Origin of the sequence: Oceanobacillus sp. FSL K6-3682 (genome assembly GCF_037976165.1) — a bacterium.
GTDB lineage: Bacteria > Bacillota > Bacilli > Bacillales > Amphibacillaceae > Oceanobacillus > Oceanobacillus sojae.
Window position 1 is genome coordinate 1,208,637 of record NZ_CP150263.1, and the last position, 57,671, is coordinate 1,266,307.

Genomic DNA, 57,671 nt, shown 5'->3' on the forward strand with positions numbered 1-57,671 from the left:
AAGAGCTAGCTGCAAAAATGGCTGTACAAATGAGCATAATGATAGCCTGCATTCCCAGAGATACAGGAATTCCGGTGACATGATTAACTCCTTCTGCAATCATCGGAGTTCCTAATGCCAATGTTGTTCCTGCCCCGCCAAGCAAACCAAAAATAAATAAGACGTCAATTAAAGTACCAAGCGGCCCATCCGCATATTTTCCAATTACCGGTCTGGAGGCTTCGCTAATTTTAAGGATAGGCTTTTTCCGGACATAGTAAAAGTAAGCAATCGGCAGTGCAGGTAATGTATATAATGCCCATGCAATTGGCCCCCAGTGAAACATTCCATAACTCGCTGCCCAATTAATGGCTTCTTCGGATTCAGGCGTAATGCCAAATGGAGGTCCCTGATAATAGTACGCCCATTCGATCATTCCCCAATATAAAATACTGGATCCGATACCTGCTGAGAAAAGCATGGCGGCCCATGAAAATGTTCCGAACTCTTTTTTGGTATTTCTTGCACCAAGTTTGATATTACCGTTTTTACTAAAAGACACATACAGTAAAAAGATAAGAGCGCCCAGCCCTAATAATAAGTATAGAATACCAAAATTTCCTGTAATAAATTCATTTGCCTGATTAATGACAGCTGCGCCAGCTTCCGGAAATAAAGTTAAAGGAATAACAACACTAAACAGGATAACTAGTGCAAATATAAAAGTAGGCCAGTCAATTAAACGTTTATTCATTATTTCATCTCCCATCTATGTTGAAGCATGCTTTTAGCAGATAAAAAATGGTTGTTTAAAAAGCATAGTTATGTTTAAAGGGTGCCCTATTTATCAGATAAAAAACATTATTTAAGGCATTCAGCCCTGTATCTGAAGACAGTAAAGTACTCACTCCAGCAAGGCTGAATTTTTCACTGCTGTCTACAGATTTTTAAGTTATAAGTAAAAGCAGCATCATATCTGAACCTTTCTTAGGAGATTATAACTGTATCGTTTATACTGTAAATACGCTAAAATGGAGTTAGATAAGTTTTGTTCAATAAATTAAAAAGTATATGAAATTATTGGAGGAGAAGCTCATGACTATTTCAGAACAAATGAAAAAGATTCAAGCAGATGAAAATGTCCAAAAGGCATTGGAGCAAATTAAGGAAGAAGACAGTCTTACCATCGAGCAGCAGAAAATGCTGACAGAAATTCCTGCTCCACCCTTTAAGGAAGAGAAACGGGCGGAAGCATATAAAAAATTATTAGAAGATTATGATTTAGAAGATGTACATATGGACGAAGAGGGAAACGTCTTTGGAAAAAGAAGCGGAACAGGAGATGGACCGATACTGGTTGTTTCTGCACATCTGGATACCGTTTTTCCAGAAGGGACAGATACAACTGTCATAGAAAAAGAAGGCAAGCTTCATGCACCAGGTATCGGAGATGATACAAGAGGGTTAGCAGAGGTGTTAGCTGTTATCAGGGCATTGCAGGATTCCAATGTAAAAACAGTTGGTGATATTATTATCGGCGGAACAGTCGGTGAAGAAGGGGCCGGAGATCTGCGTGGGGTGAAGGCATATTTTAAAGAAAATAAAGCAGACGGCTATATTTCCGTTGACGGTTCTAATTTAGAGACGATGATATATTTGGGGACAGGCAGCTTCCGGTATCGTATTACTTTTCAAGGAAAAGGCGGGCACAGCTTTGGTGATTTTGGAACACCAAGTGCAACGCATGCCCTGGGCAGAGCAATTGCGGCAATCGCAGATTTGGAAACAAAGACAGATCCGAAAACAACCTTCTCCGTTGGACCAATTGAAGGCGGTTCATCTGTAAATGCAATTTCTGAGCAAGCATCGATGGAGGTCGATCTTCGTTCTAACTCTATGGAAGAATTAATAGAGCTTGATAAAAAATTCCTAGCCATTGTGGAAGAAGCATGTCAGAAGGAGAATGAGCGCTGGGGCAAAAACTCTATGACTGTAGAGGTTGAAAAATTTGGAAACCGTCCCCCGGCATCACAAAGTAAAGAGGCGCCTATTGTTCAAGCGCTTGCTGAAGCGATTAAAGGTGTAGGGAAGGAACCAGTATATGGCGAGCCAGTCAGTACAGATGCAAACTACCCGATGAGTTTAGGCATTCCTGCTGTGACTTCCGGTTTAGGTGGGAAAGCAGGCGGCACACATACGTTAAAAGAATGGTTCGATCCAGAGGATGCTTATCTTGCTGTCCAAAAGCACTTCTTATTTATTCTGAGTCTTGTCGGTGTGGATGGACTGACAACACCAATTCTTACAAAGGAAGCATAAAAGACACTCACCAGCTGCCTGTATAATCAGCCAGCTGGTGAAATAGAGTTTGCTGTAAAAGGAGTGAAAAGATGCAGTTTCGTGAATATAAAAACTATGATGCAACCGGTTTGGCAGAGCTTATTCAACGTAAGGAGGTCCACCCATCTGAATTAATGAATATTGCTTTTAAACAGCTGCATCAAGTTAATCCGCAATTAAATATGATTACACATCATCGGGAAGAAGCAGCCAAAAAAGAAGCAAATCAATTTCCTGTTCAGAATGCTGCTTTTTCAGGCGTGCCTATTTTGATGAAAAATATATCTCAATCTATCGAAGGTGAAAAATTAACTTCCGGCTCAAAACTTTTGCAGAGTCATGTGGAAAAGCATGATAATTATTTTGTGAAAAAATTTCGGGATGCAGGATTTTTATTTATGGGGCATACAAATAGTCCTGAGTTTGGCTTGAAAAATATTACCGAACCAAAGCTGTATGGGCCGACAAGAAACCCTTGGGACCAAGCCTATTCTCCTGGAGGCTCAAGCGGAGGGGCTGCAGCTGCAGTAGCCTCTGGAGTTATTCCAATTGCAGGAGCGAGTGATGGAGGCGGATCTATCCGGATACCTGCATCCTTCAGCGGGTTAGTCGGATTAAAGCCGACAAGGGGAAGAACACCGGTAGGACCAGGAGCTGGCAGACAGTGGCAGGGAGCATCCATTAATTTTGTATTAACCAAAACCGTACGGGATTGTGCTGCAATGCTGGATCAATTACAGGTTGTTGAACCACATGCCGCTTTTCAGGCACCATTATATGAAAAAGGATATCGAAATACTATGTCTGAAAAACTTCCTAAACAGCTGCGGATTGCCTTTAGCACAGAATCGCCGGCAGGAACTCCTGTTTCAGAGGATGCGAAAAAAGCGGTGCAGCAATTTGTCCGTAATCTGGAACAGGACGGGCACATTGTGGAAGAAAAACAAGCACCAATTGACGGTGTGCAATTAATGCGTGATTACTATGTGATGAACAGCGGCGAAATGAATGCTGTCATTCAAGGACTGGAGAAAGCCGTGGGAGGACCTTTAACTGCAGAAGATATGGAAATAGAATCCTGGCTGCTTCATCAAGCCGGGAAATCTGTTTCAGCTGCGGATTACTCTGACAGTCTGGCATCATGGGACAGAGCAGCTGAAATTATGTCTTTTTTTCATCAGACATATGATTTTTATATTTCTCCAGCAACTGCTTCTCAGGCGCCGAAAGTTGGAGAGCTGACGATGTCAGAACAAATGGAGCAGGAATTTAAAGAAAGAATGGCCGCTGAAAAAGAAAAGCAAGCCATTATTTACGACATGTTCTTACCCAGCTTAACGTATACACCATTTACCCAGCTTGCTAATTTAACAGGACAGCCTGCTATCTCCCTCCCGCTTTATCTGACAAAGGATGGCTTACCAATCGGCGTTCAGGTAATGGCAGGGAAAGGCGAGGAACATCGTCTATTGCAGCTTGCTTATGAAATAGAGCAAAGTGAATTATGGCAAGGAATGCAAGGAAATCCTTATTTTCAAGAATAATCTGTTAACCCCCTTTTGAAGCTGAAAAAAATAGCTTCAAAAGGGGGTTGTTATTTAAATAAGTTTAAGCAATTAACATAACAAATCAGCTATGCTGTCTTACTTTTCCACAAAATGAAAATCTGATTACTTGACCTAAAGTAGGCTTTAGGTATTAAGATAGGAATTAAAATAAAAAGGAGATGAAAAGCAATGGAAAATAATTGGACAGAGGAACAGCTTCAACTATTTTCGAAAGCCGATGATATGTATATCTCGCCATTTTACGACGATGGAAAAACACCTGGAACACCAACCTGGATCTGGTCTGTAGTAGCAGATAATGATTTATATGTCAGAGCTTACAATGGACAGAACTCCAGATGGTATCAATCGGCTGGGAAACAAAGAGCAGGAAAAATAAAATTAGCAGGTCAGGAATATGACGTCTTTTTCGAGCCGATAGAACCAGACTCTGCACTGACTGAAAAAATTGATCAAGCGTACAAAGAAAAATATAGTTCCAGCAGATATCTGGCACCTATGATTGGAAAAGGGCCGGTGAGAGCTACAGTAAAAATCTTACCACGAAATGAATAGATTATATAAGAAGCCGCCTAGCTTAAATTTTGTTTAGGCGGTTTTTATGTTTTTAGGTTTCCTATCTTTTCTCGAAAAAGTGTTGAAGATTTTAATTATCATTTTATTTATTCATCTGGAAAGACAAATAGGGAGGATAAGCATTATTAAATCATAGCAATGAATATCAGGCTATGTTTAAATAAAAGTAAGTTTGGCCGGGAAACATAGACATTACAAGGCCTGGTTTGAATAGCGGATGAAATTATAGATGGAAGGGAACGGTTAATATGGAATTAGAAGAACTTTTGTCAAAAATGGCGGCAGAAGGTGTGATACAAGGTGGTTCAGAAGTCAACAAAGCGATGGTTGAAGTATCAAATGAAACGAGACGTTTATGTGCTATCCTGAATAATGGCGTTTATACGGATGAAGAAATCACGCAGCAGGTATCTCAAATTATCGGGCAGGAATTAGATGAAGGCTTTTCTTTATTTGTACCATTCACCTCTGATTTTGGGAAGAATATAACAATAGGGAAAAATGTATTTATTAATTCTGGATGCCGATTTCAGGATCAGGGGAAAATCATTATCGGTGATGAAAGCTTAATCGGGCATAATGTTGTTTTTGCGACCATAAATCATGATTATAATCCCTTAAATAGAGGAACGATGTACCTTAAACCGATTGAGTTAAAGGAGAGAACATGGATAGGCTCTCATTCAACCATTCTGCCGGGTGTAACAGTTGGTGAAAATTCTGTTGTCGCAGCAGGATCAGTAGTTACGAAGGATGTCCCGCCAGATACGATTGTTGGAGGAAACCCAGCAAAATTCCTGGCAAATTTAGAGGATAAAATAAAGTAATCATTACGATTTCAACTGGCAGAAAAGTAAATAATTTTTATAAAACAGTGTACTGTACCCTTGATGTTAGAGTTTATATCTAAATGTTAAGGGTACTTTTAATATAATTAGTTTAGGTTTTGATCTTGAGTTAACTACAGGTTATATACTGAAATGAACAATACAAATATATTTTAACTAAAATAGTTAGGGAGTAATGACAATGGAAATAAGGATTTTAAGATATTTCTGGACGATTGCAGAAGAAGGAAGTGTTTCAAGAGCTGCAGAACTTTTGCATATCACACAGCCTACTTTGAGCCGTCAGTTGAAGGAATTGGAAGAGGAGCTGGGAACAGAACTGTTTTATAGAGAGAAAAAACAATTGCATTTGACAGAAGCCGGTGTTTTCCTGAAGGATCGGGCAGAAGAGATACTGTCTCTTACAGATAAAACAGAACAGGCATTTTTTGACCAAAAGAAGCAATTATTCAGTGGACATATCTCTATTGGCTGCGTGGAAGCGGACAATTCAGATACGCTGACAATGATGTTAGAAGAAATGGTCAGTGATTATCCGCAGGTAACATTTCATATTTTTAGCGGAACAAGTGATGACATTACTGAAAAACTGGATAAAGGACTGATTGATCTCGCCATTTTACTGGAGCCGATAGCATTGGATAAGTATGAACGAATGACATTACCAAGAACGGAAAAATGGGGAGTTTTAGTTTCTAATGACTCCTTTTTAGCTCAGAAAAAGCAAATGTCTCCTGAGGATTTAGCAGGAGTCCCCTTGCTTTGTTCTGGCAGAACAGAAGTTCAGAAAATGATTGCTGATTGGATGGGGGTTTCTGTGGAGCGCATAAATATTGCAGGCACCTTCAATTTAATTTTTAACGTCTTTTCTTTGGTGGAGAACAGAGTAGGATCAGCTTTAGCGATAGAAGGAGCTGTTATAAATGGAAACGCAAGAAATGTAACCTTTGTCCCGTTGTCTCCGGAGATTGAGACAAAATGTGTTGTTGCGTGGAAAAAGAATCGCTCCTTCTCGCCGGTAGTTAATGAGTTTATTCAAAGGATGAAACATGCTTTTGAAGCATGAACCTGTTTTCAGATAGGTATTAGCTGTAAGATGCAGTTCGATGTAACATAGAAATAGAGATGAAAACATTATCTATGTTGAACGTATCGGGGTGATTTATTGCCAATTATTATCTATTTTTCTCGCAAAAATGAAAATATGCTTCATGGAGAAATTAAAAATTTGTCCAGGGGAAACACTGCAATTGTTACAAGTAAAATTGCAAAAGAGTTAAATATCGAAGCAGTAGAATTAATACCCGCGAAAGAGTATCCTGAAAGCTATCAGGAAATGGTCAATGTTGCAAAAAAAGAGAAGATAAAGCAAGCAAGACCTGAATATCACTTAGCAGTCCCTGATTTGTCAGACTATAACGAGATTATAATTGGGTACCCTAACTGGTGGGGATCCTATCCAATGGTTATCGCCAGCTTTTTAGAGAATTATGATTTAGCAGGAAAGACAATGTATCCTTTCTGCACTCATGAAGGCAGTGCATTAGGGAGCAGTATGGATGATTTAAGGAAAAGCTGTCCTAACGCAATCATTGAGCAGGGATTAGCAATTCATGGCTCGAAGTCGGATATGGCAAATAAGGCTGTAAAGCATTGGGTAACACAGTTAATCTTAAATAAAAATAAATGAAAACAAGCTCATTCTAACAAATAAAAGAGGAGGAACAATCATGGCAAAACAAACCGCCGGCCGCGACCAATTAGGAGAATTCGCACCGAAATTTGCAGAATTAAATGATGATGTATTATTTGGTGAGGTCTGGTCACGGGAGGACAAATTATTGCCTCGTGACCGCAGCATGATTACCTGCTCCAGTTTGCTAACACAAGGTGCCTTCCCGCAATTGGAAGCACATATGAATATAGCAAAACAGAATGGTGTCACGAAAGAGGAAATGGTGGAAATCATTACACATTTAGCATTTTATACAGGGTGGCCAAAAGCATGGTCTGCATTTAATATAGCGAAAGAAATTTACGGAGAATAATTGAATTTAAATAAAGTAAAAGGAGAGATTTCAAAATGAACAGACCTTATATATTCTGTCATATGGAGGTTTCTGTAGACGGGAAAATAATCGGGAAGTTTATGGGAACGCCAGAAGGTAAAAAAAGCGGCAAATTATTTTATAATCTGGCTTTTGGAGAGAAGCCGCATTATCGTCACCAGGGCTGGCTGTCAGGACGTACAACAACCGATGATAATTTCACCAAATATCAAAAGCCTGAATTAGACAAAAATGCACCGGCTGTTCCTGAAGGAGATTTTGTTGTCGATACGGATTTGGATAAGTACTATGTGTCAGTTGATCCATCCGGTAAACTTGGCTGGACAAGCAATATATTAAGTTATCAGGATACAAAAGCTCACGTGCTGGAGATTTTAACTGAAAAGGCGAGCAATGAATATAAAGCAATGCTCAGGAAGTTAAAAATTTCTTATATTATAGCCGGGAAAGATACGCTTGATTATCATGCAGTTGTAGAGAAGTTAAAAGAGAAATTTCATATTGATACATTGATGTTAGGTGGAGGCGGGGTTCTTAACTGGTCCTTTATCCAAGCTGGACTCTGCGATGAAGTAAGTATCGTCATCAGTCCGTCAGCAGATGGTTCCGCAGATTCTCCATCGATCTTTGAAACAAAAGAAGGATTATCAGACGATACACCGGTAAGCTTCTCGTTAAAAGGTGTTGAGGAAAAAGAGGACGGCTGTGTTTGGTTAAGATATCTGGTTAATAACAAATAAAGGAATGGAGAGATAATATGAGTAAAGAAAATCACGATACAATATTTCCAACTGGGGAAAAGAACGAGGCTTTTGCACAGTACTTTATCGGACAGAGCTATTTAAATATGCTGTCGACTACCCGCGTAACAATCGGAAACGTAACATTTGAACCAGCTTGCCGCAACAATTGGCATATTCACCATGAAGGCGGTCAGATTCTGCTTGTAACAGCGGGTGAGGGTTATTATCAGGAATGGGGTAAACCTGCACAAAAATTAAAAGCAGGAGATGTTGTGAATATTCCGCCGGAAGTGAAGCATTGGCATGGTGCTGCAAAAGACAGCTGGTTCACGCATATTGCTGTGGAAGTACCTGCAGAGGGTGCCTGGAATGAATGGCTGGAAGCAGTAACTGATGAAGAATATAATAAGCTTTCATAATAAAAGCAGATATTGTTTGTGCGATTACGGGAGGCTTCAGAATGGAGGAATTTAATCAATTAACAGTTGCTTAAGAGGCTGTTGCCCTGAGTAAATCATTATAGATAGATTTGAAAGCTAGAACTTAATGGAAGTTCTAGCTTTTGTACTTTTTAATAGATTTATGTCTGTGAATTATGAAAAAGAATTTATCTAAACCATAACAATACGTATAAAAAGGAGTTGAAGCAATGAGCTATAGAATAGGAGAGTTGGCAGAGCTTGCAGGCATGACAGTTCATGGTTTGCGTTTTTACGAAAAGGAAGGGCTGGTTGTCCCTGAGAGAAAAGGAAACAAACGTATTTATTCCGAAGAAGACCGTTTGTGGATAGAGTTTCTAGTGCATATGAAAGAAACTGGCATGTCCGTTCTGGATATGAAAAAGTATACAGATTTCAGAAAAAGAGAAAATCCGCAAGTAGAAGAATTAATGAATTTATTATTAGCTCATAGAGAAAAGGTTAAGAAACAATTGTCTGTTTATCAGAAAAATCTGGATATGTTAAATGAAAAGATTGATATTTATCAAATAGAAATAGCAGAAAATAAAGGAAGAGACTTATTTGATACCTTTGCAGAAAAGCAAAAACGGGATAGAAATAAATAAAGCAGATAAAAGAAGACTGGAGGTAAATTAACTGCAAAATTATCCTTCCTCATCTACTTTGTGTTTCATCCCCTTCCAATAGTGGAACAAACATAGAAAGCAGATTGTAAAAAAGGAGTGCAGAAAATGAAAAAGGTGAAAATTGCAGGAAGAGAGGTATTGCCAATCGGGTTGGGTACCTTGAATATGGGAGACAAATCTGACACATTTGACCAGGAAGTGCAGGCAATCCGCACCGGTCTTGATAATGGTGTCCAATTAATTGATACTGCTGAAATGTATGGCAGCGGGAATGCTGAAAAGCTGATTGCCAGTGCTATTAAGCCTTATTCCCGTGAAGAGCTGTTTCTTATTTCTAAAGTACTTCCATCCAACGCATCGAAAAAGGATTTGCCAATCAGCTTAGATAACAGTTTAAGAAGGCTGGAAACAGACTATCTCGATTTATATTTACTTCATTGGAAGGAAGATGTTCCATTGGAAGAAACGGTGGAAGCTTTAGAGAATGCAAGAAATCAAGGTAAAATTAAAGCGTGGGGAGTTTCTAATTTAGATGTGTATGATCTGGAGCAGGCTATCCAATCACCCGGTGGAGAAAATTGTAAAGTGAATCAGGTACGCTATAATGTAGCGAATCGAGGTATTGAATTTGATTTAGTGCCCATGATGGATAAGTATGACATGCCAGTGATTGCTTATTCTCCTATTGATCGCGGTGATAGTTTTGGTGCGGATTTAACAAAACAGCAGGTGCTGAAGGATATTGCGGAAGAGCATAAAGCAGATGTATTTCAAATCCTGTTAGCCTGGTCCATTCGGAATGGAAAAACGATAGCTATACCGCAATCAAGTAATCCTGATCATGTGCTAAACAATGTGAAGGCAGCGGATATTTCATTAACGGATCAGGAGCTGAAGCATATAAATGATGCGTATCCTGAGCCTGACACCAAACAGCGCCTTACATTATGGTAGGGAGAGCACTTAAGAATTTTTCATAGTATATCAGAATAGGAGCAGCTGGGGAAGAAGAACCTCACGCTGCTTTTTATTTAGGAATGAAGAGAATTTATTCTAAAACTAAAAAGATAGAGTTATTCATTGACCTGAAGTTTACTTTATCCTGTAAGGTTTCATTATCGAAATAGAATGAGGACTGCTGAATATCTGCAGCGTAATTTGTCAATAATAAAAGATAACTAATTTAGAAGGCAATTCGTTTAAATATTGAGCCTGTTATAGTAACATAAAAGGTAGAAAGGTTCAGGCAGATGAGGAGGGTGATGATGGAACAGGAGAAAGTAATAGAAAATACACAGATTCAAGAAGTTTTAAATAATGTCAATAGCGTCATTTTCGGTAAAGCGGAAATTGTAAAGCTTAGTTTAGTTGCCTTATTAACAGAAGGTCATGTCCTGCTGGAGGATGTTCCTGGTGTAGGGAAAACGATGCTGGTCCGTACGCTGGCAAAATCGGTAAATTGTGATTTTACTAGAATTCAATTTACACCAGACTTGCTTCCGTCTGATGTGACAGGCGTTTCTATATACAACCCGAAGGAATTAGAATTTGAGTTTCGGAAGGGTCCTGTCTTTGGCAATATTCTGTTGGCAGATGAAATTAACCGGACATCTCCAAAGACCCAGTCAGCGCTGCTGGAGGCAATGGAGGAAAAAAGTGTTACAGTGGACGGAGAAACACGACGGCTGCAGAGCCCCTTTTTTGTAATGGCGACTCAAAATCCAATTGAATATGAAGGAACCTACCCCTTGCCGGAAGCACAGCTGGATCGTTTTCTATTAAAGCTGCGTATGGGCTACCCAACCTATGAGGATGAATTAGAGATGCTTGCGAGAAACACAAGCCACCATCCGATAGAAGAAATCCAGGCAGTCATGTCTCAGGAGGAGCTGCTGCTGGCACAAGGAGAGGCAAAGGATATTTATATGGATGAAACCATTCAGGCGTATATTCTGAATATTGTCACACGCACGAGATCGCATAGCTCTATTTATTTAGGAGTGAGCCCGAGAGGATCACTTGCTTTAATGGAAGCTTCAAAGGCTTATGCGTATATCGAGGGCAGAGATTATGTTATCCCGGATGATGTGAAGTACTTGGCACCGTTTGTTTTATCCCACCGGGTTATCCTGAAGGCAGAAGCACGTTATCAAGGAACAACCAATGAAGCATTAATCGATTCTATTATTCAATCTGCACATATTCCGATTAAGAAAGGCATTGCAGAATGAGAAAGAATCTTCGTATCATCTTTCGCAGCATTGGCGTTTTAGCACTGATGATTATTCTCTTCTGTTATGCCATGTTCCAGGGCGGATTTGTAAGCTGGTTTTTATTTTACAGCTTCCTTCCGATTGGAATATATCAGCTTCTGTTTGCCTGCTATCCATTAAGGACATGGCAGGTTTACCGGGAAATTGAACAGCCGGTCCGGCAGGCCGGAGATGAAATTATAGTGAAGGTGCATATGAAGCGGAGGCTTCCCTTTCCTTTATTGTATTGTACCTTTGAAGAGAATTTTCCACAGTCTCTAATGAAGGAGGATACAAAAAAAGCGAAATATCTTACTTCCCAAACGTCTGGAAAAATGACAGTTTCCCGCAGACTGATACGCATGTTATTTCCTCTATTCCGCAGAAAATTCACATTCAGCTACTCACTGCAATCCTTACCGCGCGGAGAGCATACATTGGAGAAAGTAACGATCCAAACCGGAGAAATATTTGGTTTTATAAAAAAAAGCTATGATTTTAAGGTTCAAAATACATTTGCTGTCTCCCCATATGTACACGACATCCGTTTAATGAGTGATATGGCAAGCTATGAACAGGGCGGAGTTATATCTAATCAGCTGCAGCAGACAAACACAACGGTTGCTTCAGGAATTAGAGAATATGCCCCGGGGGACCGCTTTACATGGATTGACTGGAAACAGACAGCCAGAAAACAAACGATGATGACAAAGGAATTTGACAGGGAAAAAAGCACAGATATTTTACTGATTCATGACAATTACAAGCATGAGAAGGAGAATCAACTGCTCTATGAAGCTTCCATTGAATTGAGCTTATCACTTATTGAAAAGCTGGAAAAGAAAGACTATGAAACAAGCTTTCTTTCTATCGGTAAAAGAGCACATCTATTTGAACTGGGGCATAATGAGCATCAAAAATCATTAATGAAGAACTATCTTCTGACAGTCAGACAGGAGGAAGAGAAAGCTTTTTCCATACGATTCCGAGAAGAAATGTCTCATTTAAATAAAGTCGACAGTATTTTCCTGGTGTTAACATCTATTGATCCCTTTTTGGCAGAAGCCATTTTAGAAGCAAGACAGCGTATCAAGCATTTTGCCATTATTTATATCCATCCGGAAAAGCTGCTATCAGGAGATGAAAAGCGTATTTTGGAGCCGCTTCGTTTTTCAGATATTGCTGTACAGGAATTAAGTCTGGAACAGCTGGCAACGGATCCTGTTGAGGTGAATTTCAGATGAAGAGGAGTCAGAAACAAGTAAAGACGCTGCATACGCTGTTATTATACATTGCAGGATTTTGCCTCTTCTTAGAATGGCTCTATCCGCTTGGTGATATTTCTGATACAAGCATCGGAGTATTTGTTTTATTTGCGCTGTATTGCTTTTTTATTTCCTACTTTCAATTACATTGGCTGATAAGTGTACCTGTAAAGGGATTGGGTTTACTTTTTATTATCCATATGCTTTATTTTGAAACGAGCTTTTTGGATCTTAACTGGATCGGGGAATCGCTCCAGGAAATAACGTATAATATAGAGCTGATGTTTTCCGGCCAGTGGTATATGCTCACTACCTTTTTCCGGAGTGTATTATTCCTGCTTCTTATTTGGCTGATGAGCTATCTGCTCTATTATTGGTTTGTCAGAATGAAAAATATTATTCTATTTATTCTGTTGACATTCATATATATAGGGATTCTCGATACATTTACGGTATACGAAGGCTCCATAGCAATTGTACGTATTTTTATTATTTCTTTTCTTGCGCTTGGGATGTCCAGTTTGAGCAGAGAGATTGAAAATAAGGACATTCCAATCTCCGTAGGGCAAAGGCTAAAATATTGGCTGTTGCCACTGATTTTATTGGTTGCGGTTGTTACCTTCATTGGTTATCAAGCACCAAAAGCTGATCCGCAATGGCCGGACCCGCTGCCCTTCTTAGAAGGAGCTGCAGGTAATTTTGGGAATGGAAGTTTTGGAACTGGACGGGTTGGATATGGAGAAGATGACACGCTGCTGGGAGGCTCCTTTGCCCAGGACGATACGGTTCTATTTGAAGCTGTAGTAGAGGAAGATCATTACTGGCGGATAGAAACAAAGGACGTATACACAGGCAAAGGATGGGAAACGTCTCAGGAGAGGTACCTTCTTGATCAGATGGACGGTCAGATCTCGTTATCTACCTTCCGTAATAATGTGGAAACAGAAGCATTAGAAGCAGAAATCAACTTTACGGGAAGCAGCCGGCTGCCAAAGCTGGTCTATCCTTATGGTGTTTCCTCTATTACAACAGGAGAGAATGTGAGGTTCCAGCTTGATGAAAGCCTGGAGTCCATAGAAACGACACTAAATGGAGAAGAGAGAGTTCTGGAATCTTATGAAGTATCCTATGAGAATCCATCCTTTGATATTGACACACTTCGAGATAATTCTGAACAGGATTCCAGAACAATTCGTGACCGTTATACACAGCTGCCGGAGAATCTGCCGGCCAGAGTGGGTGATTTGGCAGAAGAAATAACAGCCGGACATGAAACGAGATATGATAAAGCAAGAGCTATCGAGCGTTATTTCAGCGCAAATGGCTTTGAATACCAGACAACGAATATTCCCCGGCCAAGAGAAGAAGAGGATTATGTCGACCAATTTTTATTTGAGACGCAGATTGGCTATTGTGACAACTTCTCCACTGCAATGGTTGTTATGCTCAGATCAGAGGGCATACCAGCCAGATGGGCGAAAGGATTTACAAGCGGCGAACGGATTGATTCAAACTTAGAAGAAGAAAATCATGTGAATCAAATTACCAATAGCAATGCCCATTCCTGGGTGGAAGTATATTTTCCAGGAGTTGGCTGGGTGCCTTTTGAACCGACACAGGGTTTTACAAATATGGCTGATTTCGATGCAGATGTAGAAGAAAATGATTCCCAAGTTAACGAGGAAGAGGATCCGGTAGAAGCACCGGATGTGGAACAGGATGAAGAAGCTGAAGAGGAAGAAGAGACAGATGAAACAGCAGAACAGGAAGAAGATACTGCTGCATCTGATGAAGAGACAAGCAATTCAATCCAACCGGGCTATGCTTTCATTGGGATAGGAATTATTCTTCTGCTCGCAGGATTTGTCGTTTTTAAGAAGAGAAGACAGATACGCATCTATTTCATCCAACGAAAGCTGGAGCATGATTTTGATGATACAGCATTCCAGGAAGCATATCTCTATCTGCTAAAGCTTGCTGATAAAAAAGGATACCAGCGGGGCAGTGATGAAACGTTGAGAGAATTATCCCAACGAATAGATGATGATTTACGCACCAAAGAAATGAGCAAACTAACCAGGGTTTATGAACGAATGATTTACAGTAAAAGGTTAACAGGTGGAAAAGAAGAAATAATTCAATTATGGAAAAATTTAATCAATCAAATAATGGCTTGACCCGGGGAGCATCAATTAGTAGAATGAAAAAGGAAATAGTGTAGGAAAGATTAAAATCTGCACATAAAATAGATGCTTATTAACATCTATGTAATAAAATTATTCGTTTGAATATGCCTTTCGTATATCCTCGAAAATAAGGTTCGAAAGTTTCTACCGAGTCACCGTAAATGATTCGACTATGAAGGCAGAAGAAGGTTCGTTTATGCTATCCGGATTCTGCCTTTCTATTATTTTTTGTGCGTCAGCTGCAGGAAATAGAAAGGTGAAATCCGGTTTTTTTATAGGTGAAACAGAGGCAAAAGAACGTATAGTTCATAAGTTATCCTTTAGAAAAGATATAGATTGGAGTCTAGTTATGGAAAATAATGAATTAGTACTGGTGTTAGATTTTGGCAGTCAATATAACCAATTAATCACACGCCGCATCCGTGAATTTGGCGTGTATAGTGAGCTTCATTCACATAAGCTTACAGCTGCAGAAATTAAAGAAATGAATCCAAAAGGAATCATTCTTTCTGGCGGACCGCATAGTGTTTATGGTGAAGACAGCTTCCGTTGTGATGAGGAAATTTTTGAGCTTGGAATTCCTGTCCTTGGTATTTGCTACGGCATGCAATTAATGTCCCTGCATTTTGGCGGAAAAGTCGAAGCATCCAAAAACCGTGAATATGGAAAAGCATTAATTGAATTAAATGAAAGCCCGGCTTTATTTAAAGATACACCGACAAAGCAGACTGTATGGATGAGCCATGGTGATAAAGTAACAGCAGCACCGCCTTCATTCATCGTAGATGCAACAAGCCCGTCTACACCTGTAGCGGCAATCAGTGACCAGGATAAAAAGATGTATGGTGTGCAATTTCATCCAGAAGTACGTCATTCCGAGTACGGAAATGATTTATTAAACAGCTTCGTCTTCGATGTATGTAAATGTACAGGTGACTGGACTATTGCTAACTTTATCGAAATGGAAACAGAAAAAATCAAAGAAACTGTCGGCGACCGTAAAGTACTTTGCGCATTAAGCGGCGGCGTAGACTCCTCTGTTGTTGCAGCTTTAATCCATAAAGCAATCGGCGACCAGCTGACTTGTATCTTTGTTGACCATGGTCTTCTTCGTAAAAATGAAGCAGATGATGTAATGGATGTCTTTGCAGAAGACTTCCAGATGAACATTATCAAAGTCGATGCAAAGGACCGTTTCTTAACTAAATTAGCAGGCGTTTCCGATCCAGAGCAAAAACGTAAAATTATCGGAAATGAATTCATCTATGTATTTGATGATGAAGCAGCTAAATTAAAAGATATTGACTTCCTGGCGCAGGGAACACTTTACACAGATGTAATTGAAAGTGGTACAGATACAGCACAAACGATTAAATCACATCATAATGTAGGCGGCCTGCCGGAGGACATGCAATTTGAATTAATCGAGCCGCTAAATACATTATTTAAAGATGAAGTACGTGAACTAGGCTCCCAGCTTGGAATTCCTGACCGTATCGTTTGGCGTCAGCCATTCCCGGGACCAGGTCTTGCTATCCGTATTCTGGGTGAAGTAACGGAAGAGCATTTGGAAATCGTTCGTGAATCCGATGCAATCCTTCGTGAAGAAATTGCTAAAGCGGGTCTTGACCGTGATATCTGGCAGTACTTCACTGTTCTTCCAAACATCAAGAGTGTTGGTGTCATGGGAGATGCTCGTACGTATGCACATACAATTGGTATTCGTGCAGTAACTTCGATTGATGGAATGACTTCGGATTGGGCGAGGATTCCTTGGGATGTTTTGGAGAAGATTTCTACCCGTTTGGTGAATGATGTAGATAATATAAACAGAGTAGTGTATGATGTTACTTCTAAGCCCCCGGCAACGATCGAGTGGGAGTAGTTGGTAAATAATGTAAAATAATTTCAGAAGGCTATAAATCCTTACTATACAAGGGTTTATAGCCTTTTATGTATTTTTATAAAAAGGGAAGTAACATGGACAGAAGTAGTACATATTGAAAATGATAAGGGCACCTTGACGGAATCAAAGATTAACCACTTTAATATTCAGCTTGTGACAGTCAGAAATGAGTTTGTCTACACTGCGAAATTAGGAGACTAAAGAAAACAGCCCCGACAGCCTGCTGGTAGAGTATACTATTTAGCAGCTAATACTTCAAAATTCAGCGTACCCTGCTCGGTGCCGTTCACAATAAGTGTAACCGAATGGAGGCCGGTGTAATGCTTTCTTGTACTTAGATTTGCAAAGGAATGTGTTTTTGTGTAAGCCTTCCTCTCGCTTTTCTTTAAAGAAAGCTCGGATATTTGGAATATTTTACGGTTTCGCTTACCATTTGCTTTCACATAATCCATGCCATATTCCAGCCGTATCTTGGTTGCTTTTTTTGCTTCAATCTTAAAGGAAAAGGCCAAATTCTCTCCAATGGAAATGGATGTAGTATCCAGCGCGAAGTCGGCAACATTTACATAATCGGGATTTGCAAACCCAAAGATGCCTAACACATCTCTGTTGCCCTTTTTAAGAAGTGTCCTGCACCCATGTTTTACAATCCAATCAGTATGTTCGTTTTCACCGTACCAATCCTTGGCAATTTCTACAACCAGGTCAGGATGTGTTTTGGAAATATCGTTTAGGTTATTGGCCACGCTTTTACGGACATAGAGCGACGGGTCACCTTTCAGCTGCTCTAAAATACTAATAACTGGTGACGGGTCTTTTTTGAAACTAGTCAATGCTTGTCCCCATGGCAGCTGAGGGCGACAACCCTCGCTGGCAAGCCGACGGACATGCTCATTGTCATGCCTGGCCCAAGCCGCCATTTGAGACATCATACGCTCTTCATGGTTTATGATAAAGGGCCTCACGGCAAACTCAGAAGAGGAGGATGGGGTATATCTTTCTAACGCAGCAATTGACAAATCCCAATGGCACTCAGCCTGCCCATAGACTTCAACAAAATTCGGAAAGTACATTAAAGAAAAGTCGTTAAATCCTGCAGGATTTAACGCAATGACCTTATCAAGGATACCGAGCGCCTGTTCATAATCAGTTGGCAAATACTTTCCTAGATTTATAGCAATTTGCCGCATGCGGTCTTTTAGTCCTAACCCTTCCCATGTTTCGTCCATAATATCGTTGACAAAATCATCAACCTGAAACGAATGATATACAGCTCTAATATTTAAAGCCAGCCCGTGAACCGACTCGTAATTATACTTGCTCTTTAGTAATTCTGCCATATATTTGGTACTCCTTTTTAAATGGTGTTTAGCCGAGGAAACTCTCACAATCAATGGTATAACAAAGGAATACTGCCCTTATAATAAGACAGATTTACTCCCTTTCACATGCCAATATGTGACTATTATAGCTTAATATATTACAAAAGCATAGACACGTCATCATTCTTGAAGTGTCTACCTTTATATATTCAAATTCTAAAGAAAGGAGAATTTGTTTGAGGAGAATATGTTAAATATTGTGGTTCGGACAATCATTATTATGCTCTTTATTACTAGTTTTTGCTGGCACTATATTTCCAATAATCCAATCACTATTCGTATTATGGGGAGGATTATTACTGTATTACTTCATGATTTCAATTTATTCATTATCTATGTTTTATACTATCCAAAATTAGTGGAACAAAATAAAACACCCCATGATATGATATTCGAACAAGTACATTTATTGATACCTTTCCATTCGGAGAAGGCCTATCTTAATTATGAAAACTACCCAAAATCATAAAATCCACAACAATCCCACTCATTGGATTTTCCGAACCCAATACACTTATGCCTAGAACGGTGACACCACTAATATTTGTAACATTGGCCGAAACATATTTTCCAGTAATATTCTTCTCACGCATTTGCACTCTTGGTCTTGCATTTATCGTAGAATTTGTTGAATATACGCTTGACACTGCATAATCAATCGTATCTAATAATGGATTTCCATCAGCTAATCCATTGTCTGTGAAATAGAGTGTAGCTACACCATTTGCATTTGACGTAGCCTGTCCATAAACAATTCGTTTTGCTCTCCTGCCTTAAATATTTGAATAGCTGTCGGACCCAATGTAAAGAATTCAATACTCATAACTATCCCCCCAGTTATTCTTTAAAAGAAATTAAAAGTATGACAGTATAATGTTATTCAAGAGGATGTTCAAAAAGTATCAAAATGATAAGCTGCCAATCTCTACGTTGACGTGGCTTTTCCGATACTCACGTGTTTAAAAGCATACGATCCGTTCGTAAAAGCCACGTCGCCTTGACCTTCTTGCTTCTAATTTTCCTACTTTTTGAACACACACTTCAGACTTCCAAAAAAGTGCGGTAATTTAAACAAACTTTTATTTATATGAGGTGTTTATGGTGAAAATAGATAAATTTCTTTGTGCCCTACCAGTATCTGATGGGCACAAAGGTAGTACTTTTATTTTAGGTGTCAAATGTCCCTGAGGATGTTGCTGCGAAATTAACGACTTGCAAGATAACGGTTTGGTTTGCTGGAATTGACCCTCCACCAGCAGGAACAGCAATGTCTAATGACCCGGTTCCTGTAGCACCTGGTGTATATGTTGATATGCCTTGCATTTGTTCAACACCGTTAATTTCCACAGTGAAATAACTATTATCTTCTGCAAGTTCTGGAAGTGTCGTTACCTCTACACCATCATCCCCCAGAAAACTTGCAGCATCAATAGATAAGGTACTTCCTGCTGCCGTATCTTCTGTTGTGATGTAAAAGAATTTCGCGGAATCAGGATTAACATCTGTGTCAATTGTGCCGCTAATAGCGATTTTCATTAACTGAAGTGCCATGTTTATTTTCACCTCCATTTTATATCAACCACATTTTATTCTATGAAGAGGAGTTGGAAATGCTTGGTCAGACTAACTAGTCCGTATTGGAAGTTAACGAAATGTCCCATTAAAAAAGGCATATTTACTAGATGGAGAGGTAATATTATCTTTTAACCGTGACAAACAGAAGCGTAATTGGGGCATCCTTTGGAGGGAGGTCACTAGATTCTAAGTGAAGAATACCTTCCTCGACATTGTAAACAGATTGGGGCTGCAACACTCCATTGACAAATAAATTTAGAGTGGAAACATTGTCCGGATCAAGTATGTCACTACTTCCATATTGCTTTAATGCATCTTTATTCGTGTAAACCTTTTTCCCTTCTTCGGCAAGGGTAAGGTATTGGACAGTCTCCACTCCTATGGGGGCTGGTGTATATTCAGGGGATATATTGACTGTAATGGATGGATTAAATACAGGATTAAATGTATTTGTATTGGATGTGCTATTTTCATTTCCCTCATGAATCTTTTTGCGCTCTTTACTGCAATGATGGCAGTGGCAATTTGGACAGGAATCCCTGCCACGTAGCTTTCTACTATGATAATAGCTTTCATTCAACGGTATTTCACCCCCTCCTACATGAAATTTTGATGTGCTTTTCTGTATCTTATTTAAAAAGAGGGTGATTTGACTGTGCAACTGGCTGTATTTGGCAAGTAAAAAATGTATGTCGCTTGCTGTCTCGAATTATTGGTGTATGAATGAATCCTTGTAACGGAAATTTTCACCGTTAAAAAGGAGTAAATGTGAATGATGAATAAGTCGGTCAATCACCGCTTCTGTTAATATTGGATCTTAAAAAACATGATTCCATTGTCCAAATGGAAGGTTAGTAGTAATCACCAAGCTTTTATTTTCATAAAGATGGAATTAGTTCCCTGCCAATAAAAAATTTTGACAGGGAATTTTGTTTTTTCATTGAATTTTGGTAGGGAGCATTTTCTGTGGACAACTTTGATATATTATAATAAATGGATTCAACTAATTTAATATAAAAAAGTAGGTTAGTGAGATATTTTTAAGCAAATTAATTAATATAAATTAGGGCTGCTAAGAGAATAAGTTCTATAGTTTATCTGTATTAACATTATTCCGTTTTAAAAAATGTAATAAATCTTTATTTAATTTTAATACTTCATTGTTTGCACTATTTGCAAATTCTGAAACTAACATATCATTTACCATTTTAGTGCGCAGCCAAATCATAAAGAAAAAATCGAGAATAAAACCTGGACATTTAAGTATGATTTTATAGAGTGATGGTTCAAGCGTAACACCAGCTTTTTGTATTGCATTTAAATATTTTTTTAAAGTGACTGTGATTCCATGTGCAGTTTTTCTGGATCTAATTGTTTTTTCATCGACTATCTTATTGTCAAGATGTAAAGCACCGATCATTGCAATATCTGATACAGAATGTGTTATTAAATAATCATTCATATTATTATTCATTTTGTAAGGAAGATTTGCTGCTTCAAATAATTCAGCAAGACTTTTTATCCGTTCTGTGACCGAACCGTTTACTTCTCCAAATACAGCTCCTGCCAGAAATTTAGGTGGAAATCGAGCATACAATACGCCATCTCTGATTTGACCGCCAATTCCAGGAAAAGCAGGTAAAAGTTTATCTCCAATAATACGTTGCCACAAAGAAAATCCAAATGAGTTATTCATCATTGTAACAATATTTTTGCTTTTGTTATTCTTTAAAGTTAGTAAAGCTGCTTCAGATTGTTCATAACGAACGGTAACAAAAATGAAATCATACACATCGTCATTTTCAAGTTTATTAATCACATTTACTTTTACAGATTTAGTCTCACCTTTCTTGTTGTATTGTAAGCCCTTTTCCTTCAATGCAATAAATCTGTTAGAACGTGCAAATAAGGTGACATCAAATCCAGCCTCTATGAATTTGGTTGCATACGCACTTCCTATAACACCTGCACCAAAAATTAAAATTCTACTTTTAGCTATCATATTTCTCCTCCATTTATTTCACTTTGATTATGCAACAACGTGTTGTATGATGAAAAGTATATGATTATAAACTAATTTCATCAACCATCAATTTTTTTATTATTGTTGGATAGTCTATTTATCAAAAAAGGAGACGAACTATGAAAAAGAAACCAGAAATCACCAAAAAAACGAAAAGAAATATTGTAGATAATTTTTGTGAATTGTACATGGAAAAGCCAATAGAAAAAATATCAATTCAGGAAATAACAAATAAAGCGGGGTATAACCGCAGCACTTTTTATCAATACTTTTCTGATATCTACGAATTATTAACATATGTTGAAGATGAATTACTGAGTTATATAAAAATGGGGTTAGAAAACAAACAACTATCTGCAAAGGAAGCTGTTAATAATGCGCTTTCTTGTTTAGAGGAAGAGAAATATATGCTAAGTTTTCGTGCTATTTTAGGGGATTATGGAAGTGTCCGTTTTTTAGACCGTTTAAAAAAAGAGGTTTTTCAAGATAGATTGAAATTAGATTACTCAAAAAATGATTTACTGACACCATACTTAATTGAATTTCAAATAACAACCTCATTTTCTTTGTTTCGTCTTTGGATTCAACGAAATAAGGACTTATCTTCTGAGGAGTTTTCTCAATTAGTTGATACATTATATAGAACTGGAGCATCACTTTACTTTGAAAAATGATGCTCTTTAGAATGTATAAGGATAAAATTAAGATTCTTGATTTAATTTTCATATAACTTAGCTAGATCATCTATTTTCCGTTTTAATGCTGTCCGGATATATAAAGGCTCTAAGCATTCACATTTATCACCAAAGCTTAAAAGGATATTGTAATAATAGTCGTTTTCTATAAAAGGAAAAGTAACAATGTAGTGCTCAGCACCATCTGGTGAAAAATCTTCATACATACAATAATCAAGTGCTCTATCCATGACAGATTTATGAATACGAAGTTTGATCTTTGATTGTATCGTTGACAAAATATCCGTGAAATCCAATAGTGGTTTTTGATAATCTCTTGGTGTAAAGAAAATCTCTTCTAATTTTAAATTTGATATACGAGCTAATTTGAACAGACGGAAATCATTTCTTTTATAACAGTATCCTTGAAAATACCAATGATTACTCTTCAATACAATTTGATAGGATTCAACTTCCCGTTTCGTTTTATTTCCATGACGGTCGGCATATTCAAACGAAAGCAGCTTGTTTTCTTGCAAAGCTATTTTTATGATTTCTAAATATGGCTGTACGTTCCTATAACCTATCCACTGACTTAAATCGATATGTATTTGATCTGTTTTTAATTTTATCTCGTCAGCTCTATCCACCGGGATAAAACTTTTTACTTTCGCAAGAGTATTTACCAGTTCGTTACTTTGCATCATATTGGAGAGGCTAGAAAGTCCTGTCAAAATAGTAGAAATATCAGTAGTTGAAAAAACCTTACTATCCATTTTATAGTTTTTCATGATTTCAAAGCCGCCTCCTACTCCTGATGTTGAGTAAATTGGAATACCTGCCATGTTGATGGCATCTATATCACGGTAGATTGTGCGTTTCGAAACTTCAAACATATTTGCTAACTCCTGTGCGCTTATCCGTTCTTTATCGAGTAGTACCATAATAATGCTAACAAGCCTGCTAACTTTCATCTGTTAACCGCCTTTCAAAAAAATTCTCCATTCCAGATTGTTGCCATATTGGTGTCAACAATAGATACGTATAATAATAGTGAAACAACCAATCTATTACAATTAAATGGAGGAAAATGATGAAAACAATTTATATTTATGTACTTGATACTTTAGCTGACTGGGAACTAGGATATGTTACTTCGGAGTTGCATTCTAGGAGGTTTTTCAAAGAAGAAGCGAACCAAGTATCGATTAAAACAGTCAGTTACTCCAAACAATCAATCCGTACAATGGGCGGAATGACAATAGTTCCTGACTACTTAATTGATGACATTAATGTAAGTGAAGCAAGTATGCTGTTATTACCAGGTGCAGATACATGGAATGATCCAAAGCATGAAGCTATTCTCGTAAAAGCAAGCGAGCTGCTCTCTGTAGGCGCTGCAGTATGTGCAATCTGTGGAGCTACCGCAGCACTTGCTAATTTTGGGATACTAGATAACCGTCCACATACTAGCAATGGTCCGGGATTCCTTGAAATGGTTTGTTCTGATTATAAAGGACAAGATTTTTATATAGACCAGCCATCTGTTGCATCTAATAACCTTATTACTGCCGGTTCTACTGAAGCTTTGCTATGGACGAAACAAATCATTGAGTACTTAGATGTTTTTAAGTCAAACACATTAGAATCTTGGTATAACTATTTTAATACGGGCGATTCTAAATACTTCTTTGAACTTATGCAAACTCTGCCAGCTAATAATAAAAATTAAACAAATGAGGATTGCATTTATGATTAAGTTTCTTATTCAACAAAAAGGGTCCATTAATAGAACAAGAAGACCGTCTTTTAAATATATAAAGAAGACGGTATCTTTTTTGAGTGACATGTGTTATGCTATAAATAACTTAATTGTTCGTGCTAGCAATACAGGATTTATGTCATAACATCACAATTTATATCATCGTCTTGAATTATTATCAGAACAACCAAAGTAATAAACGTGTACATTGTGCACAATGGAGGAATTTCATATGAACACAGGTTCAGTAAAATGGTTTAACGCAGATAAAGGTTTTGGATTTATCGAGGTTGAAGGTGGAGACGACGTATTCGTACACTTCTCAGCAATTCAAGGCGAAGGTTTCAAATCTTTAGAAGAAGGTCAAACAGTTACTTTCGACATCGAAGAAGGTAATCGTGGACCACAAGCAGCTAACGTTGTTAAATAATAATTTATAATCGATAAAAAGCCTTTCTGTGACACAGAAAGGCTTTTTATTTTTTTTCGTATAATATAAATAGAAAATAATTTGAGCTGAAATAAGTTAAAATAGTTAATATAAATATTCCATATGAACAAAGGAGAACAGAAAATGAGCTGACTTGTTCTATTTTTGCACACATCGCAGACGGTTTTACAGAAGGTCCAAATGGTGAAATGGGCATAGGCTGGGTTTTCTGCGATTCTGATTTGGAAAAAACCAAACGAAAGAAATTCTGAGTACTGCCGGCCCTGTTATTTGAAACGTGGGACTTATCAGATGATGCACAGTTACTGGCCGGCTGTACCTTCGAATTCATCTGCTTCAGAGTATGAACTAACTCGTGCCCAATAGATCGAAAAACAGCAAAAAATCGTACCGCTATATTCATTAGTAGATAGCAGTACGATTTTTATCAAACATTTTGAATTTTTTCCATTTGCTCTAGCCTTGGTTTGGATACCGAAAACGAACAAAAGTTACTTAGCAGGCAACCCAAGCGCTTTAGCTATTCCATCCGCATGCGCTTGTGCTATTTCTTCTATAAAGGCAACGCTTTTTAGCTTGTTCGCATCTGCTGCATTATCAATAAATCCATTTTCTGTTAAGACGGCTGGTGCACTTGATTCACGTAAGACATGTAAATTGGCTTGTTTTGCGCCGCGATCCGTAAACCCTGTTTGTTCCACTGTTTCATTGTGGATTGTTCTTCTTATGGCGTTGGTTCTTTCTTTATTATCATAGCTTCCGTTCCATGTATAAGATTCATAGCCTGTAGCCCCGCCTGCATTGATATGTATGGAAACAAAAAAGTTAGCTCCCCAATTATTTGCTTCATTTGTTCTCGCACCTAATGACTTGGTAATATCGGACGTTCGCGAAAGCTTAATCGTGTGACCGCTATACTGTTCATTTAAAATGTCTCTTGTTTTCAATGCGATATCTAACGTTACATTCTTTTCCTGTAACCCGTTCGCTGATGCTCCAGGGTCAGATCCGCCATGTCCTGGATCAATATAAATGCGTGTGTCTGCTGCTTCTGCTGAATCATGAGGGATAGTCATACCTGTTAAGGCGATTCCCAAAATGATAGAAATAAACAGAAACTTTTTTAATTCTGGTTTTCCTTGTTTTGAAAAGATAATACTACTCCTCCTTCTAAATAGTTATTCACCCATTTTAGATTCTATAGAAAAATTTGTCGATAGGTCGATATGTTGATAGAATATATATTTCCGTATGGTTGAAAGTTTGTAAAATAGGAATAATTGTAATTTAAGTTTTTCCCTGTTAGATAGCAAGCTTATTAGAATAGGGGCAACAAGCTATACTAGAAAAAATTGCAAGTTTAAGCATTTTTAAACTTACCATGCAATTTTTCTTGATTTTAATGATAAAAATGAAGTGCAAAAATTTGATTTTTATTGTATCCAATAAGCTATTTTGCTTTTTGTCAGTAAAAAAATAGTTGTTCATTTTTGTCTTGTGAAGATGGAAGAACTATACTGGCATTAGTGCAGAAACGAAACTTATGATTAGGCTTGAAAAAATCTGTTTCATTAATTTGGAGGTAAGATTAGATGAATATGAAATTTGATCCAAATAATGCCGTTATTAAACTTTGTATGCGTGGGATGAGTCTGGAAGATAGCGGAAGCATTGAAGAGGCAATTACGATGTTTCATAAAGCATGGCACGAAGCAACGGATGGCTATGAAAGATTCCTTGCAGCATATCATTTAGCACGTCTGCAAAAAGAGATTGCAGATAAATTGAAATGGATGGAAGCCTCTTTAAAGTATGCCCAGGAAATAAATGATGAAAATGTTAAAAGTGCATACGCGACGTTATACCTAAATATTGCCCAATATTATGAGGAATTAGGTGATTCTGATAACGCAAAAAGAAATTTTGAATTGTCAAATTCTTATAAGGGTGCACCTTCTGATGAAGGGCCATTCTATCACGGGACAAAGGCAGATTTGCAAGCCGGCGATTTACTGACAGCGGGTGGAAATTCAAATTACGAACCTGAGCTTAAAATGAACCACATTTATTTTACTGCTAACGCCAATGGCGCAGGACTTGCAGCAGCATTAGCAAAAGGAGAAGGAAGAGAGCGCGTTTATATCATTGAACCAACAGGTGAATTTGAAAACGACCCAAATGTTACTGATAAAAAATTTCCTGGAAACTTAACACGTTCTTACCGCTCGAAATCTCCTTTAAAAATCGTTGGTGAAGAAATAGAGTGGGCGAAACTAACAACTGCAGATCGACGTAAATGGCACAAAAATTTAGCGGAAAACAAAGGAGACATTATTAACTGAAGAATGTATTCCTAATGACTGGAGTAGTTCCTATTGCAAGTTTGTCTGCGGTCTTACACATAAAATGAAGGCACTCAACTTTGTAATTACTTAGCGTGCCTTTATATTTCCAGGTGTATATATTTCACCATGTAATCATACAGAATGTAGGTTACATGGTGAAGTAGTATGCGTAACCAGTGATTATTGTTAGGTTGCCGGGCAGTCTTACAGAATAGAATGGAACAATTCCAGACTGGTGAAAGAAAATATTGAGGAAGAAATCAACAACCTTAAACAGCAGCCAGGAGAAGATATGGTCATCCTCGGAAGTCCCAGGTTTGCACACTACCTTATGCAGCTTAATTTAATAGATGAGTATAAAATTACGGTTTCCCCCGTCCTGATTGGCAGCGGATTGCCGTTATTCGATGGCATCGAGGAGAAGGACAATCTTAAGCTGATCGAAAACAAGTCCTTTAATTCTGGAGCCTTAGGTCTTGTTTATCAGACGGTAAGATAACCTTGTCATATAAAGACGGTTAAGGAATAATAGCTCAATAAGAGGCTGGGACAAACCCATTAAATAACAAAAGACGTGGTGCTTACACAAAAGTGTGAGTCCCACGTCTTTTATTATTTTAATCAAGTTATTTTGCATATAACGTAATAGACATCAATGGTAATTACTTATCTATACCCTTAAAACACAATATTAAAGAGCTGTACCTTTTGCAGGAATAAACAATTGGGACATGTCAGCACCCTCTAATTCAAGCAATTTTACTTTTGTGGCAAGCCCGCCGGCATAACCTGTCAAGCTGCCATTCGTACCTACAACTCTATGACAAGGAATAATAATAGAGATGGGATTATGACCAACAGCGCCGCCTACTGCTTGGCTTGACATGGTTTTCTTGTTCATTTTAGCCGCTGCCTTTTTGGCAATTTCACCATAGGTGATTACCTCGCCATATGGTATTTCACATAAAATATCCCATACGATTTGCCGAAATTCTCCGCCAATAGGAGATAGCGGCAATTCGGAAATGGCAGGATTCTTCCCCATAAAATATTGATCCAGCCATTTTTTTGCTGCTTCAAATACAGGGATATCATCTTTGATGTTCATTTCTGCGGGAATACTAGCACCGTAATATTTCTGTCCTTCATTCCATAGACCAACGATAGTATTACCGTCACAAGCCAGTGTAATTGTCCCAAAGGGTGACGTATAAGTTGTTTTATAATACATTTGAATCCCTCTATTCCGTTTTATAACATAATCGTAGCATAACTGTGCCAAGGCCGTCATGCTTCCGACATCACAAAAATATAAAAAGAATTTACCAGGCAAGCAGTCAAAAGGAAAAGTCATATGCATAGCATGCTTCAGCACGTTATTAATCTATTGAACAGGACATTTACAAATATATTCCGTTATGATAATATGTCAGATGTACCAATCATCCTACAAATTTTCTGGGGGCAAAGAAATGATTCTCAAAACCAATCGCAAATCGCTTGTAGAGCAGGTTGCTGAACAGATAGAACAATTAATTGAACAGAAGCATTGGAAGGTGGGGGACAAGCTTCCGCCGGAAATGGAATTAATAGAAGAATTCGATGTCAGTCGTAATACATTAAGAGAAGCGGTCCGGGCATTAGTACATGCTGGGTTATTAGAGACAAAACAAGGAAGCGGAACAATGGTGCGTTCAACAAGTGCGCTTGATGCCGCATTGAAACGCCATGTCAAAAAATCAACCATGCTGGAAACATTGGAAGTACGATTAGCCTTGGAAAAACAAGCGGCTCAGATGGCAGCTGAACGCAGAACCGAATCAGATTTAATAGATTTGGAAGTCTGTATTAACAACTGTAAAGAGGCTTCTGCAAAGAAAGATTTAGAACAGTTTATTTCTTCGGATATCCAGTTTCACAAAACAGTTGTAGCAGCTTCCAATAATCAGCTGCTGATTGATTTATATGAAAATATGACAGAGGTATTATTTTCTTTTGTACAGGATTTTATGACTATCGAACCCCTTTTTCCATTTGAACAGGGAATACATCTGGAGCTTTTTAAAGCGATACAGAAACAGAACAAGGAATCTGCAGCAGCCTATGTAGAGAATGATATGGAAGTATTAAAAGAAAGCATCATAAAGATATTGAAAGAATAGAGGATTAAGATGACGAAACAAGCAGGAACATTAACAGATCAAAACAGCACAAAAGCCAGATGGTTATTGCTTATCGGCGTTATTTTGGTTGGAGCAAACTTAAGAGTGCCTATTACCTCCGTTGGAGCATTGATTACCTTTATTCGTGAGGATCTTGGCATCAGCAATGCCTCAGCTGGAATGATAACAACGTTGCCTTTGATTGCATTTGCATTGCTTTCTCCGTTTGCTCCAAGAATAGCGAATAAAATAGGGATGGAATGGACAATTGCCTTATCTTTAGTATTACTTATCACAGGCATGATCGTACGGTCCATTGCGGGAATAGGATATCTATTTACAGGTACCATTTTCGTAGGATTGGCTATTGCGATTGGAAATGTTTTAATTCCAGGTATTATCAAAATGAGTTTCCCTTTAAAAATAGGAATCATGACCGGTGTATATGCTGTTTTTATGAATATATTCGGTGCCTTGGGCTCTGGTCTCAGCGTCCCGATTTCTTCTGTTGGCAGTATGGGATGGCAGGGAGCATTGAACATTTGGGGAATAATTACAATCATCGCATTACTCATTTGGTTACCGCAGCTTCGCAAACATCCGGATGAATCACCTAAAGCAAATGTGGAAAAAGATAAGAAAACCAATTTATGGCGTTCACCAATTGCCTGGAGTGTGACATTATTTATGGGAGGGCAATCTCTTGCATTTTATACATTGATTACCTGGATGCCAGACATTTTGAGAACGGTTGGTTATAACGCAGGCGGAGCAGGATGGATGGTCTTCCTGATGCAGGTTGCGCTTATTCCTACTACTTTTGTAATTCCGGTTATAGCCGAAAAAATGAGCAATCAGATCGGCTTAGCTGTTGGAACAGCCGTATTGTTTATTATTGGATTTACCGGCTTGATGTCTGGAAGTATGGCACTTGTCCCTGTTTGGGCAATATTGCTTGGAATTGCAGGCGGCAGCGGCTTCAGCCTCTCCATGATGTTCTTTACAATCCGGACCAAAGACGGGAAAGAAGCAGCCGAGCTTTCTGGTATGGCACAATCCTTTGGTTATCTTTTAGCTGCGGTTGGTCCAGTACTTGTCGGTGTCTTGCATGATAGAAGTAATGGATGGCTCATGCCGCTTATTTTCTTAATCATTATTTCTGTGGTTATTTTAGTAGCAGGGATTGTATCTGGCAAGGAAGGAACCATATCGAATCAATCTGATAAACAGATATCGAAGGAATGGATAGAAGAGGTTTAATGAAATGGTAAGAAACCCTCGCCCGTACAGGGGGAGGTTCTATATATTAGCAGTTGCTATGAAATCAGCATAGCAGCTGCTTTTTTATGTTGTGAATCACTTATTTTCCAAGTGAATAAAATGATTCAAAAAGGGCTCATTCAATCCAATAAGAAAAAAGAAGATTATAAATCTGTATACTACTCTTTAACAGATGCCGGGACTGAATTAGCTTATATGCATCATCATCTTCACCAAAAAGTAATAGAGCGTTATGAGGAACTGCTTCATAAATTTGATGGAGCGGAGCTAACTACTATTTGCTTTATGTCTGAATGGACCGACCAAATAAAAAACACGGATATGCTGGAATAAGAGTACATTCGTTTGGAATAAATACTATTTTTTAACAGAAGGATGGATTATAATTGAAAATAAATAAAAAATATGAGCATATTATTTTTACTGTTTTGATGGGCTTGGTATCTCATGCATAATATCATTTGTTCTTGTCTCCATAAATATAGGCTACAATAGCTCGTTTTTGGGGACTTGGCTGACAATGTGACTGCAGGCTTTTATTTGTGCAGTTCCATGTGCGTATTATTTCCCAAAAGCTATAAGGAAGTTAATGAAAATTTTTAACTTTGTAGAAAAGGAAACGTCCTACAAATAACATTTTATATAAATATTTTTAAAAGATGAGGAGATGGCAGATGACAGATGACAAAAGAATATAATAAAGTAGTCCTGGCGAGAAAAGCCAAGATACTAGAACTGAGTCCTTACTTGGAAAACGGACAGTATACTTTTGATAAAGATCTTAGAACTGTTTATAATACTGCAAAAACCAGCCACCCTATGGTTAATAATCTTAAAAATTCAAAAGAAGAGGATACTCCTTCACTGGAAATGGAGGATTATGGACGTAAGTATTTTAATGGAAGTATTTTATGGTTTTGTATTAATGGCGATATCAGAATTTTTTCAGATGATGAAATACTTGTTATTTGCACCAATCAAGAAAGCTATCAAAGAAAAATAGCAAACTACACGTATTTTTCATCTTTCTTTCGAATTCCTGCGTTACTCAAGCAAGATGCTAAGCACAATATGGTGACGGAAGCATTCATTCATTTTGAAAATCAAACAGAGAACGATGAAGCGTTCATTTTAAAAACAATATATGATGATTACTGTCGTTATTTCAATTACCTAATGCTTCATTCAAAGGTTGACTATCAAACGTTGAATAGCTTATTCGATACAAGTTCAAATGTGGTTCATATTCAGCAATTTGAAAAAATAATAGAAAAAGTTGCCCCGGAATTGCTTTCCCTGAAGCTGCCGTTTATCGACCTGCATGGCGATTTGTGGTCTGATAATATTCTTTTAAACGATGAGGCAGGGGAGAAGACCTTATGGTATATCGACTGGGAGACTGCGGATAAATATGTTTTCTTCTACGATTTCTTCAAATTTATTTGGAATGAATTAGATGTCCATGATAATTATTCCTATTATAAGAGGTATATTGCTGGGGAATTTGATGAAGGCCTGACCCGCCTGTTTGCTATTTTTCATCTGAAGTTTCAGCCCAAATACAGGCAATCTTATTTTTGTCTCTTTTTCCTAAATAGTATTCTAAATGATACAGACAATATTGCGTTTAAATTTAAACTTGAGGAAATAAATGACTTTAAGCGTAAGGTTTTTCCGTTAATGATTTAATGAGGTTCCCAATACTTTATAATGTAGTAAACCGAATTGAGCGTATTATTTAGGAATAGGCAACTTGAAATAATATCGTTTTCTACAAAAAGTCCTACTGATAAAATTTTAGCAGGATTTTTTGTGTTTCCTTTTTTCTTAGAAAAGATTTGACGCTTACATCGATTTGCTCGTATAAAATTTTTCGTATCTTAATTGTGTTGAATAAAATTGAAATGAAAGCCTGCCTATATAATAAAAATTGTTAATTTCAAACATTTAACCCTGCTTATTCAAATAATTAAGTAAAAAAACTTGAAATTGACGTTACGTCATTTTGTATAATGAACATAGTAAAAATAAAACAAGGGGTTGGCTATACTTGATTTCGATTAAAGAAGTAACAAAACAAACAGGGATTACAGTCAGAACGATGCGCTATTACGATCAGATAGGTCTTCTCCACCCAGCAGATAAAACAGAGGGCGGCCATAGATTATATGGAGAGAAAGAAATGAAAAAGCTGCAGGAAATCCAATTTTTAAAGACAATAAGGTTTAGTCTGCAAGAAATCAAAGAAATGTTAGCTGATGAGAATCATGATTGGTTCACGGGTCTAAAGAAACAATTGGGCTATATTTCAAAGGAAAAAGAGAGATTAGAACAAATTGAAGGAACATTACGAGGGTTAATAAATGAAATAATGCTGAATGGCAATATTGATTTGTTTAGTGTGCAGAAGCTCATCCAATTATATCAACAAAATATGGACAAAAGAGAAGGGTATTTAAACCAAATATTTAATGAGGAAGAAAGTAAATTGCTTCAAAATCTTCCAAATATAAATAGAGACGATCCTGAAACGCTGGAATGGATTGCCTTAATAGCACAATTAAAAAAGCATATGTCAAAAGGAATTTCGGCACCGGAAATACAGCGACTCATAAAACGTATGTATGAAAAAGAACAGGAAACATTTGGGGATAACAAAGAATTTGTAGAAAAGATATGGGATATTAGAAAGTCACCTCAAAAATCGGAGAGCGTCGGGTTTTATCCTATCGATGTGGAAACATTGGATTTTTTTGAGAAGGCATATGAATTTTATGTAAACAAGAAAAGCAATTTTTGAATGAGAAAGTGACAATCCCTGATGAATTTACAGAAAAGCTGGTTATCAATGGAAATTCAGGAGATGTTTCTTCAGACCAGCTTTCAACAAATAACCTGGATATAGAAACGAAAAGCGGGGATGGAATGATCAATATCCCTATTTCATCTGATGAATCACAAGATGAAAAAGAAATAAAGGACACTGCAGGTAAAGGAAGTTTTGAGATTGACGTTGAAACAATATCAGGTAACATCACAGCCAGGCAGAACGCAAATGGCATTCGACGAAGGACGAATTTTGCTGGAAACGAATATTATCAAAGAGTTTCATAATATAAATGATTAGATTTGGGGTGTCTTTTTGAATTTTATTGCTTGGATGATTGTTGCTTGTGAAATAGGGTTTTGGATAGTAATTATCTTAGGTTTATTTACAAGATATGTTCTCAAGAAGAATAAACTTGGATTATTTTTCTTAGCCTTAACACCAATAATTGATTTAATTTTATTAATTATTACGGCTGCCGATTTATATCGAGGGGCCACTGCAACAGCTGCACATGCGATTGCGGCAGTTTATATAGGCGTTTCGATTGTATTTGGAAAAAGTATGATTAGATGGGCTGACGAGAGATTTCGCTACTACGTGATAAAAGAAGGTCCAAAACCAATTAAACTGTATGGAATAGAATATTCAAAGCATTATTTAAAGGGGTGGGGGAAAAACGTTTTATCTTATTTGATTGGTGCTGGTATTTTGGCAGGAGTCATTTTCTTAATCAATGATCCTTCTCGAACAGAAGCATTACTTAGGGTCTTACAAATATGGACATTTGTGTTAGGTATTGACTTTATTATTTCTATTTCATACTTCGTCTGGCCAAGAAAGAAGGGTGTTTAATTAGTAAGATAGATTTACAATAGGTGTGATAAGCTAATTAATAAAGACTCCATTATAGTATTCCCGTTATATAAAGATTTATGTTTTTTATTTCATCTTAGATGGAGTCTTTTCATCAATTGTAATGAAAGATTGGTAATGGTTTATACATTTGTGATGGTAAACTATCGTATGCAACGGCACTAATGATAATCGCTATGAAAGCAGTAACAATTGAAACAAACCATTTTCTCATTGATGATCATCTCTTTTTGAATGTTGAATATCAAGCATCCATTTAATCAATTCTTGAAATACCTTAGTATTCAAACAGTATATAATGTGTTACCCCTTTCGCTCTGCCCAGACCAACTGGGCATTTTTTAATAGATTAAGCTGATTGGAAACGCTTGGCTTTGACTTTTCAAAATGTTCAGCGATGTCACCGAGGTTAAATCAGAGAAACAATCAATCCGCTTGATCCGCTTCAAGGTATAATTCATTTAGTATGTTAAGAAATTTGTAAGATTTATATACATAAGATTGAAAGATTAAATCATTAATCTAGATATATAGGTTATAGGAGGTACGTTATGGAAGGTGCAAACATATTAGTTGTGGACGATGACAAGGAGATAGCAAATGCACTAGATAAGCTTCTGACGATGGAAGGATTTAAAGTTATGAAGGCTTATAATGGCTTAGAAGCATTGGATGCTTTAGTTCAACATGATATTCAATTAATACTCCTGGACGTTATGATGCCAAAGCTGGATGGTCTTTCTACTACTTTGAAAATTAGAGAGGAAAAAAATATACCAATTATTATCATATCAGCAAAGTCAGAGGACAGTGATAAAATACTGGGGCTATCTATGGGAGCAGATGATTATATAACAAAACCATTTAATCCAGATGAGCTGGTTGCCAGAGTAAAAAGCCAGCTGAGACGATATATCACTTTAGGGAATATCGGCAATATCACTCCAGGTTCTCAAATTGTGGTTGGAGGATTAAATCTAAATAAGGAATCTAAGCAATTATTCGTGTACGGTACCCCGATTCGGTTAACTCCTACTGAATACAAAATTTTAGATTTTCTAATGACGAATGCTGGAATGGTTTATTCATCTGAACAAATCTATGAAAAAGTGTGGAAAGAGCCTGCGTATTCTGTTGAAAACACCGTCATGGTCCATGTAAGACGTATCCGCGAAAAAATTGAAATAAATCCTAAAGAACCTAAATATTTAAAGGTGGTGTGGGGTATTGGGTATAAAATTGAAAAACTTTAGCAGAAATACAATTACTAAATTTGCAGTATTTTTGATAACAGCTGCCATGATTTCGATGGCTGTCATCCAAATATTTTATGTGGATTGGAATAGGTATAATATAGAGCCGCTGATGATAGAAACTTATGAAGAAAGCAATACATTTATGAATGAGCTGCAAAATAATTTCAGTGAGATAGATTCGCATTTTAATAAACCTGAAATATTAGAAATAGAGGATTTAAATTATATATATTATATAACAGATGGTAACGAAACACAGACGAACAGAGAAGACTTTAGCCGTGAGGATTTCCTAAACTACAGCAATTATGTCTATGAGTATAATCAGGGCAGAGTCACATCAAATGGAAATGTTTTTGAAAATTTTACGTATTTGTTTAGTGAGGATGTAACCATATATATCGGCTTTCCAGATGAATATATGAAGGGGAAGCAGGAGGAATGGAATAATGCTAATGAAATATTAAGTGCGCAGGTAATAGATTTTGCTTTGTATACCATCGTAGCGTTAGCACTCATTATCTATTTAATCACTGTTACAGGGAGAAAACCAAATAAAGAAACATTACAAACGAATTGGCTGGACTTATTATATAGTGAAATTTTATTAGCACTAGTCGTGTTACCAATCATAGCTTGCTGCATTTATCTATTCGATCTCCACTATTATTACAATTATGTACTTCGAATATCTGCAATTCATAAGTCTTATATGTATTTAATTGGAATAGTAACAGCTATAGCTGCCTTATTATCTGGAGCAGGATTATTAGCACTGGTAAGAAAGATCAAGGATAGAAGGTTTATAAAGGGTTTTCTTTTATATAAAATTGGTTATAAGATAGTAGTCTTCACAGTAGACTTTACAAAAAGTTTTTTTGATGGCAGAAGGTATGTAAAATCTCCGCTAACCAAGAATTTGCATCAAAGGCAGTTAGCTTTCATTATAGCTAGTTTTATTTTAGTATTACTGACTCTTATGTTCATCTTTATAGTATTAATAAGTGGTATACTCATCTTTATCCCTTTAATTTTTATCCCGCTAGTTCTTGAAATTGTGCTTATTTACTGGTATGTGAAATATAATAATAAGACATATGACGAAATAAATAAAGGCTTCAATGAAAGCTTGGAGGAACAAATGAAATCGGAGAGAATGAAAATTGAACTGGTGACCAATGTTTCTCATGATTTGAAGACTCCATTAACGTCCATCATAAGTTATGTAGATTTACTGTCTAAAGAAGAAAACCTTTCAGAAACGGCAAGAGATTATATTAAGGTGCTAAGTGAAAAATCTGACAGATTAAAGAATATCGTTTCAGATTTGTTTGATTTAGCGAAAAGTAACAGTGGAGATATAAATCTGCATTTAGAAACGATTGATATGAAAACACTAATTGAACAAATTTTAGGAGACATTGAGGACGATATAGAAAGAGCAGGAAATAAGATAAAATTGAAGCTTCCTGAGTCATCTATAGAAATCGTTGCAGATAGTAACAGACTTTACAGAGTTATTCAAAATGTACTTGATAATGCACTGAAGTATGCTTTAAATGGAACACGGATATTTATAGAGATGGAAAAGAGAGAGGGCAGGGGAATAGTCACTATAAAAAATACTTCCTCTTATGAAATAGATTTTACAGCAGAAGAGATACTTCAGAGATTTAATAGAGGGGATAAGGCCAGAACGGCTGATGGAAGCGGTCTGGGATTGTCTATTGCAGAAAGCTTTACAAAGGTAAGCGGGGGAAGTTTCAAAGTAGATATAGATGGAGATACATTTAAAGTCATTATTAGTTTTCCTTTGGCATCAGAGTAAAAAAATAGTTTTGTTCCAATTCTATAAGAAATTGGAACAAAACTAACCCAGTAATCTTAGTATGTTTTCAGCCCTTGGATTCCTCCGCAAGCTTTTTAATAACCTCTATCGTTTCTTCCCAGTTTTTATCCGAATGCTCATACATCGTTGGCGTAGCAAAGTTGCTATGTTTTAATCTCAGTGTTGTGTGTTTGCTATTGTTACTTAGGTTAAATGTTATGATTGAGTAATTTTCCGGGCTGTCAGGAGTACCTGAAAAGCCGCTCCAGTAATCATAGGAGAAAACGCTCTGCGGCTCATATTCCAGGATATGACCTTTGTCTTCATATTCTGTACCGTCCCATGTGAATGAGAAAGTAATTGGGCTGCCTACATTCCAATCTGTATTCACAGTTACCCCTAACCATTGTTTGATGAAGTCAGGATTAGTAAGTACGTTCCATACTGTTTCGGTTGCTGCCGAAAATTCCCTTTGCTTTTCAATGGATAAATTACGCACACCTTTACACTCCCCTTATCAAATTGGTCATAGCTAATATTGCATTGCGATGTTGAAATATCATTTGTAAGTTGCCATCAATTATAGCATGAAAATAGAGTTGGCAGAGCGAATTATTCTAGTGTGTATTGTGTTTTTACAAAAGGAACGATATAGAAATCCATAATTTTTAACACTTCTTTCAAAGATTGTTAAAAGATACGCTAAGTTACAAGTATAAAAAATTCAAGTAAAGGGATTGAAACACTTTCATATCACCTATCGGGCAAATATTAATATTAGAATTGTTGATGGAAGGGTATATAAAAATAGAAACAGCTGCTGAAAATCAATCACTAAAAAATAATCTGAGAAGGAGTGCCCAAATGTCAACAATATATTCTATCAGTGATATTCACGGATGTTATGAAGCTATGCTTGATACTTTGAATTTAGTAGATTTAGAGTCTGATAAGAATAATAAACTTCTTTTTTTAGGAGACTATATAAGTCGAGGAAAGAATAGCTGTAAAGTTCTTTATCATATTAAAAACTTGGAAGAAAAATATCCAGATCAAGTAGTTGTGTTAATTGGAAATCACGAGCAGATGTTTTTAGACTGGTATTGTAATGAGCAGGAATTTTTATGGTTATCACAAGATCAACAATTGGTGACGACAAAAAGTTTTTTTAAAGCAGAACAATGGGATTATGTTTTTAGAGAATTGCTTCATCTGAAACGTTCTAAAGTAAGAATGAGCAGTTTTATCAAAGCTGAGATAAAAAAAGAACATCCGGAATTACTGCAATGGCTCTTTTCTAAAAGGAAAGAATTCTATTATGAAACGGAAACCCAAATCTATGTACATGCCGGAGTATATGAGGCCGAACCAGAATTATGGAAGCATGCAACAGAGCCATACGAATTTATATGGAAATACCCGGCGGAAACAGGTTCGTTTTATAAAGACATCATTGCGGGGCACATCTCCACAGTTGAGGTTTCCAATGATAACAGTTATTTAGGTAAGGTATTTTGGGATAGTCAAAGCCACTTCTTTATTGATGGTGAAACGGTAGAAAGTAATATAGTTCCTTTGTTAAAGTTTGATACTTGTACGGGTGGCTATTCGAGCTATGAGAAGCAAATGGATGGTTCCTGGATGGAATATTCAATAACAAAAAGATTGTTTAAAGATTAGTATTATTGCTTACCTATAAAGCTTATTTACATTAGTTTTTATAGGATTATCATTTATTATAGAGGGGAAATAAGAACAAAACTTAATTTGAAAGGAGAATACCTATATATCTGCATCTATCCATATATAATATGAAAAAAATTAGCTCAAAATAATCCCTGCCAGGCGATAATTTGGCAGAGATTATTTTTCGTTATATATCAAACCAGTTTTTATTGAAAAAACACCAAAAAGCATACCCCTTACCCCATATAAACACTTTCACACGTTCCAGGAGCCGGTTCATAAAAACAATGATCCATAAATTGACCGGAAAAGGGCTGATCATACCATGTTGGAGGACATGGGGCATATGGATTAAAGTACCAAAGAGCATATTTTGCCGGGTGACTTCTCCAGCTTTCCAACGTCTGCCTTGCTAATTTTCTTTCTGTTTCTCTTGCTCTCTGATAAAACATATTCCCTTTTTGAACAGCTTCGAAAGAGTAATTTCCTCCCTGCACATGAAAAATGACATCATCAACTGTTCTCAAGTCAATAAAATCGCCACAATCTGCTACGACACGGTTAACAATAACATTTCCTACATAAAGCATTCCTTGTTTTCCTTCACCCTCAGCTTCGGCTCTCATCATTCTTGCCATTAAGTCAACGTCTGCCTCTCGGTAAGCTATTCTTCCCATTATCTCACCTCTAAAATATGTTATGACGGAAAACTTGCATTCATGACTTGGGGGCTTGTATTTTTTTAACGTAAATGAACGCTTTATAATGTGTCTTGGCATTTTAAACGAATCAAAACAAATCTATTGACCTAAAGTCCACTCTAGGGACTATAATAAATTTCAAAATGGGTATACAACGAATATAGTTTATTCATTTTACCAAAGGAGATGTTCAAATGATTTTAAATGAAAATTATCAGCTGTCCAATGGGATTGAAATTCCTAAATTAGGTCTTGGAACATGGTTTATTGATGATAAAGATGCTGCTCAGGCAGTAGTTGACGCTGTAAAGGCAGGTTATCGCCATATTGATACAGCGCAGGCATATGGAAATGAAAGCGGCATTGGCCAGGGAATAAAAAATTGTGGTCTGAACAGGGAAGATTTATTTATTACGACTAAACTTGCTGCAGAAGTAAAATCTTATGAGGAGGCTGTTTCATCCATTAATCAATCTCTGGAGACACTGGACCTTGACTATATTGATATGATGATCATTCACAGCCCGCAGCCATGGGCGGATTTTGATGAAGAAGAGCGCTTTTTTGAAGGAAACCGGGAAGCTTGGCAGGCTCTTGAAGAAGCCTATCAGGCAGGAAAACTTCGTGCCATTGGTGTATCTAATTTTCAAAAAGAGGATTTGGATAACATTCTAAGTAACTGTACTGTTAAACCAATGGTAAATCAGATTTTAGCGCATATCAGCAATACACCATTTGATCTGATTGCCTATACGCAGGACCAGGGCATTCTTGTTGAAGCTTATTCACCAATTGCTCATGGTGAGTTGTTTAAAAACGAGAAAGTGGCAGCAATTGCTGAAAAATATGATGTTTCGATTCCACAATTGAGTATTCGCTATACGCTGCAGCTGGGCTTATTTCCACTGCCTAAAACAGCTAATCCGGAGCATATGAAAAATAATGCCGGAGTGGACTTCACTATTTCAGATGAGGATATGGAAGCTTTGAAAAATGTTGAGCGCATTGAAGATTATGGTGAAGCAAGCGGCATGCCTGTATTTGGCGGGAAATTAAAATAACAAAATCCCAAAATACCTTATAATAAAACTGCATTTCATGGGAGCTTTGATTTTTTCCTTTGAAATGCAGTTTTTTATGTCTCTTCTAACTTAGTAAAAGCTGATTGTTGAGCCAATAATCACTTGTCATTCATATTTGTTTTGTTACAATTATTGTGGGGTAATACAATCTTAAGCATATAAAAATTAGGAGGAGTTTTATTGAAGAAATTCATATTTTTAGTATTAATTTTCTTAATGCTGGCAGCATGTAATAATGTGGAAGAAAATACAGAAATGCAGGAAAAAGAAAGTACAGATATAACAGAAGAAACGGATACAGTGACTTCAGAAGAGGAAGAAGAAAAGCCTACATATCAGATTGGTGAAACAGCTGCAATTACAAGTGATTTATATGAGTTTGACTATGAGGTAACAGTGAATGATTTTCAGTTAACAAGAGAAGTAGATGAAGTACCTATCGAAGACTACCTTATCGGGGCAAGAGAAGAAGACAGGTTTGCGGTTGTTGATGTAACCATAAAAAATATATCGGATGAAGCTTATGTGCCGAATCAAATGTTTTCTGCCAATTTTTCAGCAATAGATGAAAATGGGGGAGATATATCTGATGATGAATTCTTTACAGGGGGAGATGAAGAATTAGCTCCCGGTGAAGAGCTGACCGGACATTTAGTATACTTAACGGATATTAATTACGCGGATACATTTGTATTAAAATATGAATTGATGTCAGATCAGGAAACACATTTCGAACTGCCTAATCCTGAACAATAAGATTTTGGATAATCTAAATTAATCATGTTAAAAATGATTACAGCTGGCGGGAGAGGAATACTCTAAAACAAAATTGCATTCCATGGGAGTAAAGCTATAATTCTCCCGGTGGAATGCAATTTTTATGATAAACTTTAATTTAAAGAGTATTTAAAGGAGGGTGCTATGTCTAAACAATATCAAAATTTACTTGCTGGAAAATTGTACAAAACAGATGATAAAATTCAAAGCATAAAAAATAAAGGCAGATATTTATCCAGACTTTTTAATGAGACGACAGAGGAAGAAAACATTGAAAGGAAGAATTTAATTAAACAACTATTTGGAAGCACAGGGGAAAACTATACTGTAAAACCGCCATTTTATTGCAGTCATGGTGTACATATTTTCGTGGGGGATAATTTCTTTTGTAATTTCAATTGTATTTTTCTGGACTTAAATACGATTCATATTGGTAATAATGTTGCGATTGGCCCAAGAGTCAGCATTTATACTGCTCTTCATCCAATTGACCGGAGTATAAGGAATACAGGTTTAGAATATGCACTGCCAGTTACCATAGAGGATGATGTTTGGATAGCAGGAGATGTTGTAATTAATCCGGGAGTAACAATAGGAGAAGGCAGCATTATCGGCTCTGGATCTGTTGTGACAAAGAGCATTCCCAAAAATGTGATTGCCATGGGAAATCCTTGCAGAGTTCACAGGGAAATTACAGAAGAAGATAAAAAGCAATGGGAAGTGATGTACGAAGAGTATCAAGAAAGTATTGAATAAAACTTCCTGCATTAAAATATACTGTACAAGCTGGCTAAAGAGTTTGCTTCCAGAAATTTTATTTGCTATTATCATTAATATATACTTATTAAACCTATTTAATAAGTATATACTTACTTTTTAAACAGATTAAATAAGTGTGTGATATAGGAGGCATTGAATTATGGAATCCAGCCCAAAATCTATGAAGAAAACAATCCAGATAAGCATTCGTAAAGCTCTTTTAGAACTGGGAAGTGCTACCAAGGTTGAACTTAATGACTATTTAGAAATAAGTTTCCCTACCATAAGCAAGTTCCTTACTCAAATGGAGAAAGAAGGGGAAATCTTATCTGCAGGATTCGATAATTCAAGCGGAGGTAGAAGAGCAAAACGCTATAAATATAATCCTGAGCATATGTTAGGTCTGGCTATTTTTTTAGAGGAAAAAGAAATAAATTATATTATTTTCAATTGTTATGGAGAACTAAAAGATAAAGGAACAAATACTGGTATTTCAGATTTAAATTCTTTCACTAAATGTATTCAGGACATAACAAATCAGTACAATAAAATCAGTTCATTATCCATTGGTGTACCGGGATCTGTTGATAATGAGCGTATTTTCTATATTCCAGATTACAAGCATCTTCAAAATGTAGATTTAAAAGGATACTTGGAGGATTATTTCTCTATTCCTGTAGTGGTAGAGAACGATATGAATGCAGCAGTGCTTGGATATTACAATCGTTTAAAAATCAAAGAAAACAAATCAGTTGTCTATTTATATTTAGGTAAAAATGGACCGGGTGCCGGAACGATAGTTAATGGCATTGTTTTGCGGGGCAGCACGAACTTTTCAGGAGAAATTTCATTCGTGCCGCAATATGATGATAAGCGTTTCTGGCAAACCTTAAGTGAAAATAAAATGAATACTTCCCCGGTACATAAGGATTATATGATTGATGTCATAAGCAGACTGGTGGCATCATTTACGGCCATCATAAACCCTCATATGATTATTTTTTGTAACGAAGAAGTAGAACAAGAAACATTAAATAGAATTGAAGAATGTAGTTCCGGATATATTCCGTCAGAACATCTACCTGACCTCGCTCTAAGCGATTGGAAACGGGACTATTTATATGGATTACAAAGTCTTGGGTTAGATCTCATGATAAAAGAGACGGTCTAAAAAGGAGAGAAAAAGAATGAAAATTGAACATGTGGCGATTTGGGTCAAGGATTTAGAAAAAATGAAGAATTTTTATGAAACATATTTTCATGTGGATACAAGTGCTAAATACCATAATGAAAAGAAGGAATTTGAGTCTTATTTTTTAACATTTGATGAATCGGCACGTTTAGAAATTATGCATAAAACAGGCATTGATAAAACAAGTACAACGGAACATCTGGGCTGGGCTCACATTGCTATTTCACTGGGAGATAAGGAGCTCGTTGACCAAATGACAGCCAGATTGAAAAAGGATGGTTACCCACTCGTAAATGGTCCACGTGTCACTGGGGATGGCTATTACGAAAGTGTCATTGAAGACCCTGAAGGCAATCTTATCGAACTGACAGTTTAACCGAAAATAACTTCCAACGCCTTTTTAGTTACAGAATTTATCTTATAGGGTGAAGAGAAGATGAGGACAGAAAAGGAAAAGATGTTGTGTGGAGAATTATATGATGCTGCCGAACCGGAATTACACGGGGAAAGACAATATGCAAGAAAAATGACCAGATTATTCAATGACTCACATGAAGAAGATGGAAATATTAGACGTGCATTATTAAAAGATATATTTGGAACTACTGGAAATAATCTAAGTGTACGACCGCCGTTCCGTTGTGATTATGGCTATAATATACACGTCGGTGAAAATTTTTACGCTAATTATGATTGTGTGTTCCTGGATGTATGTGAAATCCGTATAGGTGACAACTGCTTTATTGCACCGGGAGTACATATTTATACAGCAAGCCATCCCTTAGATGCAGAAGAAAGGATTTCCGGTGCAGAGTATGGAATCTCGGTATCTATTGGTCATAATGTATGGATTGGCGGAAGATCTGTTATAAATCCCGGTGTCACAATAGGAAATAATGTGGTGATTGCTTCGGGTTCCATCGTAATAAAAGACGTACCCGATAATGTTTTGGTTGGTGGGAATCCCGCAAAAATAATTAAAAGAATAGATTGATTTTATTCTATAAAAAAGGAGCAAGAAGCAAATGGAGATGAAAACAGAAAAAGAAAAAATGATAGCTGGAGAGATGTACAATCCCGAGGATCCGGTTTTATTAAAAGATCGAAAGGAAACGAGGGGAAAGGTTCGAATATATAATCAAACTTCGGAAACAGAAGAAGAAAAGCGAACGAAATTATTGAAGGAATTGCTTGGTTCAACTGGGGAAAATGTATATATGGAACCAAATATAAGGTTTGATTATGGATACAACACGCATGTAGGAGAAAACTTTTTCGCAAACTTTGATTGTACTATTTTAGATGTTTGTGAAGTTCGGTTTGGAGATAATTGCCTGCTCGCGCCAGGAGTGCAAATTTACACTGCAACTCATCCAATCGATCCAATAGAGCGTAATTCAGGAAAAGAATATGCAAAGCCAATTACTATTGGAAATAATGTATGGATTGGAGGAAGTGCGGTAATTAACCCGGGAGTGACTGTTGGAGATAATGCTGTTATTGCATCAGGGGCAGTGGTTGTGAAGGATGTTCCAGACAATGCTGTTGTAGGTGGAAATCTGGCCAGGGTTATTAAAATGATTGACGATGTAGCAGGTGAAAAAGTATCGGAAAGCATTCTCACGTAAAAAAGGGGAAAAATATTAGATGTATTTTTGCAGTACATCAAGTGATGCCCATGTGGTAACATGACTTTTGAGTATAAAGCATCAGGTGATATTAAGCTGCTGCTTTTGGGTCTCTTATTCAATCCTCAAAATTGTATCATCATGAGTAGGGCGCGTTCCCTTAGTATTTATCCAAGTCTAATATGATGGATAAAACAAATTGATATCATTCCTTACCCGAAATCCCTGTCATTCTATTTTTGACGGGGATTATCTTTTAGAATTGAATTAATCTGAGTTCTAAATTATATACAACAGATGGCTTAGCCTACTTAGGCTTTATCGAATTTCTTACCTCAAAAAGCTATTTAAAAAATACGAATACTTCTTTTTAGCATATGATATACTGTTAGACAATATCCGATATAAATTGTAAAAAATTCAAATTATGAGAATTGAATTTTCAGAAGATAGTCTGGAGAAGATTTCTTTTTAAAATGGTATGGTAAAAATATTTAGTGTGTTTTTAGGAAGTAAAAGAGGCTGTAAAGTCTCTTTTAAACAAACTATTGAACATGCAATATTATTATGGTTAAATCATAGAGCCTGAATAAGCGCCAAGTAATCTTGAAAGAACAGTGAAATTTCAATAAAGGAGATTCAAGCTATGAGTCGTATTCTGATTGTGGATGATGAGAAGGATGAAAGAAGCGTCATTCGTTTCCTGTTAAAAAAATTTAATTTCGAATTAGAAATAGTGGAAGCGGCAAATGGGAAAGAAGCTTTGGAGGAGTTGATGAGAAGCCCTGCTGATATTTTACTTACTGATGTGAAAATGCCTTTTGTAGACGGAATGGAATTAGCAACGAAAGCAAGAGAGCACTATGATGATATGGAAATTATTTTTTTTAGTGGCCATGATGATTTCAGTTTTGTGAAGAAAGCGCTGACATTAAGAGCTGATAATTATATATTAAAGCCTGTTAAACCAGAAGAGTTTAAACAGACAATGACAGAAGTAATGAGGAATATTAGAAAACATAAGGATGAACAGGAAAAAAAAGAAGCAAATCAACAATTTATAAAAAAGCATATTCTATATCGTTTATTAAATCAAACGCCGGTAGAGGTATTACAAAATGAATATCCTTTCCTAAGCTTTGATTTTTTGAATGATTATCATCGGATGATTCTTGTTCATTCTGATACTGCTTTTTTGGATAGTTTGTTTGAAGAAGAAAATGAATATTTTTATGAGTTAATAAGGAAAGTCACATTAGACAGTAAATACGACGTAATCAATCTAAATCCTTTTCAAATTGTCCTGCTATTTAAAGATAATCCAAATAGCTTCATTACATATAAGCAGGCTGCGAAGCAAATACAGCAAAAAATTCAGGAAACGTATGGCATCAGCTGTATTCTATCAGTAAGTAATCATATGAACAATCCAGTTCAGATGGCTCAAACGTATTGTGAATTAGAAGGCTACTTAAAAGATCGTTTTTTTTATTCAGATGTTTTTATTTATCCAATTGATACACCGTTAACAGATAGTCAAGAGTATAAAGAGGACGAGTATTTATTAGAAGAAATGGAAAGAGCGATTCAACAGGCGGATACGATAGAGTTAGAGAAAAAGATAAGTCTAATTATTCAAAAGTACGATAAAAATACAAAGACTTCACAGGGGTATCTCCGCTTCTTGTTCGCCCGGATGCTGCAGCTGTTTTTTCAGACAATGCCGGAATACAGTAAAGACAGTATGAATAGATATATTGAATTAATATACTCCTATAAGCATTTCTCTGCTATCAAACAAACTTTATTCGAAGTGCAAAGAGAAGTAATAAAGAGATTAGAAGAAGAAAAGAATTCACCAAAGCATGTCATTGATGTAGTGAAACAATATATTATAGAAAATATGGAAAAGGACTTAGGGTTAGATATGTTAGCGGAAAAAGTATACTTAACGCCGGGTTATTTAAGTGATAAATTCAAACAAGAGACCGGGTCGGGAATTAACAAATATATTAAACAGGTGAGGATGAATAAGGCGGAGGAATTACTAAGTAATACCAATATGAAAGTGAATAATATTAGTAAAGCAATCGGCTATAAAAACGATTCCTATTTTATTAGGATTTTTAGAGAGCATTTCGGCGTCAGCCCGAAGAAGTATCGGGATATGAAAAGAGTATAAAGGTGAAGTGAATGTAATGAATCTTTTTAAACGAGGCTTTATTAATTTAAAATTCCGGAAAAAAGTATTATTGATATGTATTGTTGCAAGCTGCTTGCCTATCATTACATTAGGAAGTATGTGGTATTATCAAATACAAGATTCATTAGTTGCCCGTGAGAATGAAAATCTATCTGAAGCATTAAATCAGTCTATTTTAAATATAGATTATAAACTCAACAATTATGTAAATATTATTAATCAAATTGTATGGAATGATGAAATTAAAAATGGATTAACAGCAGAGTATAACAATAATTTTGAAATGTATAAGTTTTATAATGATACATTGGCTCCTTTGCTGGTTACCCCTCCGACTTTACAGACGGACATTGATTCTATTACCATCTATACGGACAATCAAATGAATCCTTATGGCCAATTGCTCAGACCGTTGGCAGACATTAATCAAAATAGCTGGTTTGGCAACATCATGGATTCGAATCAGCCTAATTTGATAGCATCATCGGAGGATGAAACATTTAAGCTGATTTATAAAATATTTGATGAGAGCAGAAAGTTTAATAATATTGTTCAAATGGAAATAAATTATCAGCAGTTTTTTGCTTCCATGCCGAGTTTATTTGAAGAGGATTATGGTGTCGTTATTTTTGATAACGAAAAGAAGCCAGTTTATTCATATGAAACGTTTTCCGATACAAACCTGGCAGGTCAATTCCTATCTTCAGAGTTAGCTGAGAATAAGGATTCACTGGAAGGTAATTTTGTTCTCCAACAGGATGAATTACCGTCCTATGGATGGACTGTTTATTTATATCGGCCAACGGATATTATTTCTGCTGCCACGCTTCCGATGAGAATAACGGTTGTATTGGTTATCTTTTTAAGCATTGCAATTATGGCAGTATCTATTTACCTGCTGGCAAAAGTTGTGGTTAGACCACTGGAAAAGCTGTCGAAAAATATGGAAAAGATAGAAAAAGGGGATTTAACGGTTTCCGTCTTTAATAGCGGTACGGATGAAATCGGGAGTTTAATTAAACAATTTGGGAATATGGTCAACAAATTAAAAGATATGATTAATCAGGTATATAAGAGCAAAATTGCTCAGCAGGAATATGAAATGAAAGCTTTACAGGCACAAATTAATCCGCATTTTTTCTACAATAGTCTTTCATTAATTAATAGTAAGGCTATTATGGCTGAACAAGAGGATATAAGCCAGATGGCTCAGCATCTGTCCACTTTTTATCGGACCACTTTAAATAAAGGGAGAAGTATTGTAGAGGTGGAAAAAGAACTTGAAAATGTGATTTCTTATATAAATATTCAACAATTGATGCATTCGAATTCATTTGATGTATACTATGAGCTGGACAAATCAACCTATCATTATACTATGCTAAATTTGCTCTTACAGCCCTTAGTAGAAAATGCCATTAATCATGGTATAGATCATAAAGAAAGTTCTGATCGCGGGAAATTGATTATCAGATTAAAAAGGATAGAAAACACTTTGGAATTTTCTGTGTTTGATAATGGCGCAGGAATAGACCCAACGAAGCTACAGTCCATTTTGACTACTGAAACAGAAGGATACGGTGTTAGAAATGTCCATAACAGAGTGCAATTATATTATGGTTCTTGCTACGGTTTAACGTATGAAAGTGAGAAGGGTCACTATACGAAGGTAACGTTGGTTATACCAATTGTCCACGGGGAAGCACAATCGTTTCACCATGTAAGAGAATAGGAGAAAACTCCACAAAATAGTTGTGGGGTTTTTTAATTCCAGAGTTTAAATAATAGGAGGTTCCGGAAAATAGGATATGAAAACGGATTATTTGATATTTCGCATGAATCAGACATCAATTAAAATAAAATTATACGAAATCAATGGCCATGATTTTGCTCTGGAAAGACAAAATAATAAGGGGGATTACATGAAATGAAAACGGATTCATTAAGAAGGATGAAATTGCTATTAATCTTATTACTGCTTACTAGTGCACTAGCTGCATGTGTACAGAAATCTTCCAATGAAGGGGAAACAACTACAGAAGATGGTAAGGTTATTATAAATATTGGGCGTTCGGTTGGTTCAAATCCTAAATTACCTGAAGGGGATACCTTTGAAGATAATGCCTATACTCGTGCCGCAGAAGAACAATTAGATATTGATATTCGGAATGCTTTTGAGGCTGAGGGCGCAGACTATGACAGGCAGGTAGCCTTGGCTATTTCTTCTGGGGATTTACCAGATATGATGATCGTTTCCCGAGAAGAGTTAAAAGATTTAGTCGATAATAATTTAATTGAAGATTTAACGGATGTATATGAAGATAATGCAAGCGATTACATTAAAGAAACCTATGCCAGTTATGATAATCGGCCTTTGGAAGATGCAACTTTTGATGGCAGTCTGATGGCAATTCCGGGAACTGAATCGTTGGCAGCTCCGCAAATGACTTGGATACGTGAGGATTGGTTAGAAGAATTAGATTTATCTATAGATGAGGATGGAGATCGTCTTATTACTTTGGATGAATTAGAAGAAGTTGCCAAAACTTTCATTAAAAAAGATCCAGGAGATTCTGGCAACCCGGTTGGAATACCTTTTGAAAATTATCTGAATGCTGGAGATTATGGTTCATTTACGATGAATTCTATTGCAGCGGTTTTTGAGGGACAGCCTAAAAGATATTTAATAGAAGATGATGGCAGTATTACTTATGGATCGACATCAGAAGGTACAAAACAAGCACTTGAATTAATGAATAACTGGTTTGAGGAAGGTATCATTGACCCGCAATTTGGAACGAGATCATTTGACGACATTATGGCATTACTTACAAATGGTCAAACAGGTATCGCAACGGGTCCTTGGCATATACCAGACTGGGGATTATCGAATGTCAGGGAGATGGATAATAACGCAAGATTTGCAGCTTATGTATTAGCTGATGACGAGGGGAGAGTAAACGTACCTGAACAGAAAACAACAGGCGGCAGTTTTATAGTTGTCAGAAAAGGATATGAGCATCCAGAAAAAGCAGTTCAAATGTTGAACTTCTTTTATGATGATATTGAAAATACAACGGAAGAGGACATGGAAAGTACGTTTCCTGAGGTAGCAGAATATTTGGAACAGGGTGTAGATGATTCGACGAAACCATTTAATATCGTAGTTCTTCCTATGCAGACATATTTGGAAGATTATCAAGCTGTTCAAGCTGTTTTGAATGAGGAGATGGCTGTTGAAGAAATTACTAATTCTCAAGTTAGACAGAAGTTAAAAGGGATTGAAGAATATATAGAAAATCCTGAAGACACTTCAACGGGCAACTGGTCCAGCTATCATTCCCGTATTGTAGGGTGGGGGCTAATGAATAAGGTGACAGAGGAAGATCGATTTAATTGGGCAGAAGCAGCTTATGTTGTTAATACACCAACTATGGAGCAAAAAGGTGCTAATTTAATAAAGCTAGAAGAAGAGGACTTTATTAAGATTATAACAGGAGCAGAGCCAATTGATTATTTCGATACGTTTGTTGATAAATGGAATAACCAAGGCGGTAAGGAGATTCTGGAAGAAATAGAAGAAGAGCTGGCTCAACAAGAATAGATAGGAAAGAGGGGGGACGAAGGTTGGCAGTAAATAATCAGGTTGCACCTGCACGTGATCGGAAGAAAGATGTAAAAAAAGCGAAATTAACCTATCACGCTATGCTAGCGCCAGGAATGATTTTCTTACTTATTTTTAGTTTTGCGCCAATGTTTGGGATTATCATGGCTTTTCAAGATTTTGTGCCGGCAAAAGGTTTCTTTGGCTCGGAATTTGTAGGACTGGAACATTTTAAATATATGTTCAACCTGCCTGATATTGGAAAAGTGTTTCGAAATACAATTGTGATTGCATTAGGAAAGATTATTTTTGGTTCTTTACTGGCAATTGCATTTGCGATTTTACTAAATGAAATTCGTTTAAAATTGGTTAAAAAATCTGTACAGACAATTGTTTACTTACCTCATTTCTTATCATGGGTGGTTTTGGCGACGGTAGTAGTCAATTTATTTAGTCTGGATGGAACGGTTAATCAAATTTTGCATTCGTTCGGTCTGGATAGAATTAATTTTCTTGGAAGTAATACATGGTTCCAGCCCTTATTAATCGGGTCGGATGTCTGGAAAGAGTTTGGCTTTAACTCAGTAATTTATTTAGCGGCTATTGCTTCTGTGGATCCGGGTCTGCACGAAGCTGCCAGTATAGATGGAGCAAATTGGTGGAAGCGTGTTTGGCATATTACCTTACCAGGGATGCTGCCGATTATTCTGCTCTTGGCGATTTTAAGTTTGCCAAATGTATTAGAAGGCGGCTTTGATCAGGTATATAATCTCTATTCTCCGATTGTATATGAAACTGGAGATACGATTGATACCTATGTATACAGGGAAGGTTTAGTTGGACGGGATTACAGTTTTGGAGCGGCTGTAGGTTTGTTTAGATCCGTAATCGGTTTGATTCTAATACTGTCAGCTAATAATGCAGCTAAAAAATTCACAGAAAGAAAATTATTCTAAGGGGGAGTATAGATGATACAAGGAAATAGTCTCTCCACAAAAATTGGGAAATTTATCATTTATTTTATTGTTATTTCTTTGGGGTTAGTTTGTCTATTACCCTTGTGGAATATCGTTGCCATATCCTTCAGTGGCGGGGCAGCAGTGGCAGCCAATATAGTTGGGCTTACGCCGGTCAATTTCTCGACAAAGGCTTATGAAATGATTATGGAGGATGCACAATTCTGGAGATCATTCTTTATATCTGTACAACGTGTGGTGCTTGCTTTGGCAATTAACCTGATACTGATTGTGTTAATGGCTTATCCATTATCAAAAACAAAACGCGAATTTAAGAGTAGAAATATTTATATGAATATTATTATTTTTGCGATGTTATTTAGCGGCGGGCTAATTCCGACATATATTGTAATCAGAAATCTGAATTTATTGGATACAATTTGGGTGTTAGTTTTACCAGGGGCGGTGCCGATTTTTAGTGTGATTTTAATCATGAATTTTTTCGTCGGTGTACCAAAATCCCTGGAAGAAGCAGCGGTTATTGACGGTGCCAGTCCACTGCAAATATTATTTAAAGTCTATATTCCGGTATCTTTGCCGGCTCTGGCAACAGTAGCATTGTTTAGTATTGTAGGTAACTGGAATGATTTTATGTCGGGGCTGATTTATATGAGTCAAGTAAGTAATTACCCGATTATGACCTATATTCAGTCTCTTACAATTGATATCGCTGAATTAGTGAGATCTGGCACAAACAGCGACGCACTGCAGAATATTGCAGAAGTACAGAACCGTAATCTTAATGCTGCCAAAATAGTAATTTCTACTATTCCTTTATTGTTAATTTATCCTTTTCTTCAAAAATACTTTGTTACAGGTATTGTTGTAGGATCTGTTAAAGAATAGTGTCAACAGGGGGCGAACAAAACATGAATAGTATTTTAAGTATAGATGGTCCAGTGTATCACTTTTTGTCTAGAGCAGTAGAATTAATTTTATTAAATATATTGTTTCTCCTTTGTTGTTTGCCAATTGTTACAATTGGTGCTTCCCTCACTGCCATGTTTTCCATCACATTGAAAATGGTCAGAGGGGAAGAGGGTGGAATAATTAGCGGATTTTGGCTGGCATTAAAAAAAAATTTTAAACAAAGCACGCTTGTATGGGGATTTTTATCTTTATTCGGTATGATTTTAGCCTTGAATTATTTCTTTCTACAATTCTATACAGGAGATTTTTCGACGTTAATTTTAATGAGTTTAGTCATGTTCTCGATGATTTTCTGCATGTATCTTGTATTGATTTTTCCTTATATTGCACGTTATAAATGTACTATAAAGCAAGCATGCGTCAATGTATTAAAATTAGGTATAGCTAATCTTTATCCAACATTACTAATTATAGCTATTACACTTGGTCCAACTATTTTAATGTTTTATTCGCCGTATGTATTCGTAATAAAATTATATTTAGATATTTTTATCGGCTTTTCTTTAATTACTTATATTAGCTCCTTTTTGATTAGAAATATGTTTGAAAAGTATGAGGGATAACATTTTTTAATCTATTCCTGTTAAAAAATTCTGTCCAGACATGACACAAATAAGATAATACGAGGAGAATAAATATGAATATAGTTGTATGGAATGAAAATAGACACGAAAAAACAAATGAAACAGTAGCTTCTATTTATCCAGATGGTATTCATGGAGCCATCGCCAACTTTTTAAAAGAAGCAGGACATGATGTCACAACAGCTACTCTGGATGAACCGGAACATGGGTTGACTGAAGAATTATTAGAGAAGACAGATGTTTTAATATGGTGGGGGCATATGGCGCACGGAGAAGTGCAAGATGACATAATTGAGAGGGCCAAGCAGCGTGTTTTAGATGGTATGGGATTAATTGCACTTCATTCAGCGCATTTTTCTAAAATATTTAAATCTTTAATGGGTACAGGCTGTGATTTAAAATGGCGTGAATCGAACGATAAAGAGCGTGTTTGGAATGTGGACCCATCTCACCCAATCGCCAGGGGCGTTGGTGAATATTTTGAAATTGAAAAAGAAGAAATGTATGGAGAGCATTTTGATATTCCGGCACCGGATGAGCTGATTTTTGTCAGCTGGTTTACCGGCGGAGAAGTATTCCGCAGCGGGGCAACCTTTAAACGCGGCAAAGGAAAAATATTCTATTTCCGGCCCGGCCATGAAACCTATCCGACTTATCATCAGACTGAGGTACAGCAAATAATTAGAAACGCTGTAGAGTGGGCGCAAAATCAAGATACACCTAAGCATACGTATGGCAATGTTCAACCAGTTGAACAAGGATAAATAATATGAGATAGAGGGGGAAATAAGTATGATATTAAATATAGCAGTTATCGGATGCGGGAGCATTGCAAAGTATCGCCATTTACCGGAATACGCACAGAACAAACATGTTAACATTGCAGCTGTCTGCGACATTGTCGGGGAACGTGCGGAAAAAGCAGCCCTACAATTTGATGCCAAAGCTTATACGGATTATAAAGAGCTTCTAAAAAGCGAAAAAATTGATGCAGTAAGTGTGTGTTTACCTAACTATTTACACGCACCTGTGAGCATTGATGCGCTAAATGCAGGCGTGCATGTGCTTTGCGAAAAGCCGATGGCAACCTCTGAAGAAGAAGCGGATAAAATGATTGAAGCAGCGGAAAGAAACGGTAAGAAATTGATGATTGGGCATAATCAGCGTTTTGTAGCTTCTCATCAAAAGGCAAAAGAATTAATTGAATCAGGAGCTATTGGAAAAATCTACAGCTTCCGTACAGCATTTGGACATGGTGGTCCTGAAGGATGGAGTGCAGATGGAAAGGACAGCTGGTTCTTTCAAAAAGATAAAGCTTTCATCGGCGCAATGGGGGATTTAGGCGTACATAAAGCAGATTTAATCCGTTATCTGTTACAGGATGAGTTTGTGGAAGTCGGTGCCTTTGTGGAAACAAGTGCGAAGGAGGGCACAGATGTAGATGATAATGCAGCCTTAATTCTGAAATCGAAAAAAGGCACGATTGGTACGTTAGCAGCAAGCTGGGCATATACAGCGAAAGAAGATAATTCAACCATCATTTACGGTGAGAAAGCGATGCTCCGCTTAGAAGATGATCCAGCCTATTCTTTGGTGGCTCAATATGCGAATGGAGAAGTCGTAAAGTATGAACTTGGTGCGATTCAGTCTAATGACGAAGGCGGACAGACGACAACACATGTAATTGATCATTTTATCGAATCCATTCAAAACGATACAACGCCATTAATTAATGGCGAAGAAGGAAAGAAATCGTTAGCAATTATCCTGGGGGCATTGGAATCAGTTCAAACGAAAAGAATCTATTCATTGGAGAAGTTATGACACTGAAGCGGTTGATGCCGATGACCATGTGAGCGCGTATATCCGTTTTGATAACTAGAGCACGCTTTTTTTGAATGTTCCTGGGCAGCGAAGATCAGACACATATTTCGATATCCGGAGATAAAGGCAGTTTAAGTGTTTTTCCTTATGAGGTCTATCAGCCAAAGTATGGAAAAATGATGGAAACACATACAGAAATAATAGAAGATCATCACCAGGCAGGTATATTACAAGCGAAGAATTTTATTGATGCTTGTTTAGGAAAAGAATCACTAAAGAGCAGCCCTGAAGAAGCATTACGCGTAACGAAGGTAATCGATGCTATTTACGAAAGCAGTGAGCAAGGAAAAAGCATTTTTCTATCATACTAGGGGAGGTAAAGTTAATGAAACTAGGTGTATTTACCGTTTTATTTGCAGAAAAAAAGTTTGAGGACATGCTGGACTATGTAAAGGACGCCGGATTAGATGCGGTGGAGATCGGAACAGGCGGAAACCCGGGGGCAGCACATTGTCAAATTGATGAGCTCTTAGAAAATAGTGAGAAGCGAAAAGAATTCAAGGATAAGGTGGAATCACGGGGATTAACAATTAGTGCATTCAGCTGTCATGATAACCCTGTTTCACCGAATAAAGCACATGCAAAAGCCAGTCATGAAGCTTTTGTAAAAACGGTTCGTCTGGCAGAAATGCTCGATGTTCCTGTAGTGAATACTTTCTCCGGGACACCGGGGTCTAATGTAGATTCTAAGTACCCGAATTGGCCGGTCACACCATGGCCAACGGAATATTCCGATATTTTGAAATGGCAATGGGAGGAAAAATTAATTCCATATTGGAAAGAACAAGGACAATTTGCTGAGGATCATGGTGTGAAGGTCGGTTTAGAGCTGCATGCAGGTTTCTTAGTCCATACACCGCATACAATGTTAAAGCTTCGTGAAGCAACAAATGATGCTATTGGTGCGAATCTTGACCCAAGTCACCTATGGTGGCAGGGAATTGATCCTGTTGCAGCAATTAAAATTCTGGGGAAAGCAGGAGCGATTCACCATTTCCATGCGAAGGATACCTATATTGATCAGGATAATGTCAACATGTACGGCTTAACCGACATGCAGCCGTATGGAGATGTGCAGACCAGGGCCTGGAGCTTTCGCTCGGTAGGGTATGGGCATAGTATTCAGGAGTGGTCAAATATTGTAAGTGCATTAAGAACGTACGGGTATGATTATGTGATTAGTATCGAGCATGAAGATCCGATTATGTCTATTGATGAAGGTTTTCATGCAGCAGTGAAAAATCTGAAACAGGTGAATATGGAAGAAGCACCAGCAGCAATGTGGTGGGCTTAGATTGAGAGAAGGTTTAATATGTTATACAAGGAAAAGAGGCCACCATAAAATATGTAGAGATTGGCAATAAGTAATGCCATCAGAATAAAGTCTTACTAGCCCAATCCAGCTAAAAATTTATTTTTTCTGGATTGGGATTTTTTTCTCAAAAAAACGGTTCTATGTCAAATGTGGTGGTGGAATATCATTCCTCCACCTCTTTATTTATAAGCTTGCTTTAAGACAAGCTTTACCTCTTGTTGCCATAGAATTTTCTTTCTCATTCGATCAAACTGTTTAATCCCATAAGATAATCTTTTTAATACTTTAATCGTATTATTAACGCCTTCTATGTAGCCATTATTAAAGGGATACATAAAAGAATGCAGAATTTCTTGTTGCCATCTTTTAAATGTACGTGCGACACGATGAAATCCCTCTAACGCGGATGCATTCAACTTCTCCAGGCACGCTTCTAATCCAGCAGTTGCGTTGTGCGCATCACTTTCCTTAAACCACGTATCCAATTCATGCTTTAAACCATAAGCTTCCTTTAAGCGGGGATCTATCCTTAATAATTGCTCGACTTTCTTCTTCTGATCATCTGAACAGGTTGTCCATGATTTCCACAGAAGTTTTTTGGAACGTTTCATTCGAATTCGATCTTTCTTGGGCAGCTCCTTTTGAACTTCACGGCGGACCTCATCTAGAGCCCAATAGGCCTGACGCATAAAGTGAAAACGGTCAGCGATAATCAGAGGATTTCCCAGTGCTTTTCGAATTGCTTGTTTAAACGCTTGAGATAAATCCATTACTACCATTTCTACTTTACCTGTATCACAGGACTTTAAGTACGCTTCAATGGTTTCCACTTTTCGATTTGGCAAGATATCGATAATTCTTCGGTTCTCCACATCGACCACATTCAATTGAAACCTCTCTCCATCCGCGTCACCTTTAAACTCATCGATCGCAATGACTCGCGGCAACACTTTGCTGGTAGTTAACTCCTTCTGATCAAACCACCGTAAGACACGATTCACTGTTACTCCGGTTACTAGCGCCGCTGTACGAAAGGAACTCACCGCTGC

57 protein-coding genes, 5 pseudogenes and 1 riboswitch (2 of these 63 cut by a window edge) are annotated in these 57,671 nt (G+C 37.0%); of the genes and pseudogenes, 50 read left to right on the top strand and 12 right to left on the bottom strand.

The genetic code is table 11. The features are described 5' to 3' along the window. Positions 1-733, bottom strand: a pseudogene (locus tag MHH51_RS06195) (BCCT family transporter); it reaches 816 nt to the left of the window's first position. 341 nt (positions 734-1,074) lie between these two features. Here MHH51_RS06195 and MHH51_RS06200 point away from each other — a divergent pair. From MHH51_RS06200 to guaA, 15 genes are all read left to right on the top strand, one after another. Continuing rightward, on the top strand, positions 1,075-2,298 hold the full coding sequence (locus MHH51_RS06200; protein ID WP_339285026.1) for a M20/M25/M40 family metallo-hydrolase: 1,224 nt from the start codon (positions 1,075-1,077) through the stop codon (positions 2,296-2,298). Between the two features lie 71 nt (positions 2,299-2,369). Beyond that, positions 2,370-3,863 (top strand): amidase, encoded by a 1,494-nt coding sequence (locus MHH51_RS06205; RefSeq protein WP_339285028.1) that lies wholly within the window; start codon positions 2,370-2,372, stop codon positions 3,861-3,863. A 192-nt stretch (positions 3,864-4,055) separates the two neighbouring features. Continuing rightward, positions 4,056-4,442 carry a DUF2255 family protein gene (locus tag MHH51_RS06210; protein ID WP_339285029.1) on the top strand — a complete coding sequence of 129 codons (387 nt, stop codon included), beginning with the start codon at positions 4,056-4,058 and terminating at the stop codon, positions 4,440-4,442. Between the two features lie 269 nt (positions 4,443-4,711). Beyond that, entirely contained in the window at positions 4,712-5,290 is a 579-nt protein-coding gene (locus MHH51_RS06215) for a DapH/DapD/GlmU-related protein (protein WP_339285031.1), read from the top strand. Positions 5,291-5,492: 202 nt separating this feature from the next. Then, positions 5,493-6,377, top strand: coding sequence for a LysR family transcriptional regulator (locus MHH51_RS06220; RefSeq protein ID WP_339285033.1), 885 nt, complete (start codon positions 5,493-5,495; stop codon positions 6,375-6,377). Between the two features lie 99 nt (positions 6,378-6,476). Beyond that, positions 6,477-7,001: a flavodoxin gene (locus MHH51_RS06225; RefSeq protein WP_339285035.1), complete on the top strand. Its 525-nt coding sequence runs from the start codon at positions 6,477-6,479 to the stop codon at positions 6,999-7,001. A 40-nt stretch (positions 7,002-7,041) separates the two neighbouring features. After that, positions 7,042-7,359 carry a carboxymuconolactone decarboxylase family protein gene (locus tag MHH51_RS06230; RefSeq protein ID WP_339285037.1) on the top strand — a complete coding sequence of 106 codons (318 nt, stop codon included), beginning with the start codon at positions 7,042-7,044 and terminating at the stop codon, positions 7,357-7,359. Positions 7,360-7,394: 35 nt separating this feature from the next. After that, positions 7,395-8,120: a RibD family protein gene (locus tag MHH51_RS06235; protein WP_339285039.1), complete on the top strand. Its 726-nt coding sequence runs from the start codon at positions 7,395-7,397 to the stop codon at positions 8,118-8,120. A gap of 17 nt (positions 8,121-8,137) precedes the next feature. Next, on the top strand, positions 8,138-8,542 hold the full coding sequence (locus MHH51_RS06240; RefSeq protein WP_339285040.1) for a cupin domain-containing protein: 405 nt from the start codon (positions 8,138-8,140) through the stop codon (positions 8,540-8,542). A 230-nt stretch (positions 8,543-8,772) separates the two neighbouring features. Further along, complete coding sequence (locus MHH51_RS06245) at positions 8,773-9,189, top strand: MerR family transcriptional regulator (RefSeq protein ID WP_339285041.1); 417 nt, start codon at positions 8,773-8,775, stop codon at positions 9,187-9,189. Between the two features lie 126 nt (positions 9,190-9,315). Continuing rightward, positions 9,316-10,164, top strand: coding sequence for an aldo/keto reductase (locus MHH51_RS06250; protein WP_339285042.1), 849 nt, complete (start codon positions 9,316-9,318; stop codon positions 10,162-10,164). A 311-nt stretch (positions 10,165-10,475) separates the two neighbouring features. Further along, entirely contained in the window at positions 10,476-11,441 is a 966-nt protein-coding gene (locus MHH51_RS06255; RefSeq protein ID WP_339285043.1) for a MoxR family ATPase, read from the top strand. Beyond that, positions 11,438-12,706 carry a DUF58 domain-containing protein gene (locus tag MHH51_RS06260; protein ID WP_339285044.1) on the top strand — a complete coding sequence of 423 codons (1,269 nt, stop codon included), beginning with the start codon at positions 11,438-11,440 and terminating at the stop codon, positions 12,704-12,706. Before MHH51_RS06255 ends, MHH51_RS06260 begins: the two co-directional genes overlap by 4 nt. Continuing rightward, on the top strand, positions 12,703-14,904 hold the full coding sequence (locus MHH51_RS06265) for a transglutaminaseTgpA domain-containing protein (protein ID WP_339285045.1): 2,202 nt from the start codon (positions 12,703-12,705) through the stop codon (positions 14,902-14,904). Before MHH51_RS06260 ends, MHH51_RS06265 begins: the two co-directional genes overlap by 4 nt. A 100-nt stretch (positions 14,905-15,004) precedes the next feature. Next, positions 15,005-15,106, top strand: a riboswitch (purine riboswitch). Positions 15,107-15,262: 156 nt separating this feature from the next. Further along, positions 15,263-16,798, top strand: a complete 1,536-nt coding sequence (guaA, locus tag MHH51_RS06270) for a glutamine-hydrolyzing GMP synthase (RefSeq protein WP_156988074.1) — start codon at positions 15,263-15,265, stop codon at positions 16,796-16,798. Between the two features lie 257 nt (positions 16,799-17,055). Here guaA and MHH51_RS06275 read toward each other — a convergent pair whose 3' ends face one another. Continuing rightward, positions 17,056-18,159 carry a DNA alkylation repair protein gene (locus MHH51_RS06275; RefSeq protein ID WP_339285046.1) on the bottom strand — a complete coding sequence of 368 codons (1,104 nt, stop codon included), beginning with the start codon at positions 18,157-18,159 and terminating at the stop codon, positions 17,056-17,058. A gap of 229 nt (positions 18,160-18,388) precedes the next feature. On the opposite strand from MHH51_RS06275, the gene MHH51_RS06280 reads away from it, so the two are divergent. Then, entirely contained in the window at positions 18,389-18,670 is a 282-nt protein-coding gene (locus MHH51_RS06280; RefSeq protein WP_339285047.1) for a hypothetical protein, read from the top strand. 698 nt (positions 18,671-19,368) lie between these two features. Here the strand turns inward: MHH51_RS06280 and MHH51_RS06285 are convergent. From MHH51_RS06285 to MHH51_RS06300, 4 genes and pseudogenes are all read right to left on the bottom strand, one after another. After that, positions 19,369-19,752, bottom strand: coding sequence for a DUF4183 domain-containing protein (locus MHH51_RS06285; RefSeq protein ID WP_212973661.1), 384 nt, complete (start codon positions 19,750-19,752; stop codon positions 19,369-19,371). A gap of 145 nt (positions 19,753-19,897) precedes the next feature. Further along, entirely contained in the window at positions 19,898-20,356 is a 459-nt protein-coding gene (locus tag MHH51_RS06290; RefSeq protein WP_339285049.1) for a DUF4183 domain-containing protein, read from the bottom strand. 129 nt (positions 20,357-20,485) lie between these two features. After that, positions 20,486-20,659: pseudogene (locus tag MHH51_RS06295) on the bottom strand (ATP-binding protein); the annotation flags it as partial. Between the two features lie 204 nt (positions 20,660-20,863). Beyond that, the gene (locus MHH51_RS06300; protein ID WP_339285051.1) at positions 20,864-21,778 is read right to left on the bottom strand and encodes a 2-dehydropantoate 2-reductase N-terminal domain-containing protein; all 915 of its coding nucleotides are present in this window, start codon (positions 21,776-21,778) and stop codon (positions 20,864-20,866) included. 140 nt (positions 21,779-21,918) lie between these two features. Here MHH51_RS06300 and MHH51_RS06305 point away from each other — a divergent pair, with 140 nt between their 5' ends. After that, entirely contained in the window at positions 21,919-22,473 is a 555-nt protein-coding gene (locus MHH51_RS06305; protein ID WP_339285053.1) for a TetR/AcrR family transcriptional regulator, read from the top strand. Between the two features lie 41 nt (positions 22,474-22,514). Here MHH51_RS06305 and MHH51_RS06310 read toward each other — a convergent pair whose 3' ends face one another. After that, positions 22,515-23,447: a YafY family protein gene (locus MHH51_RS06310; protein WP_339285055.1), complete on the bottom strand. Its 933-nt coding sequence runs from the start codon at positions 23,445-23,447 to the stop codon at positions 22,515-22,517. A gap of 119 nt (positions 23,448-23,566) precedes the next feature. Here MHH51_RS06310 and MHH51_RS06315 point away from each other — a divergent pair, with 119 nt between their 5' ends. Both MHH51_RS06315 and MHH51_RS06320 read left to right on the top strand, forming a co-directional pair. Next, positions 23,567-24,205 carry a type 1 glutamine amidotransferase family protein gene (locus MHH51_RS06315; protein ID WP_339286265.1) on the top strand — a complete coding sequence of 213 codons (639 nt, stop codon included), beginning with the start codon at positions 23,567-23,569 and terminating at the stop codon, positions 24,203-24,205. Between the two features lie 262 nt (positions 24,206-24,467). Next, positions 24,468-24,665 (top strand): cold-shock protein, encoded by a 198-nt coding sequence (locus tag MHH51_RS06320; RefSeq protein ID WP_077604139.1) that lies wholly within the window; start codon positions 24,468-24,470, stop codon positions 24,663-24,665. Positions 24,666-25,177: 512 nt separating this feature from the next. Here the strand turns inward: MHH51_RS06320 and MHH51_RS06325 are convergent. After that, positions 25,178-25,762 carry an N-acetylmuramoyl-L-alanine amidase gene (locus tag MHH51_RS06325; protein WP_339285058.1) on the bottom strand — a complete coding sequence of 195 codons (585 nt, stop codon included), beginning with the start codon at positions 25,760-25,762 and terminating at the stop codon, positions 25,178-25,180. 717 nt (positions 25,763-26,479) lie between these two features. Here MHH51_RS06325 and MHH51_RS06330 point away from each other — a divergent pair. From MHH51_RS06330 to MHH51_RS06340, 3 genes and pseudogenes are all read left to right on the top strand, one after another. Next, positions 26,480-26,608: pseudogene (locus tag MHH51_RS06330) on the top strand (rRNA adenine methyltransferase); the annotation flags it as partial. A 6-nt stretch (positions 26,609-26,614) separates the two neighbouring features. After that, positions 26,615-27,028: an NAD(+)--rifampin ADP-ribosyltransferase gene (gene arr, locus MHH51_RS06335; RefSeq protein ID WP_254846866.1), complete on the top strand. Its 414-nt coding sequence runs from the start codon at positions 26,615-26,617 to the stop codon at positions 27,026-27,028. Between the two features lie 211 nt (positions 27,029-27,239). Further along, positions 27,240-27,530: pseudogene (locus MHH51_RS06340) on the top strand (dihydrofolate reductase family protein); the annotation flags it as partial. Positions 27,531-27,722: 192 nt separating this feature from the next. Here the strand turns inward: MHH51_RS06340 and MHH51_RS06345 are convergent. Further along, a complete protein-coding gene (locus MHH51_RS06345) occupies positions 27,723-28,262 on the bottom strand; it encodes a methylated-DNA--[protein]-cysteine S-methyltransferase (protein ID WP_077604136.1) in 540 nt (179 codons plus the stop codon). Positions 28,263-28,503: 241 nt separating this feature from the next. Here MHH51_RS06345 and MHH51_RS06350 point away from each other — a divergent pair, with 241 nt between their 5' ends. The 10 genes and pseudogenes from MHH51_RS06350 to MHH51_RS06395 all read left to right on the top strand — a co-directional run bounded on the left by MHH51_RS06350 (position 28,504) and on the right by MHH51_RS06395 (position 37,261). Then, on the top strand, positions 28,504-29,193 hold the full coding sequence (locus MHH51_RS06350) for a FadR/GntR family transcriptional regulator (RefSeq protein WP_156988442.1): 690 nt from the start codon (positions 28,504-28,506) through the stop codon (positions 29,191-29,193). Positions 29,194-29,202: 9 nt separating this feature from the next. Next, complete coding sequence (locus MHH51_RS06355) at positions 29,203-30,453, top strand: MFS transporter (RefSeq protein WP_339285061.1); 1,251 nt, start codon at positions 29,203-29,205, stop codon at positions 30,451-30,453. A 120-nt stretch (positions 30,454-30,573) separates the two neighbouring features. Next, a complete protein-coding gene (locus tag MHH51_RS06360) occupies positions 30,574-30,807 on the top strand; it encodes a hypothetical protein (protein WP_339285063.1) in 234 nt (77 codons plus the stop codon). Positions 30,808-30,860: 53 nt separating this feature from the next. Further along, positions 30,861-31,108 (top strand): annotated as a pseudogene (locus tag MHH51_RS06365) (DUF2798 domain-containing protein). Between the two features lie 47 nt (positions 31,109-31,155). Continuing rightward, positions 31,156-32,163, top strand: coding sequence for a phosphotransferase (locus MHH51_RS06370; RefSeq protein WP_339285065.1), 1,008 nt, complete (start codon positions 31,156-31,158; stop codon positions 32,161-32,163). 361 nt (positions 32,164-32,524) lie between these two features. After that, positions 32,525-33,274, top strand: a complete 750-nt coding sequence (locus tag MHH51_RS06375; protein WP_339285066.1) for a MerR family transcriptional regulator — start codon at positions 32,525-32,527, stop codon at positions 33,272-33,274. Next, entirely contained in the window at positions 33,271-33,588 is a 318-nt protein-coding gene (locus MHH51_RS06380; RefSeq protein WP_339285068.1) for a hypothetical protein, read from the top strand. Before MHH51_RS06375 ends, MHH51_RS06380 begins: the two co-directional genes overlap by 4 nt. A gap of 28 nt (positions 33,589-33,616) precedes the next feature. Beyond that, positions 33,617-34,156, top strand: a complete 540-nt coding sequence (locus tag MHH51_RS06385; RefSeq protein WP_339285070.1) for a hypothetical protein — start codon at positions 33,617-33,619, stop codon at positions 34,154-34,156. A gap of 572 nt (positions 34,157-34,728) precedes the next feature. After that, a complete protein-coding gene (locus tag MHH51_RS06390; RefSeq protein ID WP_156988430.1) occupies positions 34,729-35,430 on the top strand; it encodes a response regulator transcription factor in 702 nt (233 codons plus the stop codon). Then, positions 35,405-37,261, top strand: coding sequence for a HAMP domain-containing sensor histidine kinase (locus MHH51_RS06395; RefSeq protein ID WP_339285073.1), 1,857 nt, complete (start codon positions 35,405-35,407; stop codon positions 37,259-37,261). The genes MHH51_RS06390 and MHH51_RS06395 overlap by 26 nt, the downstream gene beginning before the upstream one ends. Before the next feature lie 67 nt (positions 37,262-37,328). Here the strand turns inward: MHH51_RS06395 and MHH51_RS06400 are convergent, their stop codons facing one another. Further along, positions 37,329-37,760: an SRPBCC domain-containing protein gene (locus MHH51_RS06400; RefSeq protein ID WP_339285075.1), complete on the bottom strand. Its 432-nt coding sequence runs from the start codon at positions 37,758-37,760 to the stop codon at positions 37,329-37,331. A 365-nt stretch (positions 37,761-38,125) separates the two neighbouring features. Between MHH51_RS06400 and MHH51_RS06405 the strand changes: the two genes are divergently transcribed. After that, positions 38,126-38,941 carry a metallophosphoesterase gene (locus MHH51_RS06405; protein WP_339285077.1) on the top strand — a complete coding sequence of 272 codons (816 nt, stop codon included), beginning with the start codon at positions 38,126-38,128 and terminating at the stop codon, positions 38,939-38,941. A 242-nt stretch (positions 38,942-39,183) separates the two neighbouring features. Here MHH51_RS06405 and MHH51_RS06410 read toward each other — a convergent pair whose 3' ends face one another. Beyond that, positions 39,184-39,624: a cell wall hydrolase gene (locus MHH51_RS06410; RefSeq protein ID WP_147212536.1), complete on the bottom strand. Its 441-nt coding sequence runs from the start codon at positions 39,622-39,624 to the stop codon at positions 39,184-39,186. A gap of 218 nt (positions 39,625-39,842) precedes the next feature. Here MHH51_RS06410 and MHH51_RS06415 point away from each other — a divergent pair, with 218 nt between their 5' ends. From MHH51_RS06415 to MHH51_RS06495, 17 genes are all read left to right on the top strand, one after another. Beyond that, positions 39,843-40,709, top strand: a complete 867-nt coding sequence (locus tag MHH51_RS06415; RefSeq protein ID WP_339285080.1) for an aldo/keto reductase — start codon at positions 39,843-39,845, stop codon at positions 40,707-40,709. A gap of 201 nt (positions 40,710-40,910) precedes the next feature. After that, positions 40,911-41,486 carry a DUF4352 domain-containing protein gene (locus tag MHH51_RS06420; RefSeq protein ID WP_147212534.1) on the top strand — a complete coding sequence of 192 codons (576 nt, stop codon included), beginning with the start codon at positions 40,911-40,913 and terminating at the stop codon, positions 41,484-41,486. Positions 41,487-41,651: 165 nt separating this feature from the next. Continuing rightward, complete coding sequence (locus tag MHH51_RS06425; RefSeq protein ID WP_147212533.1) at positions 41,652-42,263, top strand: sugar O-acetyltransferase; 612 nt, start codon at positions 41,652-41,654, stop codon at positions 42,261-42,263. A 163-nt stretch (positions 42,264-42,426) separates the two neighbouring features. Continuing rightward, on the top strand, positions 42,427-43,437 hold the full coding sequence (locus MHH51_RS06430) for an ROK family protein (RefSeq protein WP_147212532.1): 1,011 nt from the start codon (positions 42,427-42,429) through the stop codon (positions 43,435-43,437). Between the two features lie 16 nt (positions 43,438-43,453). Further along, a complete protein-coding gene (locus tag MHH51_RS06435) occupies positions 43,454-43,834 on the top strand; it encodes a VOC family protein (protein WP_339285082.1) in 381 nt (126 codons plus the stop codon). Positions 43,835-43,894: 60 nt separating this feature from the next. Next, complete coding sequence (locus MHH51_RS06440; RefSeq protein WP_339285083.1) at positions 43,895-44,452, top strand: maltose acetyltransferase domain-containing protein; 558 nt, start codon at positions 43,895-43,897, stop codon at positions 44,450-44,452. A gap of 37 nt (positions 44,453-44,489) precedes the next feature. After that, the gene (locus tag MHH51_RS06445) at positions 44,490-45,086 is read left to right on the top strand and encodes a sugar O-acetyltransferase (protein WP_339286267.1); all 597 of its coding nucleotides are present in this window, start codon (positions 44,490-44,492) and stop codon (positions 45,084-45,086) included. A gap of 646 nt (positions 45,087-45,732) precedes the next feature. Then, a complete protein-coding gene (locus MHH51_RS06450) occupies positions 45,733-47,268 on the top strand; it encodes a response regulator (protein WP_339285085.1) in 1,536 nt (511 codons plus the stop codon). Between the two features lie 16 nt (positions 47,269-47,284). After that, positions 47,285-49,021, top strand: coding sequence for a sensor histidine kinase (locus tag MHH51_RS06455; protein ID WP_339285087.1), 1,737 nt, complete (start codon positions 47,285-47,287; stop codon positions 49,019-49,021). A gap of 195 nt (positions 49,022-49,216) precedes the next feature. Then, positions 49,217-50,893 (top strand): extracellular solute-binding protein, encoded by a 1,677-nt coding sequence (locus tag MHH51_RS06460; RefSeq protein WP_339285089.1) that lies wholly within the window; start codon positions 49,217-49,219, stop codon positions 50,891-50,893. 101 nt (positions 50,894-50,994) lie between these two features. Next, the gene (locus MHH51_RS06465) at positions 50,995-51,849 is read left to right on the top strand and encodes an ABC transporter permease subunit (protein ID WP_147212570.1); all 855 of its coding nucleotides are present in this window, start codon (positions 50,995-50,997) and stop codon (positions 51,847-51,849) included. Between the two features lie 12 nt (positions 51,850-51,861). Then, on the top strand, positions 51,862-52,755 hold the full coding sequence (locus MHH51_RS06470; protein ID WP_156988414.1) for a carbohydrate ABC transporter permease: 894 nt from the start codon (positions 51,862-51,864) through the stop codon (positions 52,753-52,755). A 23-nt stretch (positions 52,756-52,778) separates the two neighbouring features. Next, complete coding sequence (locus MHH51_RS06475; protein WP_339285091.1) at positions 52,779-53,402, top strand: DUF624 domain-containing protein; 624 nt, start codon at positions 52,779-52,781, stop codon at positions 53,400-53,402. Between the two features lie 74 nt (positions 53,403-53,476). Continuing rightward, a complete protein-coding gene (locus MHH51_RS06480) occupies positions 53,477-54,187 on the top strand; it encodes a ThuA domain-containing protein (protein WP_339285093.1) in 711 nt (236 codons plus the stop codon). 28 nt (positions 54,188-54,215) lie between these two features. After that, positions 54,216-55,247: a Gfo/Idh/MocA family oxidoreductase gene (locus MHH51_RS06485; RefSeq protein WP_156988408.1), complete on the top strand. Its 1,032-nt coding sequence runs from the start codon at positions 54,216-54,218 to the stop codon at positions 55,245-55,247. Between the two features lie 74 nt (positions 55,248-55,321). Continuing rightward, positions 55,322-55,618 carry a Gfo/Idh/MocA family oxidoreductase gene (locus MHH51_RS06490; protein ID WP_156988406.1) on the top strand — a complete coding sequence of 99 codons (297 nt, stop codon included), beginning with the start codon at positions 55,322-55,324 and terminating at the stop codon, positions 55,616-55,618. Positions 55,619-55,632: 14 nt separating this feature from the next. Further along, positions 55,633-56,601, top strand: a complete 969-nt coding sequence (locus MHH51_RS06495; protein WP_339285097.1) for a sugar phosphate isomerase/epimerase — start codon at positions 55,633-55,635, stop codon at positions 56,599-56,601. Positions 56,602-56,801: 200 nt separating this feature from the next. On the opposite strand, the gene MHH51_RS06500 is transcribed toward MHH51_RS06495, so the two are convergent. Next, on the bottom strand, positions 56,802-57,671 hold the 3' portion of the coding sequence (locus tag MHH51_RS06500) for an ISL3 family transposase (RefSeq protein WP_339233414.1). The gene runs 336 nt beyond the window's last position; 870 of the gene's 1,206 nt are visible here — the last part of the coding sequence; its start codon lies off the right edge, out of view; the stop codon is at positions 56,802-56,804.

Excerpts from the sequence above, each read along its gene's own strand:
- MHH51_RS06310 (WP_339285055.1), bottom strand. The coding sequence starts at position 23,447 with ATGAAAGTTAGCAGGCTTGTTAGCATTATTATGGTACTACTCGATAAA.
- MHH51_RS06305 (WP_339285053.1), top strand. The coding sequence starts at position 21,919 with ATGAAAAAGAAACCAGAAATCACCAAAAAAACGAAAAGAAATATTGTA.
- MHH51_RS06355 (WP_339285061.1), top strand. The coding sequence starts at position 29,203 with ATGACGAAACAAGCAGGAACATTAACAGATCAAAACAGCACAAAAGCC.
- MHH51_RS06480 (WP_339285093.1), top strand. The coding sequence starts at position 53,477 with ATGAATATAGTTGTATGGAATGAAAATAGACACGAAAAAACAAATGAA.
- MHH51_RS06415 (WP_339285080.1), top strand. The coding sequence starts at position 39,843 with ATGATTTTAAATGAAAATTATCAGCTGTCCAATGGGATTGAAATTCCT.
- MHH51_RS06440 (WP_339285083.1), top strand. The coding sequence starts at position 43,895 with ATGAGGACAGAAAAGGAAAAGATGTTGTGTGGAGAATTATATGATGCT.
- guaA (WP_156988074.1), top strand. The coding sequence starts at position 15,263 with ATGGAAAATAATGAATTAGTACTGGTGTTAGATTTTGGCAGTCAATAT.
- MHH51_RS06210 (WP_339285029.1), top strand. The coding sequence starts at position 4,056 with ATGGAAAATAATTGGACAGAGGAACAGCTTCAACTATTTTCGAAAGCC.
- MHH51_RS06200 (WP_339285026.1), top strand. The coding sequence starts at position 1,075 with ATGACTATTTCAGAACAAATGAAAAAGATTCAAGCAGATGAAAATGTC.
- MHH51_RS06325 (WP_339285058.1), bottom strand. The coding sequence starts at position 25,762 with ATGACTATCCCTCATGATTCAGCAGAAGCAGCAGACACACGCATTTAT.
- MHH51_RS06205 (WP_339285028.1), top strand. The coding sequence starts at position 2,370 with ATGCAGTTTCGTGAATATAAAAACTATGATGCAACCGGTTTGGCAGAG.
- MHH51_RS06245 (WP_339285041.1), top strand. The coding sequence starts at position 8,773 with ATGAGCTATAGAATAGGAGAGTTGGCAGAGCTTGCAGGCATGACAGTT.
- MHH51_RS06465 (WP_147212570.1), top strand. The coding sequence starts at position 50,995 with ATGCTAGCGCCAGGAATGATTTTCTTACTTATTTTTAGTTTTGCGCCA.
- MHH51_RS06425 (WP_147212533.1), top strand. The coding sequence starts at position 41,652 with ATGTCTAAACAATATCAAAATTTACTTGCTGGAAAATTGTACAAAACA.
- MHH51_RS06405 (WP_339285077.1), top strand. The coding sequence starts at position 38,126 with ATGTCAACAATATATTCTATCAGTGATATTCACGGATGTTATGAAGCT.
- MHH51_RS06300 (WP_339285051.1), bottom strand. The coding sequence starts at position 21,778 with ATGATAGCTAAAAGTAGAATTTTAATTTTTGGTGCAGGTGTTATAGGA.
- MHH51_RS06475 (WP_339285091.1), top strand. The coding sequence starts at position 52,779 with ATGAATAGTATTTTAAGTATAGATGGTCCAGTGTATCACTTTTTGTCT.
- MHH51_RS06235 (WP_339285039.1), top strand. The coding sequence starts at position 7,395 with ATGAACAGACCTTATATATTCTGTCATATGGAGGTTTCTGTAGACGGG.
- MHH51_RS06435 (WP_339285082.1), top strand. The coding sequence starts at position 43,454 with ATGAAAATTGAACATGTGGCGATTTGGGTCAAGGATTTAGAAAAAATG.
- MHH51_RS06470 (WP_156988414.1), top strand. The coding sequence starts at position 51,862 with ATGATACAAGGAAATAGTCTCTCCACAAAAATTGGGAAATTTATCATT.
- MHH51_RS06285 (WP_212973661.1), bottom strand. The coding sequence starts at position 19,752 with ATGGCACTTCAGTTAATGAAAATCGCTATTAGCGGCACAATTGACACA.
- MHH51_RS06240 (WP_339285040.1), top strand. The coding sequence starts at position 8,138 with ATGAGTAAAGAAAATCACGATACAATATTTCCAACTGGGGAAAAGAAC.
- MHH51_RS06360 (WP_339285063.1), top strand. The coding sequence starts at position 30,574 with ATGATTCAAAAAGGGCTCATTCAATCCAATAAGAAAAAAGAAGATTAT.
- MHH51_RS06450 (WP_339285085.1), top strand. The coding sequence starts at position 45,733 with ATGAGTCGTATTCTGATTGTGGATGATGAGAAGGATGAAAGAAGCGTC.
- MHH51_RS06280 (WP_339285047.1), top strand. The coding sequence starts at position 18,389 with ATGTTAAATATTGTGGTTCGGACAATCATTATTATGCTCTTTATTACT.
- MHH51_RS06345 (WP_077604136.1), bottom strand. The coding sequence starts at position 28,262 with ATGTATTATAAAACAACTTATACGTCACCCTTTGGGACAATTACACTG.
- MHH51_RS06260 (WP_339285044.1), top strand. The coding sequence starts at position 11,438 with ATGAGAAAGAATCTTCGTATCATCTTTCGCAGCATTGGCGTTTTAGCA.
- MHH51_RS06230 (WP_339285037.1), top strand. The coding sequence starts at position 7,042 with ATGGCAAAACAAACCGCCGGCCGCGACCAATTAGGAGAATTCGCACCG.
- MHH51_RS06485 (WP_156988408.1), top strand. The coding sequence starts at position 54,216 with ATGATATTAAATATAGCAGTTATCGGATGCGGGAGCATTGCAAAGTAT.
- MHH51_RS06350 (WP_156988442.1), top strand. The coding sequence starts at position 28,504 with ATGATTCTCAAAACCAATCGCAAATCGCTTGTAGAGCAGGTTGCTGAA.
- MHH51_RS06430 (WP_147212532.1), top strand. The coding sequence starts at position 42,427 with ATGGAATCCAGCCCAAAATCTATGAAGAAAACAATCCAGATAAGCATT.
- MHH51_RS06320 (WP_077604139.1), top strand. The coding sequence starts at position 24,468 with ATGAACACAGGTTCAGTAAAATGGTTTAACGCAGATAAAGGTTTTGGA.
- MHH51_RS06255 (WP_339285043.1), top strand. The coding sequence starts at position 10,476 with ATGGAACAGGAGAAAGTAATAGAAAATACACAGATTCAAGAAGTTTTA.
- MHH51_RS06410 (WP_147212536.1), bottom strand. The coding sequence starts at position 39,624 with ATGGGAAGAATAGCTTACCGAGAGGCAGACGTTGACTTAATGGCAAGA.
- MHH51_RS06490 (WP_156988406.1), top strand. The coding sequence starts at position 55,322 with ATGTTCCTGGGCAGCGAAGATCAGACACATATTTCGATATCCGGAGAT.
- MHH51_RS06265 (WP_339285045.1), top strand. The coding sequence starts at position 12,703 with ATGAAGAGGAGTCAGAAACAAGTAAAGACGCTGCATACGCTGTTATTA.
- MHH51_RS06460 (WP_339285089.1), top strand. The coding sequence starts at position 49,217 with ATGAAAACGGATTCATTAAGAAGGATGAAATTGCTATTAATCTTATTA.
- MHH51_RS06220 (WP_339285033.1), top strand. The coding sequence starts at position 5,493 with ATGGAAATAAGGATTTTAAGATATTTCTGGACGATTGCAGAAGAAGGA.
- MHH51_RS06455 (WP_339285087.1), top strand. The coding sequence starts at position 47,285 with ATGAATCTTTTTAAACGAGGCTTTATTAATTTAAAATTCCGGAAAAAA.
- MHH51_RS06250 (WP_339285042.1), top strand. The coding sequence starts at position 9,316 with ATGAAAAAGGTGAAAATTGCAGGAAGAGAGGTATTGCCAATCGGGTTG.
- MHH51_RS06315 (WP_339286265.1), top strand. The coding sequence starts at position 23,567 with ATGAAAACAATTTATATTTATGTACTTGATACTTTAGCTGACTGGGAA.
- MHH51_RS06495 (WP_339285097.1), top strand. The coding sequence starts at position 55,633 with ATGAAACTAGGTGTATTTACCGTTTTATTTGCAGAAAAAAAGTTTGAG.
- MHH51_RS06215 (WP_339285031.1), top strand. The coding sequence starts at position 4,712 with ATGGAATTAGAAGAACTTTTGTCAAAAATGGCGGCAGAAGGTGTGATA.
- MHH51_RS06370 (WP_339285065.1), top strand. The coding sequence starts at position 31,156 with ATGACAAAAGAATATAATAAAGTAGTCCTGGCGAGAAAAGCCAAGATA.
- MHH51_RS06390 (WP_156988430.1), top strand. The coding sequence starts at position 34,729 with ATGGAAGGTGCAAACATATTAGTTGTGGACGATGACAAGGAGATAGCA.
- MHH51_RS06275 (WP_339285046.1), bottom strand. The coding sequence starts at position 18,159 with ATGGCAGAATTACTAAAGAGCAAGTATAATTACGAGTCGGTTCACGGG.
- MHH51_RS06445 (WP_339286267.1), top strand. The coding sequence starts at position 44,490 with ATGAAAACAGAAAAAGAAAAAATGATAGCTGGAGAGATGTACAATCCC.